We start from the raw sequence: 57,361 nt of genomic DNA, 5'->3' as shown, positions 1-57,361 counted from the left end.
TACCGCGACGGCCAATTCAAAGAAGTTCGAGGCGCCGATCATACCTGCCGGGGCTGCGATGCTGTGAGGAAGGTTCAACAGCCTGCCTGCTCCGTAGGTGATAAAAAATATCAGCACGGTCTGAATGATCAGCGGCACGGCGATCAGAAGAATGTGCAGTGGATTTTCCAGAATAACCGTTCCCTGGAACGAAAAAATGATCACGAGGGTGAGCAGCAGACCGATGATGGTGATATGGTCGAACTTCGGGAGGAATGTCCGGGTAAAATACTCCTCTCCTTTTTTCCTGATGAGATACATCCGTGTTATGACCCCGCCCAGGAGGGGGATCACGACAAACAGGACGACCGAAAGGAACAGGGTGGCCCACGGAACACTGATGCCGCTTATCCCGAGCAGGAATGCGACGATCGGGACGAATGCGACAAGAATGATCAGATCATTCGTTGCGACCTGGACGACCGTATAGGCGGCGTTTCCTTTCGTCAGATAACTCCAGACGAACACCATTGCCGTACACGGAGCTGCACCTAAAAGCACGGCGCCGATAAGATAATCCTGCGCAAGGCCGGCAGGGATGAGGGCACTGAATACGATATAGAAGAAGAATCCGGCGATCGCAAACATCGTGAAGGGTTTGATCAGCCAGTTCACGACCCAGGTGAGAACGAGTCCTTTTGGATTTTTTCCGACATATTTGATGCTCTGAAAATCCACTTTCAGCATCATCGGGTAGATCATTACCCAGATGAGTATCGCGATGGGGATCGAAACACCGGCATACTCGAACGTTCCGAGAAATTTCGGGATGAACGGTAGGAATTTGCCGATCATAACCCCGATGATCATGCAGATGATCACCCAGATGGTAAGATATTTGCCGAATATCCCGATTCCTGCGCTGCTGTTCTCTGTCATAACATCACTCTATCAATGTTTTTATATTTGCTTCTATTTCAGTGATCGCCAAACGATACGCCTCGTCTCCTTTTCCGACCGGGTCGTCGATATGCCATTCGATCCGCCGTGTTCCGGGAATGACGGGGCAGGCGACCCCGCAGCCCATCGTGACAACGATGTCGATCTTCGGCAGATCGGAGATAGGTTTCGGACTCATTCCACGCATATCGATCCCGTAATGTTCCTGCATGAACCGGATCGCCGTCGGGTCGACGGATTCGCCCGGATCACTGCCTGCCGAATAACAGATGAAGATATCGCCGCCGAGATGCTGGCAGAGAGCTTCGGCTATCTGTGATCTGCAGGAGTTTTTGACGCAGAGAAAGGCGATACGTTTCATATGATCACCTGCACGACTAATCCGGTCACCACGGCCGAAATAAAGATCGTTGCGACAAACACCAGAACGAACTGTTTCTTAAAGATCGCCGAAAGCATGGTGATCTCGGGGATACTCATGCCTGCCCCGCCGATCAGAAGGGCGGCCACGGTCCCCGCCCCCATTCCTTTGCTTAAGAGGGCGGCACTGATCGGGAGAATTGTCTCTGCTCTGATATAGAGCGGGATCCCGATGAGCGCGGCGACAGGAATCGCGAACAGGTTTTCTGGTCCCGCGACGGCCAGGATCCAGTCGGCCGGCAGAAATCCGTAGATGAATGCGCCGATCGCTGCTCCGAGCAGGAGATAGGGGATCATCTGTCGGAACGTGGTCCAGGCAAACCCGACGATCCTCTGTAGTTTTGTGCCGGTCTCTTCGGTCATTCCTTCGACCGCGACCGGTTTGACGTATTTTTTGAACCTGAGCTTGTCAAGGGTCAGCCCGATCAATACGGCTAGAGTGAACATCAGGACCGCATACACGATGGTGATCTCGGGTCCGAATATGACGAGCATCATCGCGAGAATGACCGGGTTCAGAAGCGGGGACGCGAAAAGGAAGGACATGGCACTGGAAAATGCCACGCCTGACTTCAGAAATCCCAGGGTGACCGGGATCGTCGAGCAGGAGCAGAATGGGGTTATTGCACCGAACGCCGCCCCGATAACGCTTCCCCTGACCGAGCCGGAGTGCCCGAGGACCTTCTGCATCTTCTCTTTGGGGACATAGACGTTCAGTGCCCCGACGATCAGACAGACGACGATGAATAGTGCTGTAAGCTCCAGGGCTATGATCAGGAAATACTGACCGGCCGCGAGGAGCGTATCCACAAAACTCATTCAGATTTACGGCAGCTGCAGTTTTCTCCGCATTGGTCTTTCGACCCGGCTTCGTCATCACATCCGGGTTTTTCCGGCACAATTTTGATATTACAGCAGCAGGAGCAGTTTTCTCCGGTGATCGCTTTCTTCATCTTTCCAAATATTGAGGTCTTTTTTTCTTCGGTCATGATTAATCACATTTTTCGCAGGATCGTGTTTGTCTGCATTTTTTCAAGGCGTCTTTGTCTGCATTTGTCGACGGCAATCCGGCACAGATGTTTTCCAGGGCTCTGGAAAGGTCAGGGTAGACGGCGGAAAAATCATCGCTGATTTTGTAGTAGGTCCATTGTGCCTGTTTTCTGCTCTGGATGATGCCAGCGTTTTTCAGGATCGTCAGGCTGCGTGATGCGTTGGGCTGGGAGAGGGAGAGTGCTGCTTCGATCTCGCAAACGCATAACTCGTGATCCTGCAGGAGGGCAAGGATCCGAAGTCGGGTCGCATCGCCGAATGCTTTGAAGATCGTTTCTGGATCACTCATCGCATTCGTATCCCTGGATACAACAACACCCGCATCCCTGGCATTCTTCTGCGATAAGTTTGTCAGGTACATGAAGAATCTGTCTGATTTCTTCTTTTGACGGGTATCTTCCGGTGATCATGATGAAATCATTTACCACCACTGCCGGAAGAATTTCTTCACCATGTTTCTCTACAAGATGGCGGACGTTGGTGTTTGTATCCCAGATTGCACGGGAAATCTCAATTCCTGAGGGATTGAGTTTGTCTATGAGTTCAGTTGTCTGGAGATACTCATACGTGGTTTTGTCAGGGGTTTTTGATTCAAAAATAACCATCGACGACATATATTATTATATGCACATATTTGCATATAATGATTTTGAAAGAGAATGTATGACTGATCCCTAAACGGTGCTCACGGTAAAAAATAGATTTTTGAAATAGGGTTCAGACCCTGTGTTCATCCGGGTTTTTCAGAGAGTACCCCCAAATGCAGGGCTCTGCTCCAAAATACCAGTTATCGCTCCTTCTTTCCGCAATCGCAGACCGAGGCTTTTTGTTTCGATCCGGAATTCCCGCAGCACGAACCGTTCTCACCGCAGCAGGATTCTGTGTCCATATCCTTTCCCCGGAGCGCGGCACCGATCATCGCCCACGCACAGCCGACCCCGCTCTGAACGGTTATTGCCTGGACAGGGCAGTTGAGAGCGCAGGCTCCGCATTCCATGCAGGCAGACGGCCGATCGAGGGATACACATGTCGGGCCTGCAGTAAAGACCGCATGGGGACAGACCTGCGTGCAGCGTTTGCAGTTTATACAAAGCGCCGAATCAAAGGAAAGGCTGGTTTCGGTATAGGAATTGAACATCAGATCACCCCCATGATCTTTGATACGCCAAGAATAATGCCGCTTATCACGCCGACTGCCGCCATTCCCGCCATGACCTTGACATACGAGAAGATCTCCTTTTTGACCCCCATCCGTGAGGTGAACGTTGAGCAGCCGGTGAAATTCAGGGCAAGATACGCGATCACCGCCGGGATGAGGAGAAGGGCTGCAACCGCTGAAAGGGCCCCGGCCCACATCGGTAGTCCTGGCGTTGTCCCGAAAACATATGCGAAGGGAAGGGATACGATCACGCCAAGGATCATCCCTTTGGTCGAAAAGTCCCGTGTTGGGATAACGGGCAGCAGCAGTGGAAAGAGTACGGTCCCGGAAAGGACCGCTGATACCGCGGCAAGTGCTGCAAAAGGCCCGGCAAGGAACCAGAGGGCCGCTGATATTGCTACGGTCGGGAGCGCAAAGTGCATGAATTCAACAGGCGTCAGTACCAGCCGGTCCCGCAAGGAAAACTTGACACACCGCATGTCAGGGGTCGCCGTGTGCGTTTTCAGGTACTCCGGCAGGTCGTTTGCCCGGACCGGACCGTACTCGACAATGAACTTCGTCCTCTGCACCACTTCCGGCCAGAAGACACCCGGTGCTCCAAGTTGGGGCACGATGATCTTACGGTGCGAGACGATACCGGCAAGGCCTGTGGATTCTATTCTGTGGACGAGTTCATCTGTCCCAAACGTCCCTTTTCCGGCAGCACACCAGACATTGATCCCCTTCGTATCCAGGACAAGGATCCATGCATCGATCCCTGCAAGAGAGGAACGGAGGGCATCAAAGCTCAGGGTATAGTTTGCCGATGCAAAAACCGGGGATTCTGCATCCGGATCTCCGAGCCGGTACAGGCCGGGTTCGACGCTGTGGTTTAACCGGTTCCAGCCCAACCGGGCAAGGAGATGGTCAAGCCTGTCAGCGAAGATGATCTTGCTCGTGGTCGTCTGGATCGCAGGGGTCTCGCAACAGTTGTCAGCGCATCCGCAGGTCTGCGTCCCGGTGATCGTTTTCTTCTTCGTTTCAAATATTGAGGTATTATTTTCTTCGGTCATGATTAATCACATTTTTCAGAGGATCGTGAGGCTACGTGATCCTGCAGGAGGGAAAGTATCCAAAGTCTGCTTACATCGCCGAATGCTTTGAAGATCGTTTCGGGAAATGTAGGGGTTTGTATCACATTTTGTCAGGATCTTTTGCTTCGTAAAGACACAGTGATGACATATATTACTATATGCACATATTTGCATATAATGATTTTCAACTGGACTGTATGACCCTTTTTCGGGAATCGGTTTCCGGCATCATTCCGCGACACCCCAGACCAACCCGAGAGCTTTGAGCATTATCTCGATCTCTTCTGCTTTTCGCACCCATTCTTTTGCTTTCACGGGATCTTTTTCCACTCCGTTACCGGCCGTATACATCTCGGCAAGGTTCCGCATGGCCGCAGTATTTCCCTCTGCAGCTGCTTTTTCAAACCACGCTTTTGCCTGCCCGGGATCCTTTGCCGCACCGTCCACGGAATAATATGCCATGCCGAGCAGGTAGATCGCGTCGACCTTCCCTTCTGCCGCTTCTCTCTCCAGTCTTTCGATGATCTGCTCAGGGGTAGTATTTTGTGGCTGGCAGATTTCTGCCGGTTGAGGCGGGTCAGCGAAGAGACGTCGTATTTTTTGAAACATGCCGGGTATTCCTTATCAGATTAGAGGTTCTGCGTGTGATATTATGGTTTCTGCGGGACCTTGCGTATGGATTTCGTTCAAAGGCTTTGGATATCAGACGTGAGTTTAAGCAGATGATTGTACTGCCAGGCACGCTCCCCGTTTTTCTGATCGGGGGAAACAGCTTTTACGGCGTAGTCTGCGGCATGGATCGCGCGTGACCGGACGTGTGCGAAGTTGCTGCGGCGTGACCAGCAGCACGGGCCGCGAAGGATGCGGGTGGATCGCCCGCCGCGGTTCGTGCAGCTGCATGTGCAGAAAATGCGGCTATTTGCGCTTCGCCGACCCGGATCTCCCCCTGGACCCAGGCACGTCCTGCCTCCAAAGCCTCGCGGGGACGCGGGTCGTTTGGATATTTTTCTTCGAAGATGGGGAGAACACGTTCGGCACAATCCAGAGCCCAGACTGCGAGGATCTTTTGGTCTGTGATGAGGGCAAGTTCTTCGAGGTTGCCTGTGTTCATTGAGATAATAATACCCGGCATGAGTAAAAAAGATTTGTTCATCGGGAAATCTTCCGGTATCGGCCCTCATCATACCTGAGAAAAAAAGAAAAAAAATGTTCGGGTTTTTCACCCTGCTGAGATCCTTTAACGAAGGAATTTCCGTGCTTAAAGTCCGGCCCGCTCGACGATCATATCGGCGACCGACTTCGCGCTCTTGAACGGGAAATCCGCTGCCGTAAGAAGTGTGCCTGCTTCACCCGCGGTCATCTTCAGATCGCCGGCCTGACAGGTCGTGTCTGCACCGTTTGGAAACGCTGCAATAAGATCGCCGGGTGTTTTGATCGGGAAGTTTGCTCCCGCAAGTGCCCCGCTGATCTGTGCGTGGATCTGCTCCTTTACGGAAAGGGCTTCAAATCCGGGCATGCCGGCGATCTCTCCTGCGGCCTTTGCGATCGGACAGTCCGGACTGTGGGTCTCGCACCCGAAGCATGCTCCCTTGATCGATTTGAGGGATTCTTCTGCCTTTGCCTGTGTCACTGTTTTGCCTGTGTATTTCCATGTTGGCATCTTTTTCACCAGATACTTATAGTCGTGTTATATTTATATACAAGAGCGTCATTAAAATATACAAAGCGTGCTGATACAGAATAATGACCCTGCGGGTTAATGAGTGTGCATTACTAATGAGGTTAATAGGAAAAGAAGCATCATGGGAACAACACTGAGTTCATCATTAACGGAGATCCGTGAACTAAAGTCAGAGGTCACAGGTCTCCGTATGGATCTGAAACGCTTTATCGAACATGCAAATCAGCAGCATGTTCAAACTGCTCTTACTGATCTTAAGCAGAATTATGCCGGGCTTTTCGTCAATGATCAGCTGGACACAGCGAAGTCGGAACTTTCGGCGAATATGGTTGCCGACTGCGGGATGCGGGACAAATGTTACGGCGTGTTTCTGGATTTTCTGCAGAACACATCAAAGCATATCAGAGACGGTCAGGTCTCCGAGGAGATCATCCGATCATACCGGGAACAGTTGAAAGGCATGCGGGAAGCGGGACCGTTTGACCGGTGTGATACCTGTTTTTCGCAGGTCTATCGTCTTTTTGAAAAGCAGGTCGATCTTATGCAGTCTCTCGGTATTTATGCAGAAAACGGCAGCACTGACGACATCATCACGGATATCCCGGAAGAAACGGCCGTAAAAGATCTGCTCGAACCGGTAGCAAACATCCTGCGTTTTCAGATCCTCAAGTCACTTGCGGCACAAACACGGACCTTTTCCGATCTCTCGAGCATGACCGGATTACGCGGCGGGAATCTGCTGTTTCATATCAAAAAACTCACCGACTCAGGCATGATCCTTCAGCGTCATGAGCGGGGAGATTACGTGATCACGGATAAGGGATTCAAAACACTGAACGCTGTTTCAGCGCTGTATCGCGAAACTCATCACGCGTGACTGCGTTCCGAAAAAAAGAAAAAAATATTTTTTGAGTTTATACGAGCTCGGTACCGCCCGCCACGACCACGAACTGACCGGTGACGTAACTCGACATATCGCTGGAGAAGTAGAGGATAGTTCCGTTCAGTTCTCCGCGTTTTGCCGGGCGGTTCAGCGGACACATTTTGCTGTATTGGGTCATGAACGCATCGGATTTGAATAATGTGCCTTCCGTCATTTCTGATTCAAACAGCCCGGGTCCGACTGCATTGACCGTGATGTTGTTCTGTCCGTACGACGTTGCCATACCAAGGGTCAGACCAAGAACGGCAGCTTTCGACGTGTTGTACACGTGGCGGACGAACATTTCACCTTTGTCGCCGAGTACTGCATTGATCGATGCAGTGTTGACGATCTTACCATAGTTCTGGGCTTTCATGTGGGGGATGACATACTTGCTCATGAGATAGATGCCTTTGACGTTGGTATCCATCGAAAGGTCCCACTCTTTTACGGTCAGGGTCTCGACCGTTCCGCGCTGGGCGATACCGGCGTTGTTGAAGAGAATGTGGATCGTTCCGTAATGTTTGACGATCGCGTCCACCGCCTCTTTGACGCTTTGTTCGTTTGTTACATCGCACGGATAGGTGAACACATCTCCGCCTTTTTCGGTAATTTCTTTTGCGACTGCTTCGAGTTTGTCCGTTCTGCGGGCGAGCATGGCAACTTTTGCCCCTGCTTCGGCATATGCACGAGCCGCATCGGCGCCAAGACCGCTGGAGGCCCCTGCGACGACCGCGACTTTTCCGGTTAAATCACATAAGTTTATCATTTTTTATCAAGCTGATACTTACTCCTTGGTTATGATAAAGAAAATGTCACTCTAAAACCGGAACGAGCGGTGTTTTTCCAGGTGGGGAATCTCAGGGAAATTCCCCGGAATTCTGTCTGAAATACCAAATAAATGTCAGGGACAAGCGTAATGTCCAGTCGGCAAAACCAGGTGTCTGATTGATTACAGAAACTTTATCTTGAAACAATGTGTTTATGAGATAGTATGAAAGAGATATGCAGTTATGACGGATGCGGGAATGCCTGAAGATCCCCTTCTGTCGATCCAGGAGCAATTGATCTCCTGCGGAATGCGGGAGTATGAAGCCAAGATCTATGTGACCATCTTCAGCCGCGGGATTCTTACCGCGTTCGAGATCCATGAGTTCAGCGGTGTTCCCCGCGGCCGGGTGTATGATGTCTTAAATATCCTCGAGCAGAAAGGCTTCATTACTCGTTCGTGGGAGAAGCCGGTCTATTACACCGCCGAACCGGTGGAAAAAGTCTCGCTTCGTCTGGTGAAAGAAACTCTCAATAATCTGGAACGCATGACCAACTGCCTCACCGAACTTCAGAATGTCTGCTACCCTCTGGGAACGAAAATAGTCGGCGTTCATGAATTCCAGACAGATCTTGCGATAGACACGCAGATCCGGATGGAACTAAAACGTTCCTGCAAGGAAGTTCTTCTCCTCTGTTTCGATGAACGGATCCTGCAGAGATATGCCGACGATATCAAAGAAGCCGCAAAGCGGATACCTGTTTACATCGTCGTTAAAGATAAAAAAATGGCAAAGTTCTCCCCGATCAAATGTTATATGGTCAAGCGCGGGATCCCTATGACGACGATGGAATTGCCGTTTTCCTCCAAAAAACAGAGGCTGCCAGTCCTCGCGCAGTTCTATCATGATCGCCAGGGAACGATCGCAATTCTTGAAAATAATGGTCAAATGCTCTGTTTCGGTCTCGTTAACAATGTCTCGGTGTTTGTAGCCCAGAGCATTCTTCAGAATATTGAAAGGATTGATCCGGAAGAGTGAGGGGGGTGGGGCGATGATAACCAAAAAATGCCTCTCGTGGGGTGTAGGTCGATTTCGTGTAAGGTATTAGCGTAGACGCAAGAGAAAAAACCAACCGCGAATCGGCGCGAATCCGCCCTTCGGGCGAGCGAATCGGATTTGCTATTCCTCACTATCGCAAGCCTGCTTTGCAGTCTTGCTCCTCCCTCATCGGGACCGTTCGGGCAAATCCTGTCGCCGCCCCGGCGGCTCATACTTTTCATTTTTAAAAAATCTCAATCAACGTAAATCTATTTCTCTTGCTTAAACAACACATTACATAATATGGTTACAACAAAAAATGATTCAAAATTAGTATTGGGTCCACGTGGAGTTAATGCAATATATGGGGCAATTGGTTGTTATGATATTCTTTCTGATGCCAAATCATTTACTTCGTGGATAGATAAAAAATATCCAGATATCAATATAGACGAACTCTTACCCGGTTATTTATACTGCATTGGTTTAATTGTGGGATGGTTTGCTAAAGGAATTTGCTATGATGAAACATTTGGATTAACATCTGATCCTGCTTTTGATCGCGCAGTGTTCGCTGGTGTTCCTCCCGAAGAAATGGATCGCACATGTGAGAAAGCATCTTTACTCTATATCCTGAGCTACGATGTTAAAAGGATCAAGTCATCAAAAAACTTTTCAAAATCTCGGCATCCACTCAACGACTTGAAGCGTAATGTTCTGGATATCTTTGCTAATCATCTCAAAGAAAATGCCTATTCTGATTTTCCTAATTCTAAAAACGAATTATATTCACATTTGATTGAAGGAACTATATGGCTATATTTTTCATGTATTCGAGGTAGTGGGATTCCATACGCTGAGGCATTTACTCCATTACACTCCTCAAAAGAGGAGGATGTAATAATAGAGGGAACTCCTGAATGGGAGGAATATATCAAATCAGATGATTATGGGGCGAAGGACACGATAATCCGTGGTTACTGTTATTCTCTGGAATATTTAATAGATCAATTATTTCCAAATATACTGGATACAGAATGTTTGAAATATTTACATAATACAGAAAATTGGTATGAAATCCAATATATTTATGATCATTTATATGGCCACATTTTTCTCGATCTTGATAATGACCATGAAAAGGACTGGTATCTATATTCATTCAAAAATGATACGAAACTTTCAAAAGAGTCGCTTTCAACTATCTTTGATAAACTAAATAAAATACCTAACAAATCATTACAAGAAGAACTTGACAAAGTTTTTCTTTGGTATCATGTGGGTTTTCTCGATGCTTCAGCAGGTCCTTTCTCTGGAATGATCGCTTTCAGGACATTATTGATTGGAGCAGTTACAATAAAAAATCAAATGAAAAACCCAGAGCAAGTTCAGGTTCGCATTTTCAAACATCACTGTTTTAAGGGTTATGATTATAGTTATGCAATTCTGATGGAAGGATATGGCTCTGCAATGGATTACTCTGGTTGGATTGTATTTTTTGATACCGACACTGATTATTCAGGAACTGGCGGTTATTATCATCAGTTGATTGATAATGATATCCAACGATATATGCAATATCTTAATGTTGTTTCATTTGAGGTTAAAAAAGAGACTTTTGAAAAGTATGTTATGGGAATTGATGTTGCAACCCAAAATGAACATTCAGTTTCAGTCATCCAACGCCAAGATAAAGAAATAGCGCGAGCAAATCAGAAAGTTCGTGAAATCCAAAAAAGGCTTGAAACAACACAAGATGTACTTCATTCTGCAAGGGGATTGATAATGGAATTGCTGACATATTATGATTTATCTCGCAGTCCAGACACTTCAAAGAACTTAGATTGGAATATTGCTCAAAATAAACATGAAATTGATGTAACCTATGTGCGTAATGATGGCACAGTAATCTTTGGGGAATGCAAGGTTTCAGCAAAGACAACTGATCTTGATGGAGAGATGAAAAATCTGGTTAATAAAATGAAAGACTGGAAACCAAAGGTTGGTAATAAAATGGGACATTTCTTCTTTTTTGATGAATTATCTGAGAAGGAAGTTGCCAATTACAATAAATTAAAAATGAAGTATTCTCGAGGTGATGTGGTTATAGGTGAGTATGATGTATTATCTGAAAAGATATATAGAGATCAAAATTGGAAGAGTAAGGCTAGAGATAAATTAGACTATATTCTGAAATATAATGATAAAAAAGTATAATATTCACCCCATTATTTGTAAGGGTACCAACTTATTCTTACGGGAGCCGCTGGGGCGGAGACAGGATTTGCCCGAACGTTCCCGATGAGGGAGGAGCAAGACAGCGTAGCTGGATTGCGAGAGTGAGGAATAGCAAATCCGATTCTGAGAGCCCGAAGGGCGAGATTCGTGCCGATTCAAGCGAGCGAAGCGAGTCGGAGAGCAAATCTCTGATTTGCGGTTCGCGGTTGGTTTTATCTTATGATTCCATAATAATCCTGTACACGAAACCGACGTACACTCCCGCAAAAAAGAGAAAAAAAACCTCTTCCGAATCAAAAAAAAAAGATATCTCCACCGCGGGACGCTCCGCGCCGGATCGCAAACCTTCGGTTTGCTCCGCTGAGGGCGAGCCTATCGGCTCACCCAGCCTCAGCTGAGGCCGCCCCTATGGGGCAGCCCGCAGTCACTTCCCCGCACCCCGAATAAGAAAAGAGCTCACACCACCTCCTTTTGAAAAAAGAAGAGTTGCCATTCCCCCACCCCTGTCCCCCCTTTTCGTGAATTTCGTTGATTTTTGTGGATTTGGTGTGGGGGCGGGTTGGACGCTGAAAGCGGACGACCTCAGCCGAGCAAGTCGATAGACTTGCGAGGGACGGGGGAGGGTAAGATAGGGGTCAACACCCAGCTGATTTTCTTTTTTCGTGTTTTCGTATTATTTTCGTGAATTTCGTGTGATGCCCGCCGGTGAAAAACATGAGATGGAAAAACCCAGTCGGATTTACAATCTCAACGATCTATTTCCATTTCCTTCTTATCGCGGATTTGCGGGGTGGACGCTGAAAGCGGAAACCCTCAACTGAGGGCGAGCCAGTCGGCTCCTCCCCGCAGTCGCAAATCAAAGATTTGCTCCGCTGAGGTCGTCGACTTCGTCGCCAACCCGCTTCACCCAAACAAAATACTCTTCGGCTCCGTGTACTCATACACGAAGTCCCGCCCGTTTTCCCGTCCGAACCCGGAGCTTGCGACCCCTCCAAACGGCATCTCCGGCGGAAGGGTCAGATGCTTGTTCACCCAGACGACCCCGCATCTCAGCGACTCGGCGAAGTTTTGGGCCGTCGCGATATCCGATGTCCAGACCGAAGAGCCCAGACCGTAAACCGTTGAGTTTGCAATATCCAGAGCTTCATCCGCGTTCTTGAATGGGATCACCGACATCACCGGCCCGAAGATCTCTTCGGAGACCGCGAGCGGACTCACATTCTTCAGCAGTGTTGGAGCATAGAAGTTTCCGGGCATGTCCAGTTTTTTCCCGCCGTAAACCAGCTGAGCATCGCCGTTTGCGAGGATACTCTCGACCGAAGCCTCGATCTCTGCCAGCTGACCCGGATTGTTCATTGGGCCCATGTTCACTTTGTCAAGACCGTTCCCCACAACGTAGCCGGAAAGCATGATCTCCGCTTTGCGGACGAATTCATCGGCAAGCGATGCATCCACCAGTATCCGCTTTGCCGATGTGCAGACCTGCCCGCAGTTGTAGAACCGGTTCCTGACCGCTGCTTTTACCGCGGCGTCGACATCGGCCGTTTTCGTCACGATGAAACTGTCGTTCCCGCCAAGTTCCAGCGTCAGTTTTTTCAGATGCGGGGCCGCGAGAAGTGAAACTGCTTTTCCCGACATAATCGAGCCCGTAAACGAGATGTGCCGGATATCCGGGTGGGTGACAAGCGCAGAACCGGTCCCTTCGCCGGATCCGGTCACGACCTGGAGAACTTTTTTTGGAAAACCTCCATCATGCATGGCCTCCGCGATCTTCAGGATCGTGAGGGACGCGGTCTTCGAGGGTTTTGCGAGAACGGTATTCCCGCAGGTGAGTGCGGCCCCTACCTTCCAGGCAAAGATCATCACCGGCATGTTCCAGGGAATGATCGCGGCACAGATGCCGAGCGGTTTTCTGACAACATTCAGATACCCGTATCCCGGAAGATTCCGGGCATCACCCGGGATACTCCCAGAGACCGAGGCATAATACTCGAACACATGAGCGGATCCGAGGATCTCGTCCTTGGCCTCACGCAGAGGTTTTCCCTGCTCGGTCGTCAGCAGAACGGCGAGATCGTCAGCCCGTGCCCTAATCAGGGCCGCGGCATTCACAAACATCACGGCACGCTTCGATGCCGCCGTCTTTTCCCAGGACGGCAGGATGTCCGCGGCAGCATTCACAAAATTGTCTACATCATCGGGCGTGGCGTTATGTATAGTGCCGATGACTTCATTCGTGGCAGGGTTTCTCACGTCGAGAGATGGTTGCATGCTGGAGTATTATTCCGTAGCCTATTTAGACCTGTCCGTCGAAGCAGAAAATCGGAACTCTCTTTTTCCCGGAAAGAGAATCTATTCACATGCACGAATACGCAGAAAAGATCGCATCGATAGGCGCGGCCGCGAACCCTACCTTCATGACCCTTGGGATCACCCCGGTCTCATGGGGCGGCGGTACGGCCGTTCTCAAAATGAACGCCTCGGATAAACTTCACAACGGCGTCGGGTTTCTGCAGGGAGGATTTTACGTCATCCTCGCGGACGAAGCGATCGCGCTTGCGATTTTAGCAGAACTCGATCCCGGGTCCGGCACCACGACGATCTCGGAAACGACAGAGTTCATACGCGGAACAAAAGACGACGAGATCTTCGCCGTCGCAAAGATCATCCGGAAAGGGAGACGCATCATCTTCGCCGAAGCAGAGGTCAGACGCGGCAGTGTCGACGGCGATCTTCTTTCAAAAACCACGGCCTCGTATCTGGTTACTCAATGCTGAATGTCATAATATATTCATATCTCCCGACGCCAAAGTATAACGATAAGGAGGAACATGGCAGTTGAACTGGAAGTCGTAGACCGGGTCGAGGAGTGGACCGGGTTTCTGAAAAAGAAATACAAAAGTGAACTCAATAAGATCTCCCGTGAATACCCAAGCGAACGTTCCCTTGAGATAGACTATGGGGTCCTCGAAAAATACGGAAAAATAGGTGTCGTTCTCGCGGACGAGTTGCTCGAACATCCGGGTAAGACCTTAGAAGATGTAAAAGACGCCATCCGGACCTCACACCTCATCACCGGAAAAGATGTCGAAGGAAACGACATCTCCGACACGATCATCGGCAAAGTCAATATCAGGTTCATCCGTCTTCCGCGAAAGACCCAGATCAGGGACATCCGTGCAGAAGATATCAATAAATTTCTCAGCATCGACGGAATCGTGCGCCGGGTCACCGAGGTCCGTCCCCGACTTGTCACCGGAGCATTCCGCTGTGTGAACGGTCATATCACCTTCAAAAAGCAGGATTACGGCTCGTATTCCGAGCCTGATATGTGCGGACATGCCGAGTGTACGCTGAAAAAGCTCGAGCTCGTCCAGAGCAAATCGACCTTCATCGACTCGCAGAAACTCCGGGTGCAGGAGACGCCCGAAGGGTTACGCGGCGGCGAGCAGCCCCAGAACATCGACATCGACGAGATCGACGATCTCTGCGGGAAAGTCTCGCCGGGCGACCGCGTCATTGTGAATGGGATATTACGCAGTGTCCAGCGGATCGTCAGCGGTCAGAAGAGTACTGTTTTCGATCTCTACCTCGAATGCAACTCGATCGAGATCTCCATCAAGGAATTCGAAGAGGTCAACATCTCGGAGGAGGATGAGACCGCAATCAAAGAGATGGCCTCTGATCCGGGTGTCTACGGCAAGATCGCCCGGTCGATCGCTCCAACTATTTACGGAAACGAAGAGGTCAAAGAGGCGATCGCTCTCCAGATGTTCGGCGGGATCCCGAAAGAAATGCCCGACGGCACAAATCTTCGCGGCGATATCCATATCCTTCTCGTAGGTGACCCGGGTATTGCAAAGTCCCAGCTGCTTCGATACGTCATCAAACTTGCTCCCCGTGGTATTTACACATCGGGAAAATCCGCTTCCTCGGCAGGTCTGACGGCCGCTGCGGTCAAAGATGATTTGGGAGACGGTCGCTGGACGCTCGAAGCCGGAGCACTCGTTCTCGCAGACAAAGGTATCGCTGCAGTCGATGAGATGGACAAGATGCAAAAAGACGACCGTTCCTCGCTGCATGAAGCGATGGAACAGCAGTCGGTCTCCATCGCAAAAGCCGGCATAAATGCTACGCTCAGGACACGCTGTTCCCTTCTCGGCGCTGCGAACCCGAAGCTTGGACGATTCGACGAGTATGCCAACATCTCCGAACAGATCAACATGCCGCCGTCCCTTCTCTCCCGTTTCGATCTCATCTTCATCATGAAGGATCAGCCGGATGCTGTGAGAGATCTCAACATCGCACGCCACATCATCAAGGCCCACTCGGCCGGTGAAAAACTGATGCGGCACAAAAAGTACCCGATCCCGGGAGCGGATGAGGAGTACTTCAAACGCGAACTCGCTCCGGTCACGCCGGAGATCGATGCGTCCATGCTCCGAAAGTATCTGGCCTACGCAAAGCGTAACTGCTTCCCTCTTTTGAAAGAGGAAGCGAAGGAAGTTCTTGTCCAGTATTATCAGAGTCTTAGAAGCGTCGCCTACGAAAACTCCGACAAACCGGTCCCGATCACCGCACGACAACTGGAAGCACTCGTCCGGCTCGCAGAAGCAAGTGCCCGCGTGCGTCTTGCCGATGAGGTCGACCGGGAGGATGCAGAGCGTGTGGTCAAGATCGTGGATACCTGTCTGAGACAGGTGGCATACGATGCGAAGACCGGGTCTCTCGACATCGACAAGATCACCACCGGGACGTCCCGTTCGGGCCGTGCGATCCGCCGCGAACTCAAAGAGACGATCGAAACACTGATCCAGTCGAGTGACGACCGGGTGGCGAAGGTGGAACAGATCATGGAAACGATGGAGAACAAATATCATTATAAGAGGGATGAGGTGGAACACATCCTGGAAAGAATGAGGATGGACGGGGAAGTGTTCCAGCCGAGGAACGGACTCATCAAGTTCACCGCACCCATGAGGTAAAATAAATGGCAACAGACAGAGAAAACGCCGTGTTCGAAGCGGCAATCAAACTTGGAGCGCTCTACCACCAGTTTGTGGGAACGCCCATCTCACGTTCGACCGCAGAGATCGTGGAGGCCGCTATCGAAAGTGCGGTCTCTCTTCAGCCGTATGTAATGGATATCAAAGTCCGTCTGGACAAGTCCCTGATGAACGAGAATCCGTTTGGCTACTCGGAACTTTCCGGAGCGATGTACGATGTCGTTATCGGCACAAAATACGGCGACGCGGTCTGCCGTGCAAGCCTGAAGTTCGAGAACGGCTATCCGCTGATGAAGATCATCGAGTGATGGACAAGTTTCCGATCCTGGACGATCATTTCCATATCAACCGGAGGACGGGAGTCGGACCGGAGGTCGTGAAAGAATTCATGCGGTCCGGCGGGACGCACATCGTTCTCGTCTCGCTTCCTTCCTGGTCGTGCGGCGTTACGCCGGTCACGCCAGCGGATTTCCGTCAGGTATTCGATGAGCTTCTCACGGTTTCTGAGATGGTGAACGAACTCGGATGCGTCTGCTATCCCGTAGCAGGCGTTCACCCGGCCGAGATCGGGCGACTCTCTGAAAGGATGAGCCTTGAAGACGCAGAAGAACTGATGTGCGGGGCGCTGGATATCGCCGCAGAGTATGTTCGGGAAGGCCGGTGTATCGGCCTGAAGTCGGGCAGACCGCATTATCCGGTGACCCCCGAGGTCTGGGATGCGTCAAACTGCGTCCTTGCTCGGGCACTTACACTTTCTGGCGAGCTTGACTGCTCGCTGCAGATCCATGCGGAGTCCGGGCCGTGCGAGGATGTGCCGGCTCTCGCAAAAGCATGCGGGATGGATCCGTCACGGGTCGTGAAGCATTTTGCGACCTGCGAGACGCCGCTTCATCCTTCGGTCACGGTCAGAGAACCGTTCCTGAATCAGTGGTTTGCCGAAAAACGGGAGTTCACGCTCGAGAGCGATTACATGGATGATCTGTCGAGACCGGGTGCGGTGAACGGACCGCGGTCCGTGCCGCGGAGGATGCAAAAACTTCTCCAGGAAGGCGCAGTAACTTCCGAGGATATGTGGCGTGTCCATTCATCTGTGCCGAAACGGGTGTACTGCGTTGATTTTGATGTTTGATGATTTTTGAGATAAATCAATATTATTTTTTTAATATTTGCGGCATGTGCCATATTATTTCATAATAAATTTCAATTTTGTTCACAAAGAATAGTATTAAGTAGTTTTAGGGTGTATTATCAGATTGGAGATAGAATGTTTGGCATTAACATTCGTAGTTACGCCTTACCGGTTTCCGACTAACGGAAAAAACGTAAGCGACCGAAAAGCAATGATGCCCCTTCATTTGTTATTTGATTAGGATAATCTCGCCAAGAAAATAAGGCGACATCTTCCGAAACTTATGATGGAAGGATAAAAAAACATTTACGGGTGAACCAGCCCAATGGGGGGAGGGAAACACCCAATCTCCACCTTTCGTATCTTTTCTTGTCTTTATGACATTATTTTGTTATGTTGTTACAAATCGTAACGCCGATTTTCATGTCAGTTACAAATTGTAACATTGTCGTGAAAAACAAGTTACAAACTGTTACTTATAAATTATCGGGAGTACGAATATGATATTGCATGGCAACCAAAGTCGTACGTATCTCCGAGGACGCGATCGAGATCACCAGCAGATATGCTAAGGATATCAGTGAAGGGATCCGGATGATGCAGAAACTTATTGATGAGAAGAACACGCCGCCGATCGATCTGAAAGCTCTGGAAAAGATGATGCGAAACTGCATATCGGAAGAACTCGAAAATCTCCAACGGGGGTACTGAATGCAGCTTACCGGCTGGATGGAAGAGAACGGCCGGCTGCTCGACCGTGCCGACATCGAAATCTTTGCCGTATCCCGGCTCGCTGAATGCGGCGGCGAGTTTATTCTGGAGACGGACGATGCGTTCATCCGGGACAAATATCATATCATGCCCGGGACGCCGGAAGGGAAACAGGTCATCACTGCTGAGCCTCATGTTCCCGACATGCCGCTCGGCGAGGCGATACGGGCGGCTGTTCAGCTTCGCATTGCGGGTGATGCCGTAACTACACTTTCCGGCGGCGTGGACTCATCCCTCGTTGCCGTTCTCGCGGGGCTCCCCTGTATCGCAGTAGGACTCGCAGGTTCGCATGATCTGGCCGCCGCTGAAAAAACTGCGGAGATCCTCGGTCTCCCGCTCACCATAAAAGAGATCGGCAGGGATGATATCAGGGCTGCACTCGATGACGTCCTGACCATCATCCCGCGGATCACCCCCCTCGACGTGGAGATCGCGATAACCGGATACTTCATTGCAGAACTTGCGAAAGAGACCAAAGCGACCCGGATCCTCACCGGTCAGGCTGCCGATGAACTCTTCGGGGGTTATGCGAGATACGGTAGATCAACAGATCTCCGTTCTGATCTTGCTGCCGACTTTACCGGCCTTGTTCTCCAGCGGGAAAGGGATGCCGCGGTCGCCTCGCGGTTTGGTGTCTGGTACTCCATCCCGTTCATGGATGAGCGGGTCGTCTGCGCATCGCGGAAATTTTCTACAGAGGACCTGGTAAAAGGCGATCTCCGAAAGATCGCTCTTCGAAGCGTTGCCGCAGAATATCTTCCGGAAGAGATCGCCTGGAAACCCAAAAAAGCCATGCAGTACGGCAGCGGCGTTTCAGCAGCGCTCACTAGAATCGCAAAGTCAGAAGGCTGCAAAGGATGCGGCGAACTGATCCAGAAACTCTACCCGGATAAAATATAAACATTCTCGGCTCTATAGTTATACAAAATGGCAGATATATCCGGAGTTGACCCAGTCGGCGTGTTTGTTGTAATCGGATTCATCATTCTCTGTATGATAGTTGTCCTGGTGGTCTCAAAGTTGGAAAAAAAGCTGAATAAAACCCCCCCGAAGACAAAACAGCAGAGCAACTCCCCTGAGATGGGCCGTGGGGCCTTAGCGGAAGGGGAAGATTTCTCGGCATTTATTGTCGGACAGGTGTATCAGATGGAGGACGGCACGCTTGCAAAGTATGCCGGCAACGGACAATTCCACAAGATAAAACCTGAGTGAACCTTTCCTTTTTTCGGTCACCTGATCCTGAAGGGGGCGGTCGTATACAGTTCGGCGACGATCCCGTCGTTAAACGTTCCGATCACCGAGATCGTATATCCTCCCGAACCTATGTCGGGAGGAATTTTGTAGAAGATCGTGGTTCCTTCTGTGTAGGTCGTTGGGAGCGCGACCGGTTCGGCCTGAATGCCGTTCAGATACATCTCCAGCAAAACGAGATCAGTAAGATCTTTGCCGCCTACAAGCTGCAGTTCCAGTTGATCATCCTCCGCAGGATTGATCGTCATCCCAACAAGTTTAAAAATATAAGCGCCGTTTCCGTATGTACTTATAAGAAATACCATAACAATGATTGTCAGTACCACCGCTATGGCCATAATTAACGTTATCCCTATCAGTGTTGGTGCAGGAAGGGTTTTTCCGGAAAAATAGTCCCAGAAGATATCAATGAACGACGCCACTAACTCGAAATTGGCTTTCTCGGGGTATAAACATTGTCAAACAGATACATCATTTTCCGAAAAGCTCACGAAGGAATGAGCATTCCGTTCCCCTTATCACGCAAAAAAACCAACATACTTCTATGAACTGTATCGTCACCGGAGGGGCGGGATTCATCGGCTCGCATTTGGTGGATCTCCTTGTTGCAAATCATCATCAGGTCACCGTGATCGACTCGATGGTTGCCGGAAGAATGGCCAATATCGAGAAGAATCTCGAACAGATAACATTCGTCCAGGCTGACCTGCTTGAAGACGGCTGGCAGAAGTATTTCGCCGGCGCAGACAGGGTATATCACATAGCTGCCGATCCGGATGTACGCGGATCCGCACGCAAATCCTTTGAGGTGTACGAAAACAATGTTACGGCCACGGTCAAAGTTCTCGAGGCCATGAAGGAGTATGATGTAAAGGAGTTCGTTTTCACCTCAACGTCTACCGTGTATGGCGAAGCCACGGTGATCCCGACACCCGAGACCTACTCGCCGATGATCCCTATCTCGGTGTACGGAGCAAGCAAACTCGCCTGCGAGGCGATGATCTCTTCCTACGCCGCGACCTATGGCTGGAAGACCTGGGTCTACCGGTTCGCAAATATTGTCGGTGCCCGCAGTACGCACGGGATCATCTATGATTTCGTGCAGAAACTCCGGGCAAACCCGAAGGAACTGGAGATCCTCGGCGACGGAAGACAGAGTAAATCCTATCTTGCTGTCGAAAACTGTGTGAAGGCGATGATTTTTGCACCCAAGGTCTCGGCTGATACCTTCAACTTCTTCAATATCGGATCGGAAGACTGGGTCAATGTGAAGCGGATCGCCGAACTGATCGTCGAGGAGATGGGACTTGAAAATGTAGAGTTCAACTTCACCGGCGGCGACAGAGGATGGGTCGGCGACGTCCCGCTGATGAGACTCGGCGTTGACAAACTCAGATCACTCGGCTGGGATCCGGAGATCACGTCCGAAGAGAGTGTCCGGCGTGCGATCCGGGCAACTCTCGCAGAGTAATGAATGAAAAAATACACAAAAAATTTCATTCATTCCATCACATTTTTGAATTTACTTTCCAACTATTCATTATCTAATTTATTTCAAGCGAAATCAATCATATACTCCCACAAAAAAGAATACCTTTCCCAAATACAAAACCCAGGGATATCTCCACCGCGGGACGCTCCGCGCCGGATCGCAAACCTTCGGTTTGCTCAGCTAAGGTCGTCGACTTCGTCGCCAACCCGCAGTCACTCCCCCGCACCCCGAAAAAGAGAGATAGATTACAACGTGTGATTCCTCATATTAAAAAAAAGTATTTTGACCAAAAAAGTCAGCGTCGGTTTTTACGTCGATTTCTTTTCCGCCCGTTTTTTCATATACTGCAGACCGGCAAGGATCCCTGCGCCGAGCAAAAAGAACAGGATACTGAACGTCTCGATGCTCATTGCGGGTTTTGGCACGTCAAGTGTGGTCGCCCCAAGCACGATCGCATACAGCGAGCCGATCAAAAGCCCGATGCTCAGATAGATGGTCTGCGAGCGGTATTTTTCCAGACAGTGTCTCAGAAGTTTTGAGATGAATACGAGCCCCGTGATCATCCCGAGACCGAATATGATCAGCATCGGCACATACTGGAGCTGCAGATGAACGACCGCACTCACTGCCGAGATCAGGGGGACATACAGTCCCATAATCAGAAGCATCGTCGAGCCTGAGATCCCGGGAAGGACCATCACTGAGACCGCGAGGACCGCGGCAATGAAAAGAAACAGGCCGAGCCCGGGCGAGATCTGCGCCAGGTCAACAGAACTTTCGTGGGAGACCGGATTGAAGTACATTATCAGAGGAACGACAGCTATACCGAGCACCGTAAAGATACTGTGCAGATAATGGCTTTTTAGGGCTTTCTTCTCCTCCATCACAACGATCGGGACCGCACAGACGGTAAGACCGATGAAAAGCGAACTTATTTCATAAATATAGGTATCAAAAAGATTTGCGAGGATAACGGCGCAGATGAGAAAAGCGGCGGCCCAGCCAATAGCAAGTTTGAACAGGAACGGAAAAGCGGCCTTTCGTTTCTCCATCGTCCCGGTCAGGAGATCATCCACTGAGGAGATGAACTTATCATAAAATCCAAGTAAAAATGCAATCGTCCCGCCGGAAACTCCCGGCACGCTGTCGGCGATCGCCATGCACGCTCCTCTGATGATATCCATACTTCTCCTATTAATTAGGCCTGCCTTCCCTAATTAGGGTTCGTGATTTGTGTGTCGCAACCAAGTAATTTATTCCAATTACGACCAGATATATAAGTGAGATCTCCATGAAATATATTCTAATTCTGGCTGACGGTGCAGCAGACGAGCCTCTTGCAGAGCTTGGCGGAAAGACCCCGCTCGAAGCGGCACATAAACCCAATATGGACCGTATCGCCCGTGAAGGCAGATGCGGCATGCTGAAAACGGTGGATGATTCCCTCTCTCCCGGATCAGATGTCGCCAATATGTCGATCCTCGGCTACGACCCGCTGAAATATTACACCGGACGCGGAGCGATCGAAGCGCTCAGTATGGGCATCCCCTTTAAGGAGGGGGAGCTCGCATACCGGTGTAATCTGGTCACGATCGAGAATGGGAAGATGAAGGATTTTGCCGCGGGCCATATCTCGAGCGCTGAGGGAGCAGAACTGTTCGACGCTCTCAAAGAGAAGATTCCCGAAGCAGGATGGCACTCCGGCGTTTCCTACAGAAATGTAATGATGCTTCCAAACGGCAAAGGATCAGAGACGACCCCCCCCCACGACATCGTCGGTGAGGTCATCAACGATTATCTCCCGAAAGGAGAGGATGCCGAGCGTCTGATGAACTTTATCGTGCGGGCCTCGGACGTGTTCGAGAACCACCCGGTAAATAAAAAGCGTATCGCCGCAGGGAAAAATCCGGCGACGACGATCTGGCCGTGGAGCGGAGGATCGAAGCCCGCGATGCCGGCGTTCACCGATAAATATCATAAGAAAGGAGCGGTCATCTCGGCGGTCGATCTGCTGTTCGGTCTTGCGAAGTGCGCTGGAATGGAGGTCGTCACGGTTCCCGGAGCAACCGGTTATCTCGACACGAACTTCCTTGGAAAGGCAAAAGCCGCGGTCGATACCGCGAACGGCGATGCAGACTTTGTATATATGCATGTCGAAGCGACGGATGAGGCAGGTCACCTCGGCAGTCTTGAAGAGAAGATCAAAGCGATCGAGAATCTGGATAAGGCAATCGGCTACATCCTCGACAACTTCGACGGATGTATCATGCTGATGCCCGACCACCCGACACCGGTCGCAAAAAAGACCCACACGAACGACCCGGTCCCGTTCGCGATCCGCGGTCTCGCAGAACCGGACGATGTCCAGGTCTACACCGAGAAAGAGGTGCAGGCGAAGGGTTCCTACGGACTCATCAACGCGGTCGATCTCCTGGACATGGTCTTTAAGGAGTAGACGGATGCGGGAAGAGATCACAGCCTTCATCGAAGCGTATGTGAAAGACGCTTCCCATCTGCGAAAACCGCTGGTCGGTTTTGCCGACTGCGCTTCCCCGATGTTTCCGGCCCTGAAAAACATCGTGATGCCGGGACATCTGATGCCGGCCGATATTCTTGTCGACCCGACGATCATCATATCCTATTTTTTGCCGTTTCAAAAGGAGGTCTCCCTCTCGAATGTCTCCGGGCGATACGCCTCGAAGCGCTGGGCTGAGTGTTATGTGGAAACAAACCGGCTGATCGCTTCCCTGAATGCTGCACTTATAGATTATCTCAAGGATCACGGATTTCGGGCAGCATTTGCGGAAAACGCCGTCCATCTGGACAAACAGATTCTGATGAGCTGCTGGTCTCAGCGGCACGTCGCCGAGATCGCGGGTCTAGGGAAGTTCGGTCTGAACAATCTGCTGATCACCCGTGTCGGTTCATGCGGACGGTTCGGCTCGCTCGTAACGGATCTCCCTATCACGCCGGATGTGCCGGAGACGGAGGAACGATGTCTGTATAAACTGAACGGCGTGTGTCTGAAGTGCGTGGACAATTGCCCGACGGGAGCATTGACCGAGGACGGGTTTGACCGAAGGGTCTGCTTTTCTCTGTGTCAGGAAAATGAGAAGAGATACGGGGCGAATGTCTGCGGGAAATGTGCCGTGGATATCCCGTGCGGATTTATTGATGAATGACCTCGAAGAGAATTATAACATCAGATTCAGCATTGAATACAGGTAGACCCTAAGCTCTAGCTAAAGAGTCGATCATACTCCTCTGCAGGCACCCTTTTTTCCATGACAACGACATGCTTATCTGCGTCGTAAACTTGGATCTCCTCTCCAAAGGTAAGAGTTGGATCTCTAATTACAACACCACACATGGAAATCCAGACATAACCATTTTTCATTGCATCAGATTTCATTTGGATCGTTTGATTTGCTAAATCTGTGCCCAGATAAATGTTACAATCGACACGAGTTGGGCTAGATTCGGGTTCTGATGATACTGTTTTGTGGAAGTAAAACACTATCACGGGAAATATTGTGTCAGTGCCGGGATATGTTCTTGATGAAATTAGAAAATCACTAATATATCCTTTTTTTATGATATATCCTGTTGAAGGATCCTGGAAATATGCTTCAATAATCTCTTTTTTAAAACTCTCCGGGATCGCACTAATATAGGCATCCGGATCATATGGTGTTGGAGTTGGCATAACTTCAGAAATATTTTCAGCGATAGTTTCATTTTCAACTTCAGAAATACATCCTGAGGAAATGATAATAATTATTGTCAGAAATACAGTTGCGCATAAAAAAAGCGGCTGACGAAACTCCATACCTTCATAAATGACCATATAATATATAGAACTTCCCGGTGTTCGGGTGTATCAAATTCGGGAAGGATATTACTGGGTGTGGATGCATGAGTAAATGAACCGCGTTCGTAAATCATAGATTTCCTCTATTCTATATCCTTTTTTTTGATTTGGGGTGCGGGAGGGCGACTCCGGCGCGGAGCCCGACACGGTGGAGATATCTTATTCATATCAGTTACAACATACAAATTATACAGCCCATTTTACTGAGGATCCGCTTTTATAAATGAGTAACTCTGGACTAAATATTTCCTTCGTCAATGGTATATAATAAATAACATATGTCTGATGATTGGAAAAATGAATTTCGTAAGAACTTTTTTTCTTTGGATGAAGAGAAACGCAATAAAGCACTGGAATTAAAGAATCAGCATATTCCAAACAAACTCTATTGTTATCTCCATTTTAACAAACACTTTTGGGAGAATCTTGAATGTTCAACGGATACGGGCAATATAAGTCATGCTGTAAGAATGTCTCACCCGGTGAAGTTCAATGATCCATATGATACTTGGCTTCGTCCCGATGCGTCGGTATTGTTCAGGAAGTATATTGCTCATTCATTAAAGCAGGATATTCGTGAGGTGCTTGCTCATCACAACGAAAACAAAACGCTGGAATATGAATTGAATAAATTGATTGAGATATATGCAAAAAATGGCTCCATAACAATGGATGATTTTGCTCCCGATGTTTTCACCCAGGAGATTATTGATGAAGTAACCAGGATTTTTTTAATAAAGGGTCCGGCTCAATGGGAATTCATTTTCAATTATGGAGTGAAGTGCTTTAGTGAACGCTGGGACTCTCTTTTGATGTGGGGACATTATGGAGATTCTCATAAAGGAGTATGTTTTGAGTATGATATGACGCAGATCCCGGAAGACAGCATTATCCGAAAATGGTTATATCCGGTATATTATGCAGAAAAGATGGAGAGCATTTTCCCAGATGATACAAATGTTAGCAATTCCAAACTTCGCTCTTTGTTGTTTGTTGAAAGATGCATCACCAAATCGGATGAGTGGAAATATGAAAAAGAGTGGCGTTTGATTCGTGAGGGATATGCAGAAAAATTACATCCTTTCCCAATCTATCCTACACGAATATATCTTGGAACGCAGATTTCCCGAGACTTATATGAAAATTCATTGAAGATTAGAGGTCTCTCGAAGGACGACGAGCACGAAAAGCAGTTGCGCGCCGAGCTCATCAGGAATTTGTATGATAATTCACTTAAAATTAGAGGTTTCTCAGTCGGTCATAATTGCGAGATTATGTTGATGGGTTTAGATCTGAATAATTACATATTATACGCAATCAAAGATTCAGATAATAGGGAAATGTTTAGCGACGAGAACGAGATGTGACCCATAAATTATCTCATGTCTCCATAAATGCCTATATCTTCCCCTCTCCTCCTTTTTGTGCATTTCGTTGATTTTCGAAAGTTTTGTGTTTTCGTTCTTTTTTCGTGAATTTAGTGTGATGAATTATTCTCTCCAAATCATAAAATTTCTACAAAACTATCGAATACTAATGCTTAAAAAAAAAGAAAAAGAGTTCAGTTCTTCTTTTCAGAGAACTCTTCGTGGTGAGCTTCCTGATATCTCTTCATCTCGAGATTGCGGAGTTCCACTCTCCGGACTTTTCCTGAGATGGTCTTCGGCAGCTCCTCCACGAACTCGATCGCCCGCGGATATTTGTACGGGGCGGTCGTCGTCTTGACATGGTTCTGCATCTCTTTGATCAGGGTTTCGGATCCTTTATAGCCATCCTTCAGCACGACGAACGCCTTGATGATCACACCGCGGATCGCGTCGGGACTGCCGACGACTGCCGACTCTTTGACTGCCGGGTGTTCGATCAGAGCTGACTCGACCTCGGCCGGTGAAACGCGGTATCCGGATGATTTGATCATATCATCGTCGCGGCCCATGAACCAGAAGTAGCCGTCTTCATCGATGGTCGCTTTGTCTCCCGTGTAGTACCAGCCGTTGATGAAAACCTTCGCCGTAGCCTTCGGGTCATCCAGATACTCGGTAAACAGACCGACCGGTGAGGGGTCGCTCGTCTTGATCGCGATCCTTCCTTCGACGCCCGGGGCAACCTTATTGCCCATATCGTCGTGGAGCTCGATCTTCCAGCCCGGGGCGGGTTTGCCGATCGAACCGGGTCTGACTTCCATACAGGGGAACGTTCCGATCACCGTAACGGTTTCGGTCTGCCCGTATGCCTCGTAGATCTTTTTGCCGGTCCCTTCTTCCCAGACACGGTTGACTTCAGGGTTCAGCGTCTCGCCTGCTGAGAGGCAGTGACGCAGTTGGGAAAAGTCAAAAGTCTCCAGATCCGCAAGGATGAGCATACGATAGATGGTCGGCGGAGCGCAGAACGTCGTGATCTCATACTTTTCGATCAGCGGGAGAAGTTCGGTCGCATTGAACTTTCCGCGGTAGTCGTAGACAAAGACACAGGCGCCTTCCATCCATGGTCCGTAGAACTTACCCCAGGAGGATTTACCCCAGCCCATGTCGGCGACCGTGAAGTGAAGATCGTTGTCGGTAAGATCATACCAGAATCTGCCAGTCACAATGTGGCCGAGCGGATATGCATGATTGTGCAGGACCATCTTCGGGTCGGCGGTCGTTCCCGACGAGAAGAAGATGAGCATAGGGTCCGTCGCTTTCGTCCGGACGCTTCTCACGATCGAACTGAGTTTCGTGGAGGCACGTGCCGGGTGTATCAGTTCCTTCTGATAGTTTATCCATCCGGGAACATCGCCGTCGGTCAGGAATTTGACTTTGAGTGATGGGCATTCGCTCCCAATGTCCTCGATCTTCCAGGCGTTCTCGGTGTTCGTCACGATCATCTTGAACCTGCCCTGGTTTATTCGGTATTTTAGATCGTGAGGGGTTAGAATGACCGGAGACGGGCAGATAACTGCGCCTATTTTTATTGCAGCAAGAGCAAAGGTCCACCATTCGGGGACACGCGGCAGGAGCAGCATTACTCTGTCGCCTTTGCCGATATTCTGCTTGAACATCATGTTCGCGATCTGGTTGGACAGATTCATCATCTGCCGGAAGGTGTAGTATTTTTCCTTTCCTTCCTGGTTTGTCCAGATCATGGCGAGCTTATTTCGATCTTTTTTCGCCCATGCATCAACAACGTCGAAGCCGAAGTTGTAATACTCAGGCACGGCGATGGAGAACGTGGAGTAGGTTTCCTCGTAATCCATCATGTTGTGAGGCACAAATCCCTCGGATTTATGCTCGCGCTCAGTCGAACGCGTAGTGCGTTCGGCTTTGTGTGCCGTTTCGGTCATGGGGTAATAGTTTGCTTTTTCTTATGATAAATATAGAGGTGCTTTTTCACGGCACACAAAAAAAGAAGGTCAGAATTTTTTATAATATGTCTGATGCTGCTGCCACCCGGGATTCATCGTCCTGCGTCCCGGAGCATATTCCCAGGAGTATTTTATTGCGCCGTTGACGAACTTTTTTGCTTCGAGAACGGCGTCCCTGACCGGATAGCCGAGAGCGATGTGGGCGGCGATCGCGGACGCGTAACAACAGCCCGATCCATGGACATCAGTGAAAGGCGCGACCTCACCTTCGACCAGCATCATGCCGTTTTTGTCGGCAAAGACGTCGGTCCCGAGCCGGAATAAGGCATGGCCCCCTTTGATAACGGCAGCTTTCGCCCCGTGATCGATGAACCAGTATGCTGCCTCCTCCATCGACTCGGCATCGGTGATCGTGATCCCGGAGATGACGGACGCCTCAGGCAGATTCGGCGTTATCACGGTGGTCCGCGGCAGAAGCTCGGCAACGAGTCGTTCCTGACCTGCCAGATCAAGAAGCCGGTACTCTTTTGTTGCGAGAAGTACCGGGTCGACGACGAGGCTCCGCCCTTTCGGAATGCTTTCCGCAACGATTCCGACCGTTTCCGCATTTTTCAACATGCCTGTTTTGTAGCAGCCGATCGGGAAGTCCTCTTCGAGGGCGTCGATCTGTTTTTTGATGAAAGCCGCAGGGATGCTTGCCGTGTCGAGAACGTGCGTGGCGTTTTGTGCGGTGAGTGCCGCGATCACGGTCATCCCCCAGACCCCGCAGGCGGCCATGGTTTTCAGGTCGACCTGGATGCCGGCCCCTGCCGACGGGTCGGAGCCTGCGATCGTGGCGGCGAAGGCCATCGTTTTTTCCAGGGAATTCATATCAGATATAGTAGAACGCCCCCTCTGAAAATACTTCGTCGGGGTTTAACCTCATGTCTTTATAGTCTGTCCCTTCACAACTATCTTGTATGGACGTGGAAGGCTTCGTTCGGCGAAGCATGCATAAGGATATTCCTGAAGAGAAGATCGAGAAACTGCTTCAGGAACGCATTCTGGATATAAAGAATATCGATGAAGGGTTCGCACGGGATTTCGCGAGGGCCGTCATCGAAGAAGTGAAGGTGACAAGCGGGCTGAAGGGCGATCTGTTCGAGTATGAACACGCCGGCGTTTCTATGGGAGAGTTCGGTGTGGGGTCCCGCGGTTCGGGGGATTTCTATGCCCACAGGAAGATCGCTCACGTGATCGGGCAGACCTCGGCACAGGTCGGTGTGGATCAGATGGATGACGGCGGGGTCGTTGAAGCGAACGGCCAGTATATCATAACAACAGTGGACGGGATGCACTCGCGTCTGTCGGATTTCCCGTTCCTCGCAGGATTCCATGCGACCCGGGCGACACTTCGCGATGTGTATGTGATGGGTGCCCGACCGGTAGGTCTGATCTCGGATGTGCATATCGCGGACGACGGAGATGTGGCGAAACTGTTCGATTACACGGCAGGGATCACGACGGTTTCTGACGCCTTGGGCGTGCCGCTCGTTGCGGGGTCGACGCTCCGTATCGGCGGGGACATGGTTATCGGCGACCGGATGACAGGATGTGTGGGCGTTGTCGGTGTCGCAAAGCACGTGACGGCCCGCAGATCGTCGGTCCCGGGCGATGTTCTCCTGATGACGAGGGGAGCTGGCGGCGGGACGATCGCGACGGCGGCGCTCTATTCCGGGAACGCGGATGTGGTCGAAGAGACGATCAATCTGCATTTCCTGAAAGCCTGCGATGCGCTGATCAATTCAGAGGTGTTCCCGCATATCCATGCGATGACGGATATCACGAACGGCGGTCTTCGGGGCGATGTGTTCGAGATCGCAGAAACGGCGAAAGCGACGGTGGTCGTCGAGGATGCGCCGCTCCGTGGTCTTATCGCGCCGAAGGTGCTTGCTTTGCTGGATAAGCTCGGTATCGATTATCTTGGCGTGAGCCTGGATGCACTGCTCGTGATCGTGCCGCCTGAGTATGCTGATGAGATCATCCGGGTCGTTGGGACTGCGGGTGTCCCGATGGAGCGGATCGGTTTCGTGCGTGAGGGTCCGGGTGTTTCCCGTCTGATCAAGGACGGCGTGGAAGGAGAGTTCCTGCCGAAGTTCCGTGAGGCTCCGTATACGCCGGTGAAGAAGGTCGTCGACCGACCGGGCAGGGACTTTGACGAGATGAAGAAGGGAATCGACCGGGCAGCAGATGCGGCACGGGCGAAGAAGGAACGGGTGCTGAAGAGATTGGTTTGAGCGGGTTGGACGCTGAAAGCGGACGACCTCAGCGTAGGCGGGGTGAGCCGATAGGCTCGCCCTTAGCTGAGCAAACAGAATGTTTGCGAGCAAATCTCTGATTTGCGACTGTGTTTTTAGCTTTGGTGTATTGGATCCTTTTTTGATGAGCGTATTCATCACACGAAATTCACGAAAATGAAAACGAAAACACGAAAATGAATTAGATTGGTTGGGTGGGATACATGAGGTTCCCTCCCCCGTCCCCCACACGAAACCCACAAATTCGCAAACCTTCGGTTTGCTCGGCTAAGGTCGTCGACTTCGTCGCCACCCCGCCAACGAAATGCACGAAAAGGGGGACAGGGGCGGAAGAATGGAGTCTTGCTCGCCCCTCATCGGGAGCGAGTTGGCGACGAAGTCGACGACTTTAGCGGAGCAAATCGTTAGATTTGCGAGAGCGTTCGGGCAAATCCTATCGCCGCCCCGGCGGCTCCTGTGAAGAGAAAAGAGTATTTTTGGTTGTATTTCGGGGTGCGGGAGGGCGACTTCGGCGCGGAGCCCGACGCGGTGGAAATATCCTCTATGTTGGATTCAGGAGAAGAGGCAGACATTGACATTTTGGGATGTCCATCGATTTCATGTAAGACCTGGGTTGAGATATAAAATCTAAAAATAATTTGGGTGCCCACGAGGGGCACGACCTACTCAGACACCCCGCTGCTTACTGCAGCACTATTTCAATCCACGTGCCCACGAGGGGCACGACATGACATGTTCAAGGCAAAGGCCGGAGTAGTCATTTCAATCCACGTGCCCACGGGGGGCACGACTGATCCAATGTGCATTACCACCCTCCGGGATATTTCAATCCACGTGCCCACGGGGGGCACGACTCTCTGTTTTTGATGTGTCGGGAGAGGTCGGTATTTCAATCCACGTGCCCACGGGGGGCACGACTAATCAGCCTGGGCGTTTGGATCTGAGAGATATTTCAATCCACGTGCCCACGGGGGGCACGACACGCAGGAGGGTGGTATAGGGTGACTCTGCTGGATTTCAATCCACGTGCCCACGGGGGGCACGACCTGATGTATTTGAGGAGCGTGCCAGGATCAAAATTTCAATCCACGTGCCCACGGGGGGCACGACACGTTGGTGAGGGAATTGTTGACATTCAAACGTATTTCAATCCACGTGCCCACGGGGGGCACGACGCCATGTGCTTACCCTCGTTGCCCACCGACCACGATTTCAATCCACGTGCCCACGGGGGGCACGACAATGCGCGCTGATCCTATGCCATGTGGTAAAACAGATTTCAATCCACGTGCCCACGGGGGGCACGACACAATCTATTTCGATAGTCACTCCGTCCGTTCATTTCAATCCACGTGCCCACGGGGGGCACGACGACCGGATAATGTTCGCCGAGATCCTCGAAGACATTTCAATCCACGTGCCCACGGGGGGCACGACTAAAAAAGAGGGGGTTACTCGGCCGACACATCATTTCAATCCACGTGCCCACGGGGGGCACGACCCGCTGACCTCAGTTGCATGGCAGATGCAATAAATTTCAATCCACGTGCCCACGGGGGGCACGACGCTGTTCCCATATCGGTCTCAACTTTGATATATTTCAATCCACGTGCCCACGGGGGGCACGACGTTCATTCCATAAACAAAGATGGTATTTCTATTATTTCAATCCACGTGCCCACGGGGGGCACGACCCTTCCAATTACCATTGAATTGTTATCATCAAAATTTCAATCCACGTGCCCACGGGGGGCACGACCGAGCAATATGTTCATCAGTATTTTCAAAATCATTTCAATCCACGTGCCCACGGGGGGCACGACGTTGCTGCAGCAACATCAACGGCAACTATTATCATTTCAATCCACGTGCCCACGGGGGGCACGACTACTTATACCTAACATAAGTTGTCATGTCTAATATTTCAATCCACGTGCCCACGGGGGGCACGACTTTTCAAAATCGAACTGTTATGAGTCGAGAACGTAATTTCAATCCACGTGCCCACGGGGGGCACGACTTCTACAGTGGTAACAAATACGGCCGCGATCAATTTCAATCCACGTGCCCACGGGGGGCACGACTCGGTCATTTGTAAATTACCATCCATCTTCATCATTTCAATCCACGTGCCCACGGGGGGCACGACCGGTATCATATTACTGGTATGGTAAAAATATGCATTTCAATCCACGTGCCCACGGGGGGCACGACCTGCTCCCGTTGGTGATCCTTCCAATTACCATTATTTCAATCCACGTGCCCACGGGGGGCACGACTCTAACTCTAATATACTATAACTACACGCATATAATTCTCTCCCTGCCTTATCAGAAAAAACACTCCATGTGCAAAACCCGGTTTTCCCGTGGAAATATTCCATATTTTCACCAGACCCAAAAACAAAACAAAAATCTGCGACATCGCGAACCTCCCGGGAAAATCCTGGGCACAACCCCTTCGCGAAAAAAATATCTAAAAAATCAGCGCATCATCCACATTCAAACCAGGCTTTGCTCCCACATGTTCAACATGCTCTCTTCCCTGCTTTCCGAGATTATAATATCTAACACTATCCGTCTCCGTGTTAATAACCTCTCCTATCTTATACTTCATCTCCATCAGCTGCACAGAATCCACCACGCACTCAAACACCGAATTCTGCACTCTGACTCCAAAATTTTTACAGATCTTTGCGACCTGACGAAGCCTGCGTCTTCCCTCCGGCGTCTCCGTATTCACATCATACGTAACCAAAACAAACATCTCTCCCTCACCTCACCACAAACGGCGGATATCCATCGATATCTCCCCGGAGAAACCGGGCGAGAAGCATCGCCTGAGAGTACGGCAAAAGACCAATTGGCATCCTTTCTTCCAGATACCCGTGCATGACCTCTTCCTTCTTTCTCTTCTGCCATGCCTGTAAAACGGTTTTTCGTGCATCATCAGTCAGCAAAACCGCTCCGTTCTCCTTCACCACAAAATTACCTGCCGTCACCACCCGATTATTCACGAGACTCAGCACAAACCGGTCACCAAGATACGGACGGAACTCCTCCATCAGATCAAGAGCCAGACTCGGTCTCCCGGGACGGACCCGGTGCAGAAATCCCACCTGCGGATCCAGACCCACCGACTCCAGAGCCGACGCACAATCGGCAGCGATCAGCGTATAGGAAAATGAAAGCAAAGCATTCACTCTATCCAGAGGCGGACGCCTTGACCTGTTTTCAAATGAAAACTCAGGCTCCGTTGACAAAATCAGATCATTGAAACTATCAAAATAATACTTCGACAAGATCCCCTCGAAGCCTCTCAGCTCATTCAGTGAACCACATGTTCCGGCTTTTATTTGTACAATACCCTCGGACAACCGTTTGAAATTTCGCTCGAATTCACCTGAAACCATATCCGGATAATCACGGGAAAACCGCTGGAGAACCGTTCGGCAGTTCATCAGTTTTCCAAGAATACAGTATGATGCGATCTTCACTGATGCCGTTTCATCATCAGAAACTGCATACTGACGCTTCCGAAGCAGCACATTTCCCGAAACCTTGCCGCCGACCCGTGCCATAAATTTTCCATAGGGCGAAACAAAACACAGTCCCACATCATTTTCCGTACATAACGCCATCATTCCGGGACTTGCCCCCATAAACCCGAAACAAACGACTCCCTCCAGATTATGGATCGGGACTCTGGCAAGTTCCTGGTTTTCTACAGATACAACGATACTTTCCCCGTCTTTCGAAAGATAGGATTGTGGATTAGTTACATACAGCACATTACGCAGTTTTCTCATGAGAATACTCTCCTATCATGGAATCAAGATACTGGTCAACAGATTTTTTTCGTGAAGATATGGTTGGAACGCAAAGATCCCGGATCGAACAACTTGCACACTGCTTTTTCAGTTCAGCAGCGGGTGTGATCCCGTTTTCATACAGAGCATACATTTCCTGAATAAGAGAGACAACATGCTCCCGTAATTCTTCGTCAAAAAGCACCTCTGTTCGGTGTCGGGTTTTTCCGTAATACAGATAACCGGCAGGGATCTTTGTCCCATACATCTCTTCGAGACACATCGCCTGACAGCAGAGCTGAACTTCGTCGCAGTCATCCTCCTTTTTCTTTCCCCGTTTGTATTCTATGGGAACGACCTCCCAAAATCCGTCTCTGTATGCAATACGTACCCCGGATGACGACCGGTGAAACTCCACGACGTCGGCAATTCCGTAGATTTTCAGATTGTGGGATACGAGCGGAATGCTGCGGGAAACGAGGGTATCGCCTCTTGACTCTACAAAAAAGGGATCATCAGCATTGTCGTGCATGAGTTTTCCCGAGAAGGTAAGTGAGTTTTCCGCCCAGAGCTGTTCTACGTGAATCAGTGCCCACTGACGTTGACAGAATGCAAAATGCTGGATCCCGCTTAACATGAGGTAGTCGTCCGGGTTCATTAATGGATAATATAGAGTGAAAATACTTCAAAGTATCCCGAGAATAACGATGGAATTTTATCTCGTTTCGAATCTCAGTAAGTTTTTGCAAAACTACTTCGTCAATGCAATGTAAAATTAGAACATCGGGAACTGATCCAATGACTGAATACTATGCACGTTGTAATGAAGACAGGACGAAATATCAAACCATTACCGATCATTTGACAAATGTATCCATCCTTGCAGGAATATATGCGCAGACTTTTACTACGCGGGAAATGGGCGAGATATGCGGGATCTTACACGACATAGGCAAATACTCCGATGACTTTCAAAAACGCATCAGGGGAGATAACATTCAGACTGATCACTCGACTGCCGGAGCGAAAACTGTCGATCTCCTTGCAGCCGAACAACACAATCCCTATTCATCGCTTGCATATCATCTCATGTCCTACATAATTGCGGGACACCATGGAGGGCTTCCCAATCGCGGAAACGCCAACGCATCCGGTTTATTTCAACGTCTCCAAAATTCAAATCCAGATTTGTATGCCGCATGGAAAACCGAGATGCCCCAAACGTTCCCCGACCTTTCGGAGTTTTTCGCCACACAAACCTTCATCCCGAAAGATCCATCAAAACTCGACCAGAATGAATTCGCTCTTTCGCTTTTTCTCTACACTCACTTCCTTTACTCCTGTCTGGTCGATGCGGACAGAACCGATGCTGCACAATGGGATGGATACGTAACGGAAGGAACGTATCCTACGCTCGAAGAATTCAATGACAAACTCGATGCACGCATGGCAGAATTTCAGGTATCATCCGACCTTGACAAAATTCGAAACGACATCCTCACATCCTGCAACAAAGCAGCTGAAACAGAACCGGGGATCTTCACCCTCAACGTTCCGACAGGCGGAGGGAAAACGCTCTCCTCTCTCTCTTTTGCTTTGAAACACGCTCTGAAAAATCGTCAGAGCAGGATAATTTACACCATCCCCTTCACTTCGATCATCGAACAAAATGCCAAAGTCTATGCTGATATTTTTGGTCGGAACAATATCGTTGAACACCACTCCAACTTCGTTCTTCCAACAGGGGTAAAAGTCGAACCTGACTCCCCGTATGGAGAAAACAGGAACCTCGCTCTTGCCACAACAAACTGGGATGCCCCACTGATCCTCACCACGAATGTTCAGTTCTTTGAATCGCTCTTTACCTCTCACCCGTCACGAGCCAGAAAAGTCCACAACATCGCAAACGGTGTAATAATCTTAGATGAAGTCCAGGCTCTTCCAAACGAATTTCTCCGTCCATGCATGTATGCACTTTCGGAACTCGTGAAAAATTATCACTGCACCGTTGTTCTCTGCACAGCGACCCAGCCTGACTTCGTAGAGAATAAGGTTCTCCCAAATGGCACATCAGTCAGGAACATTGTTCCAAATTACAAAGAACTGGCTGATAAAATGAAGCGGGCGAAAGCACACAACCTTGGCTATAAAACAATAGACGAAATCGCTTCCTGCCTCAAATCAGAAAAGCAGGTCCTTTGCATCGTCAATACCAAAAAACATGCAAAAGATCTCTACTCTCTTGTGAAAGAAGCAGGAGACACCCTGCATTTAAGCACAAACATGTGCCCAAAGCATAGAAAACAAGTCATCGAAACGATACGGAAAAAACTCGAAGATAAAGAACCCTGCCGTGTCATCTCGACCCAGCTCATTGAAGCAGGAGTCGATATCGATTTCCCGGTCGTGTATCGTTCTTTGGCAGGAGTTGATTCGATCAATCAGGCTGCCGGAAGATGTAATCGTGAAGGAAAACTCTCCTGTGGGGACGTGTACATCTTCACTCCCGAACAGAAATATTCCGGTGCCGGATATGTGAAACAGACGGCAGAAATTTCCCACACTATCCAGACTGATGATTATCTTTCTCTGGATACAATTGCGAAATACTTCTCTAAACTCTTCGATATCCGAAAAGAACAACTCGACAACAAAGGAGTGTTGGACCTTTGCCAGCAGGGAATCGCCACTTCTGAAACAGCATTCCCCTTTGCCGACATATCCGACAAATTCAAACTGATCTCCGACAGCGGATGTGCGGTCATTATTCCCTTCGACGATGAAGCGGAAAAACTCATCAAAAATTATTCGCCTGAATTCATCCGCAGTTTTATCAGAAAGATCTCACCCTACTGTGTGAACGTGAGAAAAGCAGACCTTGATTACCTTCATGATGAGGGCGCATTAGAATTACTCGGCGAAAGCTTCGTTGTTTTGAAGAATCAAAGCCGATTTTACGCCCAGGACACCGGGATCTATATTCCCGGAAAGCCTGATATGTTTGATTATATTCTCTAATTCATGGATATACAGGATACATTTACATGCCAATAGCGTGAATTAAACAACCAATGAATAAATTTTATTTTTATTCTCTATTCTTAAGGAGGTGATACTATCTACGGAATTACATTACGAGTTTGGGGTGATTATGCATGTTTTACCCGGCCTGAAATGAAGGTCGAACGAGTAAGTTATGATGTCATCACCCCATCAGCAGCACGGGGAATTTTAGAGGCGATCCATTGGAAACCCGCGATTCGCTGGGTGATCGATGAGATCCAAGTCATGCAGCCGATCGCATTTTCCAATATCAGACGAAATGAAGTCTCCTCTATCATGAAAAATCCCGGTTCATTAATGAAAACTGTTTCTGAAAAAGGATGTGCAGAACCATTCTATCAAAACACCCAGAAGGACCGGCAGCAGCGGGCGACCCTGATGCTCAAAAATGTTGAGTATATTATCAAAGCTCACTTTGAAATGACAAAGAAAGCGGGCGATGATGACACGGAAGAGAAGCATTACAATATATTTCTCCGACGGGCACGGAAAGGTCAGTGTCATCACCAGCCTTACTTTGGATGCAGAGAGTTTCCCGTTTCATTTGAACTGGTGGAAGAGCCGCTCTCGAAGATCCCTATTGACGAAGACCGGGATCTTGGGTGGATGCTCTACGACATTAATTTCAGCGATGATATGACGCCGAAATTTTTCCGTGCGCAGATGCATAAAGGGATCATTACGATCCCGGAATCGTTTCACAAAGAGGTGAACGTATGATCCTGTCTGCCTTGTGTGCGTTATACGACAATCTCGTAATGGATCCAAGATCAGGAGTCGCTCAGCCAAACTACTCGAGTGTGCCGTGCTCGTATGCGATCGAATTGTCCCGAAATGGGGAATTCAAAGGCATTATCACCCTGGTTGAGAATAAACAGCGAGTGATGATGAGGGTCCCGGAACAAGCCGGCCGCTCCGGAAAAAACCCGCCTCCCTACTTTCTCTGCGATAATGCAAAGTATCTCCTTGGTGCCGATTACGACAAAAAGGAGAAGAAACTTATCGCGATGCCCGACCGTTTGCGCAGTGCATATGATACCTATCAGAAAATCATCGATTTATCCGAGGATGCCGGGCTCAAAGCAGTAATTGCTTTTCTCAAAAACAGGGTTGATGACCTCCCTCTTGATATTCCGGCAGATCATCCGATCTATCAGAGCGGGAATATCGTGTTCCGCCTCACGGACGAAAAAGGCTACATCCACGATCACCCTGAAGCGAAGGAAGTCTGGGAAACGTATTGCAATGCTTCATCCTGCTCGGAAGAACGCGGACAGTGTCTGGTTACCGGACTTTTGAATCAGCCTCTTGCAAAAACGCACACCATGCTCAAAGGAGTAGCAGACGCGAATACTACGGGTTGTGTTATCGTCGGTTTCAATTTTCCATCGGTTACCTCATATGGAAAAACCCAGAGTTATAATGCACCTGTTTCTGAAAAGGCGATGTTTGCATATACGACCGCCCTAAATTATCTTCTTTCGAAAAATGACCGCAGGATCCAGATCGGGGATACGACCGTAGTATTCTGGACAGACGGCAAAGAAGACGGAAAGGCATTATCTCTGATCTCGGTACTTCTTGGTGCAGATGCTCCAAAAGACGCAGACATTTCTGACACTTCAACTGAAATACAGATTCTCGACATTCTGAAAAAAGTCAGATCCGGTCAGGCAGTGAATGATCCAGAGTTTAAGGTGAAAACGTACATCCTTGGTCTTGCTCCAAATGTTGCCCGGGCATCTATCAGATTCTGGTATGAGGACACGCTTGAGAATTTCATTCTAAAGACGGGCGAACATACCGAGAATATGGATGTGGTAAAATCCGCGAAACTCAAACCGAGGCTCGTTTCGATTGGGGATATTCTGAGAAGCATTACGGTAAAATCCAGTAAAAAATGGTGGGAGAATGTCCCATCGTCCTATGAAACCGCATTGTTTCGGGCAGTCATTTCAGGAGATATGTATCCTACATCGGTATATTCGGCTGTTTTGATGAGAATACGTGCCGAGGCAGGAGATGATTACGGTATCGATTATATTCGCGTAGGATATCTGAAAGCATACCTGAGACGGTATTATCAGAAACAGAACATGACGGAAAAAATGGAGGAGTTAACAGTGAGTTTAAATCAAAAATCAATAGATACAGCCTATTCTCTTGGAAGGCTGTTCGCTGTGATGGAGGCATTGCAGCAGAAAGCGAACGGCACATCGACCATCCGGTCACGGTATTTCGCATCGGCTTCGGCGAACCCGAAACTGGTGTTTCCAACGCTGCTGAATTTATCGCAGCATCATATCGCCAAGATCGATGGAAGATATTACGACAAACAGATGGAAGCAATTTTGTCCAACGTGACCGAATTCCCGGCGGCTTTCAATCTGGAAGATCAGGGCAAATTTGTTCTGGGCTATTATCACCAGCGCGAATTTATCTACACGAAAAAGGAAGACAAAGAATTACAGGAGGCTTGAAGTATGGCAATTGAAAACAGATATGAATTTGTAATGTTGTTTGATGTGGAAAACGGTAACCCGAACGGCGACCCGGATGCAGGAAATATGCCCAGGATCGATCCGGAGACGAGTTACGGCATCGTGACGGATGTGTGCATCAAGAGAAAGATTCGGGATTACGTGGCTACGGTTAAAGAGGAGGAACCGGGTTTCCAGATCTATGTTCGCGACGGAGCTGTTTTGAATGCTCAGCACGAGCTTGCCTACAAGAACTACAACATGAAACCTGAAGAGAAGAAACTGCCGAAAGATGAGGCGGATGCAAAAAAGATCACAGGATTCATGTGTGAGAACTTCTACGATATCCGGGCTTTTGGTGCAGTCATGACAACGAAGGTGAATTGCGGACAGGTCAGAGGTCCTGTCCAGATCAATTTCTCCCGAAGTATTGATCCGATCGTGCCTCAGGAGATCACGATCACCCGTGTTGCGGTAACAAGTAAAGAGGATGCGGAGAAGAAGGAGCATGAAATGGGAAGAAAACACATCGTGCCGTATGCCTTGTACCGTGTTGAGGGATATATTTCCGCAAATCTCGCACAGAAGGTCACCGGTTTCGATGATACGGATCTTGATCTGCTCTGGGAAGCTTTGATCAACCTGTTCGAACATGATCACTCGGCAGCACGCGGCAAGATGGCGACGAGAAAGTTATTCGTGTTCAAACACGATTCGGCTCTTGGATGTGCTCCGTCTCACGTATTGTTTGATCTGATCTCTGTAAAAAGAAAGGATGCATCAAAACCGGCACGCAGTTTTGAAGATTATGGGGTCAACGTGGATACGGATAAAGTGCCAAAATCTGTAGAACTGATCGAGAAGCTCTAAGCCGGAAAATTATCCCGGCATTTTCTTCTTTCGTTGAGGTCATGTCCTTACGGGCACGTGGATAGAAATTTGTTGTAGTTGTGGGCCTCTTCAACGATAAAAAGTCGTGCCCCTTGTGGGCACGTGGATTGAAATTGAACCCACCAAACAAACATGTCTTTCGGGGTTTCGTCGTGCCCCTCGTGGGCACGTGGATTGAAATTGGGGAACCTCGGAAAGGTCGCAAAGGTGACCGTCGTGCCCCCTGCGGGCACGTGGATTGAAATACCTCTGCCCGTCTGCATACACACCCGGTAAGTCGTGCCCCCTGCGGGCACGTGGATTGAAATACCTCTGCCCGTCTGCATACACACCCGGTAAGTCGTGCCCCCTGCGGGCACGTGGATTGAAATACATCCGTGGCGAAATCATACGGTACGTACTCGTCGTGCCCCCTGCGGGCACGTGGATTGAAATGAACAGATGTTCCCCGCAAATTCCGGCACGCTGTCGTGCCCCTCGTGGGCACGTGGATTCAATGAAGCACCGGGTCGCCAAGGAAGATCTTTCCTTGACGGTGAACTACCTGGAAACGTATAGGGGCCTCAGAAAATAGGATATCCCACCGCGGGCCCCCCTTGCCGGATCAAGAAAAGAGCTAACACTACTTCATTTTGAAATCAGAAAATTTTTCATTCTTCCACACCCTATCCCAATTTTCATCAGGTTTTCGATTAGGAATGATCTGCTGTGAATATACGGTCAATCAAAAACAGGGATTATGCGCAAACACACTTCATCCGTAAAAAATCTTGAAAATGTCACGCCTCATCCTTATAATATTCATCCCAGGTTGTACCTTCATCATTACGCCATAAAATGCCGCCTTTATTTCTACCGCCCAAGAGAAAATTCGCTGCAGTATTTGGGCTACTAAATCCCATGTTCTCAGTAAGATAGGCAGTACCATCCTTTTTTGTCTTAATGACTCCTTTGTCTTTCAGCTCCTTTCTTCGATTTTTACCGCCATTTGAGTATGGTTCTATAGAAATATTAATTTCTGAACCTGCAGACACAAAGAATGTGCCACAAAAATTCTTTCCTCGGGCAGTAATCCCATCCTTTAATAGATTGAATATTGGGTCTTCTTTCTCTGATTTTTCCTTGGGTTTTGGTGGAGTCCAGGGGTCATATAATTCCTGGGTATTATCTGGTTTAAAAATAACAACTCGTTCTCCGCTGAAAATTTTGAACCACTGTTCACCCTGATTTTGGGTCACCACAATCTGATTCGGTTTGAGTGAAACAGCTCTGTCGCCATTATTCAAATGAACAATAACATCTCCCTGCTTGAGAATACCAATACTCTCACCAAGATTTCGTGTAACAATTTGCTGATCATAACCAACTCTTTTTACACGATAATCACGATCACGTTCCCAGTCCGGATATTTTTGCTTAAAGAAATATGACGGTGTATCAGGAAACTGCTTTCTTGTTATTGATAAATGCTGATTCAAATCCCGCATGAGTATTGTATCTGACCTGTTTTCTTTGATTTTACAATCCCACTCATCTCCGAGAAATCCAATCCGGTCTGTTTGAATTGTCCATTCACCGTCTCTATTACTCCTTCTGGGATAATCTGAATTGTCAGTGGTTAGAATCGGTTCCAGCGGTTTTCTCCATGCACGACAAAAAACCTTGAATTTCTCGTTAATAAAGACAAACTCAAAGAAACAATGCTCGATTACGGATTGATAATCTATAAGCTCACATGTTCTTCCATCAACGTAACTAGATTCTCGATACCATCCCATACCTATTCACCAGATAGTAAATAATTGGATATTTACTGGCTTAGTAGTATCTATGGTGAATGTGGATACTCTGTATATGACCATTCTGCGATACAATGACCGGGCAAAATACTAACATGTGCCCTGAAAACAGGATACTCCACCGCGGCCCCTCCCTTGCCGGATAGCAAGTCTGGCAACTTGGTCGCAAATCTGACGACTTGCTCTGCTGAGGGCGAGCCTGCCGGCTCACCTCGCCTCCGCTGAGGTCGGCCGCTTTCAGCGTCCAACCCGCAGTCGCAAATCAAAGATTTGCTCAAGGCTTACGTCGCTTCGCTCCCCTCGCCAGTCCCTTCCCCGCACCCCGAAATTAGAAAAGGGAGTGAAATATTAGCGATATTCCCCCTTAGGAAAATAGAAGATCATCCTTTCTTCCGCCCCTGCCCCCCTTTTCGTGAATTTCGTTGGCGGGTTGGCGACGAAGTCGACGACCTTAGCCGAGCAAACCGAAGGTTTGCGAATTTGTGGGTTTCGTGCGGGGGGCTGGGGAGGGGACGATTTGCATTCACCTAATAACTACTCTTTCTCTTTTTCGTGTTTTCGTCATCTTTTCGTGCATTTTGTGTGATGATTTATACTATCCAGAGAATCTAGCTCAACCTGAATACTAGGATCCCTAAATGACTGCTCATATGGACCTCAAAAGTACGATATTTCCACCGCGTCGGGCTCGCAAATCAGAGATTTGCTCAGCTAAGATCGCTGGCTTTGCCGTCAATCCGCCTCCGCGCCGGATCGCAAATCAAAGATTTGCTCAGCTGAGGGTGTCCGCTTTCAGCGTCCACCCCGCAGTCACTTCCCCGCACCCCTAAGTTAGAAATAGATTAGGACATTGGGCGTGTATTTCGAATAATACGCGTCTCGCACGTGTTTTTACCATATTTCCCAATATTGCTCCTGAGTTTTATGATACGTGACATCTCCCATAAACAAAACCTGATTACCCCCTCCTCCCAATACTATACCATGGATCCGATACCTCAGGCATCATACAATCATCGCCTCACCATGAAAGAGGAGGACTACCTCGAAGCGATCCTCAACGTCTCCCTCACCAAAGGATACGCAAAAAGCCGTGATGTGGCGGCCGAACTGGACGTTGGTCCTTCATCCGTTGGGGAAATGTTTGCAAAACTCGATAAAAAAGGTCTGGTCGTGTATCGGAAATACGAAGGCGTCACCCTAACGGAATCCGGAAAGATCATCGCCGAGCAGGTCAAATTCCGTCACGACGTCCTGGTCGAGTTTCTGGAAATAATCGGGGTGCCCGGGAACATTGCGAACAAAGACGCTTGTTTCATGGAACATGAACTCAACACCGTGACGATCCAGAAGATCCGGGAGTTCGTCGCCGCAAAAAAACAGAAATAAGATTTTTTTTATCGTTCATTATTCTTACACAAGCTGCAGTTTTTACATGCTTTCGCTCCGCAGCTGCAGGCTTCGCCCCGCAGATTCCTCTTCACCGCCCAGAGGAACAGAAGAACGATCCCTCCGGCAATAAGAAGAAAGAGGATCGTCCAGAATGCTTCAGGCAAAACCAAGAAGAACACCCCCCTGATACACGATGAAGGAAACGATCCAGGCGATCGCACACATGCCAAATGCTGCAAGCCCGGTCATTTTCCAGGAGCGAGTCTCCTGCCGGATCGTGAACATCGCCGCAAGACAGGGCATGTAGAGCAGGATGAACACCATGAACGAGTATGCCGAAAGCGGCGTGAACACGTTCATCAGCACGTCGCCAAGTCCCTCCTCGCCCACACCATACAGCGTGCCGAATGCCCCGACCACCACCTCTTTTGCAAGAAGACCCATAAGGATCGCGACGGCCGCCTCGGCAAAACCGAATCCGAGCGGTGCAAAGATCGGCGCGATCGTTGAGCCCGCCATACCAATCAGCGAATCTGCCGAAGCATACTCAACACCGAACGGAAGCGAAGCAAGCAGCCACATTAACAGCACTGCCGGGAAGATGATGACCCCGGCTTTCCGCAGAAACTCCCAGGACCGTTCGCCTGCATGGATCAGCACGCCTTTGATCGTCGGAAGCCTGTAAGGCGGCATCTCCAGAACGAATGCAGACGACTCTCCCTTAAAGAGCGTCTTTCGAAGCAGAAGCCCGGTAATCAGCGCAACCAGAATGCCCAGCAGATACAGGGAAAACATCACCAGTCCCTGAGACCAGCCGGCAAAGAAAATGCCGACGAGCAGCAGGTACACAGGAAGTCTCGCACCGCACGACATAAACGGCGTGATCAGGATCGTCAGGAACCGTTCACGTTTTGTTTCCAGGGTCCGGGTCGCCATGATTGCCGGCACACTGCATCCAAATCCGAGGATCATCGGGATAAAGGATTTTCCGTGCAGACCAAGCCTGTGCATGATCTTGTCCATGATCACGGCAACTCTTGCGAGATAACCGGAGTCCTCAAGGATCGCGAGAAGCAGGAACAACAGGAAGATATTCGGCAGGAAGATCACGACCGACCCGACCCCGCCGATGATACCGTCACAGATCAGAGATGCGACCCAGTCGGGTGCGGCGATATCTGCAAGACCTACCGAGGCAAAATCGGCGAGCAGCCCGAAACCTTCATCGATCAGATCCATGATCGGAGCGCCGACGGTGAACACGATCTGGAAGATCAGATACATCACGGCAAGAAAGATCGGGAACCCGAACCATTTACTGGTCACGATCTTGTCGATCCTCTCGGACTGATTTTTGCCGCCCGCTTCCATATGATCTACGGATTCGTGGAGAATGCCGGCGATGAAACCGTACCGCTGATCCGCAAAGATCTCTCCCGGCTGAACGCCGTAGATGCCGGCGAGATGGGTCCTGATTCTGTCGATCGCGGCATCCGTCGAGCCGTGAATAAGAGCCTGGATCGCGGACCAGCGTGATCCGGTGATCGCGGTCACTTCACGAATATGTTCCTCAAGTTCGCGATCATACCGGATACTTTTCTCCGGAGGGGTAGGCCGTGCAAGTATCGCTTTGATCAGATCGTCCTTTCCTGTCTCATCGATCGCTTCGATCTGTACGACCGGGATGCCGAGCATCTCGCTGAGGACTTTGGTGTTGATGACAATTCCCTCTGCATCCGCATACCGGTTCATATTCAGCACAAGGACGAGCGGCACGCCGAGTTCGATCAGCTGAAGGGTGACATACAGATTTCTCTCAAGATGTGCGGCATCCACGATATTGACGACAACATCGGGTTTTTCGTTCAGAAGATAACTGACGGCGATCTCTTCTTCGAGAGATCTCCCACTCAGACTGTAGGTCCCCGGCAGGTCGATGATCTCGAGCGTTGTGCCGTCATAGACGATTTTCCCTTCTTTTCTTTCGACCGTGACGGTCTTACCCGGCCAATTTCCTACATGGTGATGCATCCCGGTGAGATTATTAAAGAGAGTCGTCTTCCCGCAGTTCGGGTTTCCGGCTAATGCAACGATGATCTTTTTCATGCGGTGACCACTTGGATATAGGCTGCATCTTCTTTTCGTATGGCAAGCTGGCATCCCTTGACTGATACCATCATCGGGTCGCCGAGCGGAGCAAAACCAGTGACACGAACGAGGCTGCCTCGGGTGAGTCCGAGTTCGAGTAATCTGCTCTGAAAGCCGAAGTTTGTTCCATCGATAAATCCAAGGATCGATGCGGATCTTCCATTCGGAATATCGCATAACCGAACTGATTCATTTTGCATACAAATCACTCTCTTTTTCGGCACGTATATCCGGGAGCCGAAGGAGTTTTGGACACTTCCAACCCCCCGGAAAAATTACGGCAAATCAAAACAAAAACCGGAATTATGCGCAGGATCAAAGCCCGCAGTCGCAAATCAAAGATTTGACTCGCAAGTTTCCTTCGAAAACTTGCTCAACTGAGGCCGCCCCTACGGGACAGCCAGCCTCCGCTGAGGTCGTCCGCTTTCAGCATCCAACCCGCCTCTGGACGAGTTTATATCTCCAGAAACCAAACTATAACCATCTTCCATGACCGCGATCATTTTAGACCCGTTCCGTCAGAAACTGCTCCTTGTAGCCGTGGGCATTGCGGTCTTCATGGACGCACTCGACGGATCGGTCGTCAACATCGCCCTCCCGGTGATCGCCGCGGAGTTCGGAGCCGACACGGGCACGATCTCCTGGGTCAGCGTCGCCTATCTCCTGACGCTCGCCGGTCTCATTCTCATCTTTGGAAAACTCGCCGACCGCGGGTACGTAAAGATCCTCTTCATCCTGGGTTTCATTCTGTTCACCCTTGGCTCGGTCGTCTGCGGGTTGTCCCCCGACCTCACGCTCCTCATCATCTCACGGGTCTTCCAGGGAGCAGGGGCCTCGATGATCGCAGCCTCCACGCCGATGATCTGCGTCAAATATCTCCCGGCAAAGATGCTCGGGGTCTCGATGGGTGTTCTCACCGCGGCAAGCTCCATCGGGTTTGCGATCGGTCCCGCGATCGGCGGGGTCATCACTCATTTCCTCTCCTGGCACTGGATCTTCTTCATCAACATCCCGATAGGGATCTTTGCCGTCCTGTTTGCCCTCAAAATAATCCCGCGTGCTTCGGTCCCGGAGCGTTCCCCCTTCGATTTCACCGGCGCGGTCGCTCTGTTCTGTCTGATGGTCTCATGCGTGTTTGCCCTGGAACGCCTGCCGCATCTGGGTCTTTCTGATCCGCTGATCATCGGCGCACTCTGCGTCTCTCTTGTCTCGCTCGTCCTCTTCTGTGCAGCCGAACTGAGAAGCAGTCATCCGATCCTCAACATCCGTGTCTTCAAAAAGCGGCCGCTGACATTCGTGGTGACCGCGTTTCTGATCGCCCAGATCACCAGTACCGGCTTTTTCTATCTTCTGCCGTTTTATTTATCGGCCGGGATGAACTTCGATCCGGCAGCGAGCGGTCTCCTTCTCTTCATCCCCGCGGCGGTCACTGCTCTCCTGAGTATCCCCCTTGGTCACTGGTCGGATATGACTGGAAGGCGCGGGTTTGTTATCGCCGCGTTCGGTGTCCTCTCAGTGACGAACCTGATCTATGCGTTCATCGTTCCTGAATGGGGTCTGATCCCCTTGGTCGGCAGTTTGGTTCTGATGGGAATGGTCTGGGGTATCGGCGGGGGGGCGGGGTCCAGCCGGATCGTCGAGCATATGCCGAAAGGTGAGGAGGGGACCGGTTCCTCACTGATGATCACAACGATGTACTTCGGCTGTGTGGTTGGGATCGCGCTGTATGCCGCGGTTTTCACCGCTCTGACATCTGCTGTGGGCAGTGTCGTTTCATTTGCCGATCTGGATTACTCAGTGTTCATGTACGGATTCCATATCACGAATGCGGTCGGGATCCTCATCGCAGCCGCGGCGCTGATCTTCTCGGCAGTCGTGAAAGATCCGGCACGGGACAAATAGAAAATCCGGGATTTCCAGCCGGCAAAACCGCAACTTAATAAAGAGATGAGAGCCAATATTAGTGGAGCAAGGGGCCGTAGGGTAGCCTGGAATCCTAGGAGACTGGGGGTCTTCTGACTCGCGTTCAAATCGCGGCGGCCCCATACCTGTTTTGGAGTATTTTTATGAAGTTAGCACCTGAATGCAGGACTTGTCTGCTGACAAAAGTCCGTTCACAATCACAGATCGTAACAAACGACGAGGAGGTTTTGGCCAGGGTCAATGCCGAATGCACGGAAGTGTATGACCGGTACCTCGAGGAGGATCCGCGTGCAGCGGTCGCCGCCGGCGAAGTTCACCGAACCTGTTATGCCGCGATCGGCTCGGACGATCCGTATGCTGCTATGAAAAAAGAGGACAACGCCGCCGCGATCCGTGTGGCCTCGGCAGTTCGTCCGAAACTCCACACCCTTCATGACTACATGACCGCCGCGATCATCGGGAACACCATCGATTACGGCGTGACCGGGCACGAGGTCTCGGCAGATCTGGTCGCATTCTTCGAGAAGATGCTTGCCCGAAGTCTGGCTCTTGACGACTCGGAAGAGTTCTTCCAGCTGGCTGACCGGGTGGTCTACTTCACCGACAACTGCGGCGAGATCATCTTTGACAAATTGTTCTGCGAAGAATTACGGAAGAACGGATCACACGTGACCATCGTCGTAAAGGAAAAACCGATGCTCAATGATGTGACGGTACAAGAGGCGGCCGAGATCCGTCTCGAAGATGCGGCGGATATTGTGTATCATTCGGGCGGCGGGGCGCAGCTTGGGGCACATCCGCCATACTTCCCGCCTGAAGTCCGTGACGCGGTCGATAACGCAACGCTGATCATTGCAAAGGGTCTTGCAAACTACGAGAGCCTGACCGAGTATTCGATCCGGCCGCCGGTCGCCTATCTGCTGATGGTAAAATGTGACGCGGTCGGCAGAGACGTTGGCGCAAAAAAAGGTGAGATGATCGCTATTCTCCGGCGTCAGTAGATCTCCTGCACGCGGCCGACCGACCCGTCGGCGAGCCTGACCTTGATCCCGTGGGGATGATTTGGGGAGTTTGTCAGAATATCTGCGACCCGCCCAAACGTCAAAGCCCCCGTTCCCTGATCTTTTTTGAGAATTATCGCCACCGCATCCCCCGGATGAATATTACTGCGCAGATTTCCGTCTTTCATAGTACACCTAACTAGTGGGAAGCCTGGGTAAAAGTAATATCTCTATCGTATTTTCTCTCGTAAGAATTTCGGCAACTGCCGGCATATCAACATGTTCAATTATTCCAATTGTCTTAAATTGAGAGAATACTTCGTATCAGTGGAACTAAGTTGACTAAGATAGGACACGTTTTCTATAGTCTCGATCGTATCTTCCGGGACATTTTTCAGAACATACTGTCTAAATGTATCATATCCTTCCTCTTCGATCTGTATGCGGAACCGTTTTCCTTCACAGGCGAATCGTCGGACCCAATCAAGAATACCTTCCACGACCAACATCGCTGATTCCTGCGTAGAGACCGTGGTGAGATAGCGTGCAAGATGCGGGAAGCGCCCGTGACTGCCGCCGACCATTATCTGATAACCCAATGGTTTGCCGGTTATCACGTTGAACTGGCAGGTATGGATACAATTGCCGCAGGTCGTACACAGACCCTCATTGAGAATGACCGCACCATGCTTAACGAGGAGTGCCTTTTCTTTACAGTAATCAACACACGTGCCGCATCCTGAGCAGAGGGTAGGGTTTCTTATCGGCTTCTGGACGCCGATGATACCAATATCACTGACCCAACTGGAAACACAGGAGTTCGGGCAGGATGATACTGCAATACGTATGCGAAGCGGAAGTTCCATCCGGAAAAAGCGTTTGTCGATTTCTTTGGCAAGAGTACTGCTGTCGATATTTGCAAGTTTGCATCGGTCTGTACCTGGACAGGCGACCACATTTACCACTTCGGTAAATTCTGCTCCGACTGGTGTCCCGTTTTTTTCCAGCAAAACCTCCATTGCTTCAAGGTTATGCGGGTCAACATGGGGGATCTCTATTGACTGACGGTTTGTCAGATGGAGAGATCCATTGCCGAATTTGCTTGCGATATCAACAAGACCGGCCATCCTTTCCGAGGTGATGTCCCCTGCAGGGATCCGTATCCTTACTGTACAGAGATCAGCATTTTTCTGGGTGATTACCCCTCCCAGAGTATGAACCTCCGGACCGCGGCGTTCATAATGTATGCTCATAGGAAACCAGAGATCCTAATACCTATTCCAAAAAAAAGAAATGATTTGGACATCATCACTTCTTCAAATAGAGTTTCGCGTAAATTGGCTGACCTTTACGTGTGGGATGACGTTCTCCGTGATCTCCTTCATAGATCGTAAATACCGCAGTTGTCCCGCCGACGGTAAGTTCAGTTTCGCCGGCCTGAGCATAACCCGGCATCATTACATCAACAGTGCCGAAAAGATAGAGTTCTCCTCTCGATGCCTGTCCGCCTAATCTGCTTTTTGCATTGCCGTGGATAATGACCTTTCCTCCGTCGGCGTGGGTCATAACATGGACATCGACATTGCCGCCGATTTCGATCTCGCCGCCGGTCATGAATGTCGCACAGTCACTGCCGACATCACCTTTCACGGTGATTTTTCCTTTGCTCATCCCTCGCCAGTCGCCGCGATAGGATGCCCCAAGATAATTTCCGGCGTTGCCGGTGATAGTCAGGTTGCCGCCGCTCATCGCGGTCGCAGCAAAGTGACCTACACTGCCATTCACGATGATTGTCCCGCCGCTCATCCAGGAACCAACGTACATATCTGCATCGCCGTTCACGACGACTTCACCGGCTGACATTTTCGCTCCGATGTATTTCACTTTCGTGAGATCGCCGTTGAAGATAAGATGCGTTTCAGCCGCGGTCGGTCCTGCTTCCCCGGAAACGGTGAAATAGTCTCCTATCTTCTCCACCGTTTTACCGATGAAGACAGGGAGTTCTTTTATCTCATCCGCTTTTTTTCCGGCAAGTGCATCCGGCGTGAAACAATCAGCTTCCAGATAGAGATCCGGCTGCTTTTTGATGGTAATTGTTACTGTATTCATACGTATATCTCCTTATTGTACCGCATCTATCTTCACGGCACACGGGTTTTTCATGAATTCATGTTCAGTGACTTCGTAGTTGTTCTTCGTAACGGTATAATACTTCACAAATGTCCTATCGATGTCACGCTCAACCTGACGGTTGGGTTTGGTTGTCACATCGACCCAGTAGGTTTTCTTATTGCCGTTGCTTACAAGCTCCCCGTCGTTGAGGATGATTTCACCTGATTTTATCAGGTATTTTGCATGAGAAAATGCCCATTCGATCTTTTCCGGATCGGATTCGGTCTCGGGATTATAGGGATACACGGCGACGTCAGCCTGCATTCCGGGAGTTAAACTTCCGATAGATGAGCTAAGACCCAGAGCTTTTGCAGGTCCTGCTCTGGTCATCTGAGCAATTTCATAGAGCGTCAGTTCACGGTCGATAGAACCGAGCGTTGATCGGTCACGGACTTTGTCTTCGTTTTTCATCGATGCGAGAACATCGTTTCTCGCTTTCTCACTCATGAGCCATTTCATGACTCTCGGGTATCTCCAGAATGGTCCGGCATTCGGGTGGTCTGTCGTCAGATGGCAGCGCATATGATCTTTTGCGAGCAGAGCCATCTCAAGACCGATGGACCACTGGACACCGCAGACATAGACATCTTTGCTGTACACATACGGCACGATACCGGAACCACATTCCAGTTCGACATCGGTGTTTGCCCACTTCAGATGATTGAGTTTGTTCAGGTGGTACTCGAACGGACCGTCTCCAGTCATAGTTGTCGTCTCATCCAGCGTAACGAATCCGATATCACAGGTGACGGTCGGATTGTTGTTGATGTAGTCCATGACTTCTTTGCCTTTCGACTCGAAATCGGCCCAGGTCGTTCCGCCATAGGAATGGAACTGGATATGCGTGTGATGCAGCACCTGTTCACGGTTGAAGTTGTTGTTCGGTTTGATGCCTTCACTCAGTTTCAGCGTATCAAGGGTAGTCGTATAATTGCCCGGGTTACCAAGATTATTGGAATGGAGATGCAGCGAATGAGGGAGATGCAGAGACTCATTGACTTCCATAAGGCCGCTGACGATCTGTTTTGGCGTGATGTCGAAATACGGCACCGGATCATCAATACTGAGGCAGTTTAATCCCCATGCCCATGCTTCTGTACCTCCGGGATTCACACATTTGATTCCGTAACCCTTCGTTGCTCGGAGCAGCCATGCAGCGTAGGCGGCAGCGTTCTCAATTTCCCCGCGTTTGAGATAATCGAGAATGAACCAGTTGTTTCCAAACATAGGCAGGGCGGCCTCGTCAAGGATCGGGGTGTCACGCATTTCTTCGTGGGTATGGCGTGCATAGAGAGGCGGCATTGCCGCTTCAATTACGGTCGTATACCCCATATCAGCATAGGCATAGGCTGTTTTGAAGACTGTCGGCACAGATGTGCCGCCTGCCATGTGACGAATGCCGTGATACGGTTCATAGGTCGACTGCATTTTGTCTTCGGGACGGAAATTCCTGCCAACATTAACTTTGGCCCCTGCTACATGGGAATGGATATCAACCCCGCCGGCCATTACCACCATTCCGGATGCATCGATGGTTTTTTCGGCATGCGTAAGACTTTTGACGATTTTCCCGTTCTCTATGAAAATATCCTTTTTATCTCCATGGATACCCTGTCCAGGGTCAACGACGAATCCGTTTTTTATATGTATCGAGGTCATTTGGCATCTCCTTTAATCTTGTTTACTTCTTTCAGAACAAGATCGAGGAATTCAGCATCTGTGAGCATCCCTTCCGGGGGATCGACAACTTTGCGGGAATCAATTGGCACATTATCCATGCGATAACAGGAACCTCCAACCTCGATCCCAACTAATGCTACCGGAACGTGACACTTGGAAATAGCTGCCGTCGGCGTCATGTGGGGGTCGACACATACTGTTGGGATGGCATTGATCTTTTTCACTGATCCAATCGGGAAATGTGATCCAGGATCACTGCCGATAACTAAACATCCATCGACTTCACCACGCATCAGAAGATCATTGGAACTCGTCTCTCCCGGATTATATCTGGCGAAGCCGCGTGAAAGATCAACACAGAATGGGAAACCAAACTGCCATCCAAGGACCTGACCGGATCCAGTGACATTATAGTGCCCACGCATCGCGATGATGCTTGCTTTCGTATAGTTGTTCAGATCTGAGGTCAAGGCAATGGCCATGTCGATATTATGGTTTTTCCCCAGAGAATGGGTGACGCCCATACCAAAGAAAATAACTACAAATCTTCCTTGTTTCAGGATTTCGACAAGTTCATATATTTTTTCGCTTGGAACTCCCGCAATCATTTTTGGCAGCGGGGAACCCTTGAGTGCAGCACGGAAAGCATCGAGAAGTTCGTAGTCGCGTCCCTGTTCGACCTGAATATATTCATCTGCAAGAGATGCACTGTCGGTCGGGCGAGGATCCACCACAATGATTTTTCTGCTCTTCGAACCTTTTCCGGTGAAGTATCCGCGGGAATAGATCGAGTAGCGGGACATGTGGCGCGGGTGTGCGTGTGCCGGATTACATCCCCAGAAAATGATTCTGTCAGCACGGTTTTTGACTTCGCCAAGTGTACATGACGGGATACCCACATCCTGCATAGCGATGAGAGTTGATCCATGGCAGACGGTCGCGGTATTGTCGAGGACACCGCCGACCTGTTCTCCAATCATGTGCCCAATTGACTGAGCTTCACAGGATGTGGACGACCAGCCGTACATCAACGGTTTTTTTGCGTCGCACAGCACCTTTGCCGTATACTTTGCAGCTTCATCATAAGTGATTTCATTCCAGGATCCGTCTTCCTGCTTCATACGCGGGCGAGTGATCCGATCAGGTGACTGGACATGAAGAAATTTCTCGGATCCGATGGCACATGCATTGTACACTTCAAGGATCTGTTTGCCGTCATCGCTGACGTCAATTTCAATATCATCACAAAGAGTACCGCAGAATGGGCAGATAATATCAGTTAATCTTTTACTCATTTTTCCCTCTACACATCATTACAGGATTTCAATACAAGATCGATAGAACTTAGAACATGCTCATTCTCAGCGGGTTCAACGGTTACGGCTGTACCTTTGAACGTTGGCGTCCCGGTTGAGTAGGTATTACTGTCCACGAGCATATTAGCCCACGGTCCCATCGGGATCCAGCCAAGACCTGGGTGAGGGCCCTGTGTTGCGAGAATGGCCTTAACAATAACACTACCAAATTTACTGGTAACCCGGACATTGGTATTTTTCATAATACCCAGTTGATGTATGTCGGCCTGGTCAAGTTCAATTAACCCGCAGGATGTCATATAGTTCTCTTTCTCTTTTCCGGCTTCCATCGAGACTCCTTGCTGGATTGTCCGGCCAGAAATTAAGTTAATGTTGATTTTAGTCAAGTTTCAATTCTCCCGAAGATTCACTCCTTTGATGAGATACATTGGATGTTGGTGTGCGGGTCAAATTACTGTGAAAAAGCAGTTACAATTATTAACCATAAAATCGAGATGATTGTTCCAAATGCCGTTGCAGAATGGTTGAAAACAAAGCACCACCTTTGATCCTACCAGTTATGCGTCATTGGAACATATTTGGCATTTTTTTTCAGATATCTGTCGAACATCACGGGTCACGACACATATTTTAAGTATGTAACATTACTTCGTCCTGTGAATACAACTAGGACTCATGTGTCGGGCACGATAGCTGCAGAGCCAATACCTCATCCTGATTGGTCAATTAATTGTATGCAAGAAGTAATTTGACCTTATAACCAATGCATCGTGTGCAAATAGTTACAAATGAACGTTCAATTCTGAGCGTATTAATAGATTATGTTCTCAATATGTAAATTACTTTGTTTTTATTTTTAATGTAAGTTAATATTTTAAAGTTAACCAAATCTGGGGTTAGTTAGGCTCTTATCTAACTAAGCTTAACATGACCAACAACCGAAGAAAACGCAAATTTATTCGGTTTTTGGGTCAAACGCGCACTTGGTTAATTTTTGCATATTGTTAAATTCATTTAATTAATATAAATAAAAGCATGTGGTTTCTTATTGACAGGATCGCCGAAAGTACATTACCTGAATATGTACGGCTGGGTCGTGTGTTACCTGGACTTTGATCCCGTGCGACACGTACATGATCCTGAATACTGATTGGATTCCGGAGAGAAAAGTATCCTCAGTCTGTCGTTTCGGAGGAGGAGTTCTTCGCTGAATCGGATCCATACTGGGAATAAGGGGTGTTTTCGGGATGATTTCAGGATATTTTAAAGTAAAACCCCGGACAAAACTGTCCCCCACCCAAACCATATTAATAGAGGAACTCCTATTTCATGGTTAAAGGAGTTGTTATCAACATGGCATCGAATAAATCAAAAAACAACAAAAAGGCGAGTAAGGAAGTTTCTAAGCAACTCGTGAAGAAAACAAAAACAGCAAAGAAGACGTTAAAGCAGCTCAAGAAAGAGGAGCAGGGCGCCGAAGCTCTGCTCAACTACTGCAAGTCTATGGGCAGTTACTTTGCCGAGCAGGCCGCGTTGGAAAACATCCTGGGCGATTCACCTGATTCACCAGCCGGCGAATCGATCTGTCAAACCAGAGATAAATTCCTCAAAGGCTTCCATGAATCCGAGGAGTATGTAAACGCTCTTACCGTTTACCGCAACAAATTTGATCGGGAAAACGTCATCTCACCCGAGGAGAAACCTGAGGTCAAGACCGGGGAGGCACTCCCGGAAGAAGAGTCTGAAACCGCGGAATACTGATTTCGGAACATATTTCCCACCTTTTTTCATTTCCCTGCAGAGTTCCGCAAAACGAGTGAAACGGCGAACCGGGTCACAGGTGGATTTGGATGGCGCGGATGTTTTTATTTTATTCAAAAATACTGTCGTCAGAATGTGCGCGCAACTTCGACAAACGTTGAAATCTCTTCCAGACGATCCCAGAACAAATACCTCAAACCACAGAGTATATATCAAATCTACATGATAAATAATGTATAATTCAAATTCGCGGGAAATGACTCCTGCGAACGAGAAACCTACTGGAGTACCGACACATGTCAGTCAAAGCTACCAAAATGCTCTCTGAAGCGGATGGATATGACCTTCTGCGTCAGTTTAATGTACCTGCTCCGGCCTTTGAGGTCGTCCAGACAGCGGACGATGCTGCAAAAGCCGCAACAAAAATCGGTTATCCCGTAGTAATGAAGATCGTTTCCCCCCAGATCATCCACAAAAGCGATGCGGGCGGAGTGATTGTCGGGATCAAAACGGATGCTGAAGCAAAAGAAGCATTCAATAAAATCGTAACATCTGCTAAAGCCTATGAAGCCTCTGCAGAGATCAAAGGGGTCATCGTCGAAGAGATGGCAAAACCTGGTCTCGAGCTGATCATCGGCGGAAAGATCGACCCGGCATTCGGGCGTGTCCTCACCTTCGGTCTCGGCGGCACCTTAGTCGAGTTCTATAAAGATGTCGGGATCCGGCTCTTACCCTGCGACGATGAAGATATCAGAAGTCTGATCCACCAGATCAAAGCATATACGCTTATCAGAGGATACCGCGGTCAGGCCCCTCTGGATGAGGAGTTCCTGTTCCAGACATTAAAGAACGCCTGTGCGTTCTTTGAGAAGAACGATACCGTCGTCGAGTTCGATATCAACCCTCTCCGACTCTACGAGAAGGGCGGCTGTGCAGTCGATGCACGCGTCATCGTTCAGGACGACCCGGTCGACCTGCCGGCACATTATGATCCGGCAAAGATCGTTCCGCTTGACTACTATAAGCCAAGAAGCGTGGCGGTCATCGGCGCATCTGACGACCCGACCAAAATGGGATACGCGGTGTTCCGCAATATTCTCCAGTTCCCCGGCAAAGTCTACCCGGTGAACAACAAACGCGACGAGATCCAGGGCGTCAAATGCTACCCGACTCTCTCGGATATTCCCAGCCACGTGGATATGGTCGTAATCACCGTTCCTGCTCAGCTCGTTCCGGCGATCATGAGCGAGTGCGGATTGAAAGGCGTGAAGATGGCGGTCGTTATCACCGCAGGATTCAAGGAGATGGACGAGGATGGGCGTGCGCTTGAAAACCGCATGGTCGAGATCGCCAAGAACTACGGCATCCGTATCGTCGGTCCGAACTGTCTTGGTCTGATCCTTCCACCCTACAAACTCGATACGACGTATGTTTCCACCTCGCCTCTGCCGGGCGACATCGCGTTCATCTCCCAGTC

55 protein-coding genes, 1 tRNA gene and 1 CRISPR repeat array (2 of these 57 only partly in view) are annotated in these 57,361 nt (G+C 49.5%); of the genes, 25 read left to right on the top strand and 31 right to left on the bottom strand.

All coding sequences use genetic code 11. From position 1 onward, the window contains the following. The 11 genes from arsB to Q7J08_RS01875 form a co-directional block, all read right to left on the bottom strand. A protein-coding gene (arsB, locus tag Q7J08_RS01925; RefSeq protein WP_304910002.1) for an ACR3 family arsenite efflux transporter crosses the window boundary here: on the bottom strand, positions 1-918 show its 5' portion. It extends 141 nt beyond the left edge of the window; the window shows 918 of its 1,059 coding nt (coding positions 1-918); the start codon lies at positions 916-918; its stop codon lies beyond the left edge, outside the window. A gap of 4 nt (positions 919-922) precedes the next feature. After that, positions 923-1,300: a low molecular weight phosphatase family protein gene (locus Q7J08_RS01920; RefSeq protein ID WP_304910001.1), complete on the bottom strand. Its 378-nt coding sequence runs from the start codon at positions 1,298-1,300 to the stop codon at positions 923-925. After that, positions 1,297-2,178 carry a permease gene (locus Q7J08_RS01915; RefSeq protein WP_304910000.1) on the bottom strand — a complete coding sequence of 294 codons (882 nt, stop codon included), beginning with the start codon at positions 2,176-2,178 and terminating at the stop codon, positions 1,297-1,299. Before Q7J08_RS01915 ends, Q7J08_RS01920 begins: the two co-directional genes overlap by 4 nt. Continuing rightward, entirely contained in the window at positions 2,175-2,348 is a 174-nt protein-coding gene (locus tag Q7J08_RS01910; protein WP_304909999.1) for a hypothetical protein, read from the bottom strand. Before Q7J08_RS01910 ends, Q7J08_RS01915 begins: the two co-directional genes overlap by 4 nt. A 2-nt stretch (positions 2,349-2,350) precedes the next feature. Continuing rightward, positions 2,351-2,698: a metalloregulator ArsR/SmtB family transcription factor gene (locus Q7J08_RS01905; RefSeq protein WP_304909998.1), complete on the bottom strand. Its 348-nt coding sequence runs from the start codon at positions 2,696-2,698 to the stop codon at positions 2,351-2,353. Beyond that, positions 2,691-3,014 (bottom strand): arsenic metallochaperone ArsD family protein, encoded by a 324-nt coding sequence (locus tag Q7J08_RS01900; RefSeq protein WP_304909997.1) that lies wholly within the window; start codon positions 3,012-3,014, stop codon positions 2,691-2,693. The genes Q7J08_RS01905 and Q7J08_RS01900 overlap by 8 nt, the downstream gene beginning before the upstream one ends. Positions 3,015-3,196: 182 nt before the next feature. After that, complete coding sequence (gene hgcB / locus Q7J08_RS01895) at positions 3,197-3,547, bottom strand: mercury methylation ferredoxin HgcB (protein WP_304909996.1); 351 nt, start codon at positions 3,545-3,547, stop codon at positions 3,197-3,199. Beyond that, positions 3,547-4,620, bottom strand: coding sequence for a mercury methylation corrinoid protein HgcA (gene hgcA, locus Q7J08_RS01890; protein WP_304909995.1), 1,074 nt, complete (start codon positions 4,618-4,620; stop codon positions 3,547-3,549). Before hgcA ends, hgcB begins: the two co-directional genes overlap by 1 nt. Positions 4,621-4,869: 249 nt before the next feature. Beyond that, entirely contained in the window at positions 4,870-5,250 is a 381-nt protein-coding gene (locus tag Q7J08_RS01885; protein WP_304909994.1) for a tetratricopeptide repeat protein, read from the bottom strand. Positions 5,251-5,416: 166 nt separating this feature from the next. Continuing rightward, entirely contained in the window at positions 5,417-5,752 is a 336-nt protein-coding gene (locus tag Q7J08_RS01880; protein WP_304909993.1) for a putative immunity protein, read from the bottom strand. 147 nt (positions 5,753-5,899) lie between these two features. Then, positions 5,900-6,301, bottom strand: a complete 402-nt coding sequence (locus Q7J08_RS01875) for an MTH865 family protein (RefSeq protein WP_304909992.1) — start codon at positions 6,299-6,301, stop codon at positions 5,900-5,902. Positions 6,302-6,443: 142 nt separating this feature from the next. Here Q7J08_RS01875 and Q7J08_RS01870 point away from each other — a divergent pair, with 142 nt between their 5' ends. Then, the gene (locus Q7J08_RS01870; protein WP_304909991.1) at positions 6,444-7,199 is read left to right on the top strand and encodes a winged helix-turn-helix domain-containing protein; all 756 of its coding nucleotides are present in this window, start codon (positions 6,444-6,446) and stop codon (positions 7,197-7,199) included. A gap of 37 nt (positions 7,200-7,236) precedes the next feature. Here the strand turns inward: Q7J08_RS01870 and Q7J08_RS01865 are convergent, their stop codons facing one another. Further along, complete coding sequence (locus Q7J08_RS01865; RefSeq protein WP_304909990.1) at positions 7,237-8,013, bottom strand: SDR family NAD(P)-dependent oxidoreductase; 777 nt, start codon at positions 8,011-8,013, stop codon at positions 7,237-7,239. 244 nt (positions 8,014-8,257) lie between these two features. Here Q7J08_RS01865 and Q7J08_RS01860 point away from each other — a divergent pair, with 244 nt between their 5' ends. Then, the gene (locus Q7J08_RS01860; RefSeq protein ID WP_304909989.1) at positions 8,258-9,052 is read left to right on the top strand and encodes a TrmB family transcriptional regulator; all 795 of its coding nucleotides are present in this window, start codon (positions 8,258-8,260) and stop codon (positions 9,050-9,052) included. A 303-nt stretch (positions 9,053-9,355) separates the two neighbouring features. After that, positions 9,356-11,269 carry a hypothetical protein gene (locus Q7J08_RS01855; RefSeq protein ID WP_304909988.1) on the top strand — a complete coding sequence of 638 codons (1,914 nt, stop codon included), beginning with the start codon at positions 9,356-9,358 and terminating at the stop codon, positions 11,267-11,269. Positions 11,270-12,193: 924 nt separating this feature from the next. Here the strand turns inward: Q7J08_RS01855 and Q7J08_RS01850 are convergent. Then, positions 12,194-13,561: an aldehyde dehydrogenase gene (locus Q7J08_RS01850; protein WP_304909987.1), complete on the bottom strand. Its 1,368-nt coding sequence runs from the start codon at positions 13,559-13,561 to the stop codon at positions 12,194-12,196. A gap of 89 nt (positions 13,562-13,650) precedes the next feature. On the opposite strand from Q7J08_RS01850, the gene Q7J08_RS01845 reads away from it, so the two are divergent. The 7 genes from Q7J08_RS01845 (at position 13,651) to Q7J08_RS01815 (ending at position 19,408) form a co-directional block, all read left to right on the top strand. Further along, positions 13,651-14,067, top strand: coding sequence for a PaaI family thioesterase (locus Q7J08_RS01845; protein WP_304909986.1), 417 nt, complete (start codon positions 13,651-13,653; stop codon positions 14,065-14,067). Between the two features lie 54 nt (positions 14,068-14,121). Further along, a complete protein-coding gene (locus Q7J08_RS01840) occupies positions 14,122-16,275 on the top strand; it encodes a minichromosome maintenance protein MCM (protein ID WP_304909985.1) in 2,154 nt (717 codons plus the stop codon). 5 nt (positions 16,276-16,280) lie between these two features. Continuing rightward, positions 16,281-16,604 (top strand): dihydroneopterin aldolase family protein, encoded by a 324-nt coding sequence (locus Q7J08_RS01835; RefSeq protein ID WP_304909984.1) that lies wholly within the window; start codon positions 16,281-16,283, stop codon positions 16,602-16,604. Beyond that, the gene (locus Q7J08_RS01830; RefSeq protein ID WP_304909983.1) at positions 16,604-17,425 is read left to right on the top strand and encodes a TatD family hydrolase; all 822 of its coding nucleotides are present in this window, start codon (positions 16,604-16,606) and stop codon (positions 17,423-17,425) included. The genes Q7J08_RS01835 and Q7J08_RS01830 overlap by 1 nt, the downstream gene beginning before the upstream one ends. A gap of 510 nt (positions 17,426-17,935) precedes the next feature. Continuing rightward, a complete protein-coding gene (locus Q7J08_RS01825; protein WP_304909982.1) occupies positions 17,936-18,136 on the top strand; it encodes a hypothetical protein in 201 nt (66 codons plus the stop codon). Further along, a complete protein-coding gene (locus tag Q7J08_RS01820) occupies positions 18,137-19,096 on the top strand; it encodes an asparagine synthase C-terminal domain-containing protein (RefSeq protein WP_304909981.1) in 960 nt (319 codons plus the stop codon). Between the two features lie 27 nt (positions 19,097-19,123). After that, positions 19,124-19,408, top strand: coding sequence for a hypothetical protein (locus Q7J08_RS01815; RefSeq protein ID WP_304909980.1), 285 nt, complete (start codon positions 19,124-19,126; stop codon positions 19,406-19,408). A 17-nt stretch (positions 19,409-19,425) separates the two neighbouring features. Here Q7J08_RS01815 and Q7J08_RS01810 read toward each other — a convergent pair whose 3' ends face one another. Continuing rightward, positions 19,426-19,752 carry a hypothetical protein gene (locus tag Q7J08_RS01810; protein ID WP_304909979.1) on the bottom strand — a complete coding sequence of 109 codons (327 nt, stop codon included), beginning with the start codon at positions 19,750-19,752 and terminating at the stop codon, positions 19,426-19,428. A 239-nt stretch (positions 19,753-19,991) separates the two neighbouring features. Here Q7J08_RS01810 and Q7J08_RS01805 point away from each other — a divergent pair, with 239 nt between their 5' ends. Next, positions 19,992-20,918, top strand: coding sequence for an NAD-dependent epimerase/dehydratase family protein (locus Q7J08_RS01805; protein ID WP_304909978.1), 927 nt, complete (start codon positions 19,992-19,994; stop codon positions 20,916-20,918). A gap of 329 nt (positions 20,919-21,247) precedes the next feature. Here Q7J08_RS01805 and Q7J08_RS01800 read toward each other — a convergent pair whose 3' ends face one another. Then, positions 21,248-22,123, bottom strand: a complete 876-nt coding sequence (locus Q7J08_RS01800; RefSeq protein WP_304909977.1) for a DUF368 domain-containing protein — start codon at positions 22,121-22,123, stop codon at positions 21,248-21,250. A 107-nt stretch (positions 22,124-22,230) separates the two neighbouring features. Here Q7J08_RS01800 and Q7J08_RS01795 point away from each other — a divergent pair, with 107 nt between their 5' ends. Together Q7J08_RS01795 and Q7J08_RS01790 are read left to right on the top strand one after the other, a co-directional pair. After that, the gene (locus Q7J08_RS01795) at positions 22,231-23,394 is read left to right on the top strand and encodes a cofactor-independent phosphoglycerate mutase (protein ID WP_304909976.1); all 1,164 of its coding nucleotides are present in this window, start codon (positions 22,231-22,233) and stop codon (positions 23,392-23,394) included. A gap of 4 nt (positions 23,395-23,398) precedes the next feature. Then, positions 23,399-24,121: a hypothetical protein gene (locus tag Q7J08_RS01790; RefSeq protein WP_304909975.1), complete on the top strand. Its 723-nt coding sequence runs from the start codon at positions 23,399-23,401 to the stop codon at positions 24,119-24,121. Between the two features lie 56 nt (positions 24,122-24,177). On the opposite strand, the gene Q7J08_RS01785 is transcribed toward Q7J08_RS01790, so the two are convergent. Further along, entirely contained in the window at positions 24,178-24,786 is a 609-nt protein-coding gene (locus Q7J08_RS01785) for a hypothetical protein (protein ID WP_304909974.1), read from the bottom strand. 302 nt (positions 24,787-25,088) lie between these two features. Between Q7J08_RS01785 and Q7J08_RS01780 the strand changes: the two genes are divergently transcribed. Then, entirely contained in the window at positions 25,089-26,177 is a 1,089-nt protein-coding gene (locus Q7J08_RS01780; protein ID WP_304909973.1) for a DUF2971 domain-containing protein, read from the top strand. 194 nt (positions 26,178-26,371) lie between these two features. On the opposite strand, the gene Q7J08_RS01775 is transcribed toward Q7J08_RS01780, so the two are convergent. Together Q7J08_RS01775 and thiD are read right to left on the bottom strand one after the other, a co-directional pair. After that, a complete protein-coding gene (locus Q7J08_RS01775) occupies positions 26,372-28,132 on the bottom strand; it encodes an AMP-binding protein (protein WP_304909972.1) in 1,761 nt (586 codons plus the stop codon). Positions 28,133-28,201: 69 nt separating this feature from the next. Continuing rightward, entirely contained in the window at positions 28,202-29,023 is an 822-nt protein-coding gene (gene thiD / locus Q7J08_RS01770) for a bifunctional hydroxymethylpyrimidine kinase/phosphomethylpyrimidine kinase (protein WP_304909971.1), read from the bottom strand. An 89-nt stretch (positions 29,024-29,112) separates the two neighbouring features. Here thiD and Q7J08_RS01765 point away from each other — a divergent pair, with 89 nt between their 5' ends. Then, the gene (locus Q7J08_RS01765) at positions 29,113-30,429 is read left to right on the top strand and encodes an AIR synthase-related protein (protein ID WP_304909970.1); all 1,317 of its coding nucleotides are present in this window, start codon (positions 29,113-29,115) and stop codon (positions 30,427-30,429) included. Between the two features lie 651 nt (positions 30,430-31,080). Beyond that, positions 31,081-32,729: a CRISPR direct-repeat array (repeat unit 32 nt; unit sequence ATTTCAATCCACGTGCCCACGGGGGGCACGAC). Positions 32,730-32,925: 196 nt separating this feature from the next. Here the strand turns inward: Q7J08_RS01765 and cas2 are convergent. From cas2 to cas4, 3 genes are read right to left on the bottom strand one after another with little or no spacing between them, the layout of a single operon-like run. Beyond that, positions 32,926-33,216 carry a CRISPR-associated endonuclease Cas2 gene (gene cas2, locus Q7J08_RS01760; RefSeq protein WP_304909969.1) on the bottom strand — a complete coding sequence of 97 codons (291 nt, stop codon included), beginning with the start codon at positions 33,214-33,216 and terminating at the stop codon, positions 32,926-32,928. A gap of 7 nt (positions 33,217-33,223) precedes the next feature. Beyond that, complete coding sequence (gene cas1c / locus Q7J08_RS01755) at positions 33,224-34,258, bottom strand: type I-C CRISPR-associated endonuclease Cas1c (protein ID WP_304909968.1); 1,035 nt, start codon at positions 34,256-34,258, stop codon at positions 33,224-33,226. Continuing rightward, entirely contained in the window at positions 34,242-34,916 is a 675-nt protein-coding gene (cas4, locus tag Q7J08_RS01750) for a CRISPR-associated protein Cas4 (protein ID WP_304909967.1), read from the bottom strand. The genes cas1c and cas4 overlap by 17 nt, the downstream gene beginning before the upstream one ends. A gap of 140 nt (positions 34,917-35,056) precedes the next feature. Between cas4 and cas3 the strand changes: the two genes are divergently transcribed. The 4 genes from cas3 (at position 35,057) to cas7c (ending at position 40,671) form a co-directional block, all read left to right on the top strand. Continuing rightward, positions 35,057-37,276 carry a CRISPR-associated helicase Cas3' gene (cas3, locus tag Q7J08_RS01745; RefSeq protein WP_304909966.1) on the top strand — a complete coding sequence of 740 codons (2,220 nt, stop codon included), beginning with the start codon at positions 35,057-35,059 and terminating at the stop codon, positions 37,274-37,276. 99 nt (positions 37,277-37,375) lie between these two features. After that, positions 37,376-38,041, top strand: a complete 666-nt coding sequence (cas5c, locus tag Q7J08_RS01740) for a type I-C CRISPR-associated protein Cas5c (RefSeq protein ID WP_370651230.1) — start codon at positions 37,376-37,378, stop codon at positions 38,039-38,041. Then, positions 38,038-39,801: a type I-C CRISPR-associated protein Cas8c/Csd1 gene (gene cas8c / locus Q7J08_RS01735; protein ID WP_304909964.1), complete on the top strand. Its 1,764-nt coding sequence runs from the start codon at positions 38,038-38,040 to the stop codon at positions 39,799-39,801. Before cas5c ends, cas8c begins: the two co-directional genes overlap by 4 nt. 3 nt (positions 39,802-39,804) lie before the next feature. Beyond that, complete coding sequence (gene cas7c / locus Q7J08_RS01730; RefSeq protein ID WP_304909963.1) at positions 39,805-40,671, top strand: type I-C CRISPR-associated protein Cas7/Csd2; 867 nt, start codon at positions 39,805-39,807, stop codon at positions 40,669-40,671. An 800-nt stretch (positions 40,672-41,471) separates the two neighbouring features. Here cas7c and Q7J08_RS01725 read toward each other — a convergent pair. Continuing rightward, positions 41,472-42,470, bottom strand: coding sequence for a DUF4357 domain-containing protein (locus Q7J08_RS01725; RefSeq protein ID WP_304909962.1), 999 nt, complete (start codon positions 42,468-42,470; stop codon positions 41,472-41,474). A gap of 1,005 nt (positions 42,471-43,475) precedes the next feature. On the opposite strand from Q7J08_RS01725, the gene Q7J08_RS01720 reads away from it, so the two are divergent. Beyond that, positions 43,476-43,880, top strand: coding sequence for a metal-dependent transcriptional regulator (locus Q7J08_RS01720; RefSeq protein ID WP_304909961.1), 405 nt, complete (start codon positions 43,476-43,478; stop codon positions 43,878-43,880). Positions 43,881-43,888: 8 nt separating this feature from the next. Here the strand turns inward: Q7J08_RS01720 and Q7J08_RS01715 are convergent, their stop codons facing one another. The 3 genes from Q7J08_RS01715 to Q7J08_RS01705 are packed head-to-tail and all read right to left on the bottom strand — an operon-like array spanning position 43,889 to position 46,231. After that, the gene (locus tag Q7J08_RS01715) at positions 43,889-44,053 is read right to left on the bottom strand and encodes a hypothetical protein (RefSeq protein WP_304909960.1); all 165 of its coding nucleotides are present in this window, start codon (positions 44,051-44,053) and stop codon (positions 43,889-43,891) included. Then, positions 44,040-45,989 carry a ferrous iron transport protein B gene (gene feoB, locus Q7J08_RS01710; RefSeq protein WP_304909959.1) on the bottom strand — a complete coding sequence of 650 codons (1,950 nt, stop codon included), beginning with the start codon at positions 45,987-45,989 and terminating at the stop codon, positions 44,040-44,042. The genes Q7J08_RS01715 and feoB overlap by 14 nt, the downstream gene beginning before the upstream one ends. Continuing rightward, positions 45,986-46,231 carry a FeoA family protein gene (locus tag Q7J08_RS01705; protein ID WP_304909958.1) on the bottom strand — a complete coding sequence of 82 codons (246 nt, stop codon included), beginning with the start codon at positions 46,229-46,231 and terminating at the stop codon, positions 45,986-45,988. The genes feoB and Q7J08_RS01705 overlap by 4 nt, the downstream gene beginning before the upstream one ends. A 289-nt stretch (positions 46,232-46,520) precedes the next feature. On the opposite strand from Q7J08_RS01705, the gene Q7J08_RS01700 reads away from it, so the two are divergent. From Q7J08_RS01700 to Q7J08_RS01690, 3 genes are all read left to right on the top strand, one after another. Continuing rightward, positions 46,521-47,933: a DHA2 family efflux MFS transporter permease subunit gene (locus Q7J08_RS01700; RefSeq protein ID WP_304909957.1), complete on the top strand. Its 1,413-nt coding sequence runs from the start codon at positions 46,521-46,523 to the stop codon at positions 47,931-47,933. Between the two features lie 70 nt (positions 47,934-48,003). After that, a tRNA-Pro gene (locus Q7J08_RS01695) sits at positions 48,004-48,076 on the top strand. A 21-nt stretch (positions 48,077-48,097) separates the two neighbouring features. After that, positions 48,098-48,955, top strand: coding sequence for a DUF89 domain-containing protein (locus tag Q7J08_RS01690; protein ID WP_304909956.1), 858 nt, complete (start codon positions 48,098-48,100; stop codon positions 48,953-48,955). Here the strand turns inward: Q7J08_RS01690 and Q7J08_RS01685 are convergent. The 6 genes from Q7J08_RS01685 to Q7J08_RS01660 all read right to left on the bottom strand — a co-directional run bounded on the left by Q7J08_RS01685 (position 48,949) and on the right by Q7J08_RS01660 (position 54,509). Continuing rightward, positions 48,949-49,143, bottom strand: coding sequence for a YwbE family protein (locus Q7J08_RS01685; RefSeq protein WP_304909955.1), 195 nt, complete (start codon positions 49,141-49,143; stop codon positions 48,949-48,951). The two genes, Q7J08_RS01690 and Q7J08_RS01685, sit on opposite strands and share 7 nt — an antisense overlap. Before the next feature lie 99 nt (positions 49,144-49,242). Further along, entirely contained in the window at positions 49,243-50,208 is a 966-nt protein-coding gene (locus tag Q7J08_RS01680) for a 4Fe-4S binding protein (protein WP_304909954.1), read from the bottom strand. Between the two features lie 55 nt (positions 50,209-50,263). Beyond that, complete coding sequence (locus Q7J08_RS01675) at positions 50,264-51,064, bottom strand: formylmethanofuran dehydrogenase subunit C (protein WP_304909953.1); 801 nt, start codon at positions 51,062-51,064, stop codon at positions 50,264-50,266. 12 nt (positions 51,065-51,076) lie between these two features. Continuing rightward, positions 51,077-52,786 carry a formylmethanofuran dehydrogenase subunit A gene (locus Q7J08_RS01670; protein WP_304909952.1) on the bottom strand — a complete coding sequence of 570 codons (1,710 nt, stop codon included), beginning with the start codon at positions 52,784-52,786 and terminating at the stop codon, positions 51,077-51,079. After that, positions 52,783-54,102 (bottom strand): formylmethanofuran dehydrogenase subunit B, encoded by a 1,320-nt coding sequence (locus Q7J08_RS01665; RefSeq protein ID WP_304909951.1) that lies wholly within the window; start codon positions 54,100-54,102, stop codon positions 52,783-52,785. Before Q7J08_RS01665 ends, Q7J08_RS01670 begins: the two co-directional genes overlap by 4 nt. An 8-nt stretch (positions 54,103-54,110) precedes the next feature. Further along, the gene (locus Q7J08_RS01660; protein ID WP_304909950.1) at positions 54,111-54,509 is read right to left on the bottom strand and encodes a molybdopterin dinucleotide binding domain-containing protein; all 399 of its coding nucleotides are present in this window, start codon (positions 54,507-54,509) and stop codon (positions 54,111-54,113) included. Positions 54,510-55,452: 943 nt separating this feature from the next. Here Q7J08_RS01660 and Q7J08_RS01655 point away from each other — a divergent pair. Together Q7J08_RS01655 and Q7J08_RS01650 are read left to right on the top strand one after the other, a co-directional pair. Then, entirely contained in the window at positions 55,453-55,884 is a 432-nt protein-coding gene (locus tag Q7J08_RS01655; protein WP_304909949.1) for a hypothetical protein, read from the top strand. Between the two features lie 296 nt (positions 55,885-56,180). Then, positions 56,181-57,361 carry the 5' portion of an acetate--CoA ligase family protein gene (locus Q7J08_RS01650; RefSeq protein ID WP_370651227.1) on the top strand. The gene runs 901 nt beyond the window's last position, so only the first 1,181 of its 2,082 coding nucleotides appear in the window; its start codon is at positions 56,181-56,183; the stop codon falls past the right edge of the window.

The sequence above is a fragment of the Methanocorpusculum sp. genome (genome assembly GCF_030655665.1).
GTDB lineage: Archaea > Halobacteriota > Methanomicrobia > Methanomicrobiales > Methanocorpusculaceae > Methanocorpusculum.
The sequence above is the reverse complement of the archived record's forward strand: the minus strand, read 5'-3'. Positions and strand labels throughout refer to the sequence as shown.

Coding starts and splice junctions, on each gene's coding strand:
- Q7J08_RS01905 (WP_304909998.1), bottom strand. CDS start 2,698: ATGAGTGATCCAGAAACGATCTTCAAAGCATTCGGCGATGCGACCCGA.
- Q7J08_RS01815 (WP_304909980.1), top strand. CDS start 19,124: ATGGCAGATATATCCGGAGTTGACCCAGTCGGCGTGTTTGTTGTAATC.
- cas3 (WP_304909966.1), top strand. CDS start 35,057: ATGACTGAATACTATGCACGTTGTAATGAAGACAGGACGAAATATCAA.
- Q7J08_RS01655 (WP_304909949.1), top strand. CDS start 55,453: ATGGTTAAAGGAGTTGTTATCAACATGGCATCGAATAAATCAAAAAAC.
- Q7J08_RS01790 (WP_304909975.1), top strand. CDS start 23,399: ATGCGGGAAGAGATCACAGCCTTCATCGAAGCGTATGTGAAAGACGCT.
- Q7J08_RS01855 (WP_304909988.1), top strand. CDS start 9,356: ATGGTTACAACAAAAAATGATTCAAAATTAGTATTGGGTCCACGTGGA.
- cas7c (WP_304909963.1), top strand. CDS start 39,805: ATGGCAATTGAAAACAGATATGAATTTGTAATGTTGTTTGATGTGGAA.
- Q7J08_RS01800 (WP_304909977.1), bottom strand. CDS start 22,123: ATGGATATCATCAGAGGAGCGTGCATGGCGATCGCCGACAGCGTGCCG.
- Q7J08_RS01700 (WP_304909957.1), top strand. CDS start 46,521: ATGACCGCGATCATTTTAGACCCGTTCCGTCAGAAACTGCTCCTTGTA.
- Q7J08_RS01920 (WP_304910001.1), bottom strand. CDS start 1,300: ATGAAACGTATCGCCTTTCTCTGCGTCAAAAACTCCTGCAGATCACAG.
- Q7J08_RS01680 (WP_304909954.1), bottom strand. CDS start 50,208: ATGAGCATACATTATGAACGCCGCGGTCCGGAGGTTCATACTCTGGGA.
- Q7J08_RS01810 (WP_304909979.1), bottom strand. CDS start 19,752: ATGGTATTTCTTATAAGTACATACGGAAACGGCGCTTATATTTTTAAA.
- Q7J08_RS01835 (WP_304909984.1), top strand. CDS start 16,281: ATGGCAACAGACAGAGAAAACGCCGTGTTCGAAGCGGCAATCAAACTT.
- Q7J08_RS01865 (WP_304909990.1), bottom strand. CDS start 8,013: ATGATAAACTTATGTGATTTAACCGGAAAAGTCGCGGTCGTCGCAGGG.
- Q7J08_RS01670 (WP_304909952.1), bottom strand. CDS start 52,786: ATGACCTCGATACATATAAAAAACGGATTCGTCGTTGACCCTGGACAG.
- Q7J08_RS01860 (WP_304909989.1), top strand. CDS start 8,258: ATGACGGATGCGGGAATGCCTGAAGATCCCCTTCTGTCGATCCAGGAG.
- Q7J08_RS01785 (WP_304909974.1), bottom strand. CDS start 24,786: ATGGTCATTTATGAAGGTATGGAGTTTCGTCAGCCGCTTTTTTTATGC.
- Q7J08_RS01880 (WP_304909993.1), bottom strand. CDS start 5,752: ATGAACACAGGCAACCTCGAAGAACTTGCCCTCATCACAGACCAAAAG.
- Q7J08_RS01765 (WP_304909970.1), top strand. CDS start 29,113: ATGGACGTGGAAGGCTTCGTTCGGCGAAGCATGCATAAGGATATTCCT.
- Q7J08_RS01720 (WP_304909961.1), top strand. CDS start 43,476: ATGGATCCGATACCTCAGGCATCATACAATCATCGCCTCACCATGAAA.
- Q7J08_RS01850 (WP_304909987.1), bottom strand. CDS start 13,561: ATGCAACCATCTCTCGACGTGAGAAACCCTGCCACGAATGAAGTCATC.
- Q7J08_RS01805 (WP_304909978.1), top strand. CDS start 19,992: ATGAACTGTATCGTCACCGGAGGGGCGGGATTCATCGGCTCGCATTTG.
- Q7J08_RS01820 (WP_304909981.1), top strand. CDS start 18,137: ATGCAGCTTACCGGCTGGATGGAAGAGAACGGCCGGCTGCTCGACCGT.
- Q7J08_RS01915 (WP_304910000.1), bottom strand. CDS start 2,178: ATGAGTTTTGTGGATACGCTCCTCGCGGCCGGTCAGTATTTCCTGATC.
- Q7J08_RS01795 (WP_304909976.1), top strand. CDS start 22,231: ATGAAATATATTCTAATTCTGGCTGACGGTGCAGCAGACGAGCCTCTT.
- Q7J08_RS01705 (WP_304909958.1), bottom strand. CDS start 46,231: ATGCAAAATGAATCAGTTCGGTTATGCGATATTCCGAATGGAAGATCC.
- cas1c (WP_304909968.1), bottom strand. CDS start 34,258: ATGAGAAAACTGCGTAATGTGCTGTATGTAACTAATCCACAATCCTAT.
- Q7J08_RS01775 (WP_304909972.1), bottom strand. CDS start 28,132: ATGACCGAAACGGCACACAAAGCCGAACGCACTACGCGTTCGACTGAG.
- hgcA (WP_304909995.1), bottom strand. CDS start 4,620: ATGACCGAAGAAAATAATACCTCAATATTTGAAACGAAGAAGAAAACG.
- Q7J08_RS01780 (WP_304909973.1), top strand. CDS start 25,089: ATGTCTGATGATTGGAAAAATGAATTTCGTAAGAACTTTTTTTCTTTG.
- Q7J08_RS01875 (WP_304909992.1), bottom strand. CDS start 6,301: ATGCCAACATGGAAATACACAGGCAAAACAGTGACACAGGCAAAGGCA.
- thiD (WP_304909971.1), bottom strand. CDS start 29,023: ATGAATTCCCTGGAAAAAACGATGGCCTTCGCCGCCACGATCGCAGGC.
- cas2 (WP_304909969.1), bottom strand. CDS start 33,216: ATGTTTGTTTTGGTTACGTATGATGTGAATACGGAGACGCCGGAGGGA.
- Q7J08_RS01840 (WP_304909985.1), top strand. CDS start 14,122: ATGGCAGTTGAACTGGAAGTCGTAGACCGGGTCGAGGAGTGGACCGGG.
- hgcB (WP_304909996.1), bottom strand. CDS start 3,547: ATGTTCAATTCCTATACCGAAACCAGCCTTTCCTTTGATTCGGCGCTT.
- Q7J08_RS01690 (WP_304909956.1), top strand. CDS start 48,098: ATGAAGTTAGCACCTGAATGCAGGACTTGTCTGCTGACAAAAGTCCGT.
- feoB (WP_304909959.1), bottom strand. CDS start 45,989: ATGAAAAAGATCATCGTTGCATTAGCCGGAAACCCGAACTGCGGGAAG.
- Q7J08_RS01885 (WP_304909994.1), bottom strand. CDS start 5,250: ATGTTTCAAAAAATACGACGTCTCTTCGCTGACCCGCCTCAACCGGCA.
- cas4 (WP_304909967.1), bottom strand. CDS start 34,916: ATGAACCCGGACGACTACCTCATGTTAAGCGGGATCCAGCATTTTGCA.
- Q7J08_RS01825 (WP_304909982.1), top strand. CDS start 17,936: ATGGCAACCAAAGTCGTACGTATCTCCGAGGACGCGATCGAGATCACC.
- Q7J08_RS01910 (WP_304909999.1), bottom strand. CDS start 2,348: ATGACCGAAGAAAAAAAGACCTCAATATTTGGAAAGATGAAGAAAGCG.
- Q7J08_RS01830 (WP_304909983.1), top strand. CDS start 16,604: ATGGACAAGTTTCCGATCCTGGACGATCATTTCCATATCAACCGGAGG.
- Q7J08_RS01845 (WP_304909986.1), top strand. CDS start 13,651: ATGCACGAATACGCAGAAAAGATCGCATCGATAGGCGCGGCCGCGAAC.
- Q7J08_RS01675 (WP_304909953.1), bottom strand. CDS start 51,064: ATGAATACAGTAACAATTACCATCAAAAAGCAGCCGGATCTCTATCTG.
- cas8c (WP_304909964.1), top strand. CDS start 38,038: ATGATCCTGTCTGCCTTGTGTGCGTTATACGACAATCTCGTAATGGAT.
- Q7J08_RS01725 (WP_304909962.1), bottom strand. CDS start 42,470: ATGGGATGGTATCGAGAATCTAGTTACGTTGATGGAAGAACATGTGAG.
- Q7J08_RS01665 (WP_304909951.1), bottom strand. CDS start 54,102: ATGAGTAAAAGATTAACTGATATTATCTGCCCATTCTGCGGTACTCTT.
- Q7J08_RS01900 (WP_304909997.1), bottom strand. CDS start 3,014: ATGGTTATTTTTGAATCAAAAACCCCTGACAAAACCACGTATGAGTAT.
- Q7J08_RS01870 (WP_304909991.1), top strand. CDS start 6,444: ATGGGAACAACACTGAGTTCATCATTAACGGAGATCCGTGAACTAAAG.
- Q7J08_RS01685 (WP_304909955.1), bottom strand. CDS start 49,143: ATGAAAGACGGAAATCTGCGCAGTAATATTCATCCGGGGGATGCGGTG.